General features: G+C 47.2%; 46 protein-coding genes (1 of these 46 cut by a window edge). 20 read left to right on the forward strand and 26 right to left on the reverse strand.

Annotated elements, in window-relative coordinates; all coding sequences use genetic code 11:
* Positions 1-19 precede the first annotated feature (19 nt).
* Together ACMUEV_RS12320 and ACMUEV_RS12325 are read left to right on the forward strand one after the other, a co-directional pair.
* A complete protein-coding gene (locus ACMUEV_RS12320; protein WP_190652014.1) occupies positions 20-1213 on the forward strand; it encodes a glycosyltransferase family 4 protein in 1194 nt (397 codons plus the stop codon).
* A gap of 305 nt (positions 1214-1518) precedes the next feature.
* Complete coding sequence (locus ACMUEV_RS12325) at positions 1519-3717, forward strand: GumC family protein (protein ID WP_190652013.1); 2199 nt, start codon at positions 1519-1521, stop codon at positions 3715-3717.
* Between the two features lie 238 nt (positions 3718-3955).
* Here the strand turns inward: ACMUEV_RS12325 and ACMUEV_RS12330 are convergent, their stop codons facing one another.
* The 8 genes from ACMUEV_RS12330 to ACMUEV_RS12365 form a co-directional block, all read right to left on the reverse strand.
* Positions 3956-4795, reverse strand: coding sequence for a hypothetical protein (locus ACMUEV_RS12330; protein ID WP_144056221.1), 840 nt, complete (start codon positions 4793-4795; stop codon positions 3956-3958).
* Positions 4796-4939: 144 nt separating this feature from the next.
* On the reverse strand, positions 4940-5890 hold the full coding sequence (locus ACMUEV_RS12335; protein WP_190652012.1) for a glycosyltransferase family 2 protein: 951 nt from the start codon (positions 5888-5890) through the stop codon (positions 4940-4942).
* A 67-nt stretch (positions 5891-5957) separates the two neighbouring features.
* Positions 5958-7076, reverse strand: a complete 1119-nt coding sequence (locus tag ACMUEV_RS12340) for a glycosyltransferase (RefSeq protein ID WP_017288800.1) — start codon at positions 7074-7076, stop codon at positions 5958-5960.
* Positions 7069-8361, reverse strand: coding sequence for an O-antigen ligase family protein (locus ACMUEV_RS12345; protein WP_190652011.1), 1293 nt, complete (start codon positions 8359-8361; stop codon positions 7069-7071). Before ACMUEV_RS12345 ends, ACMUEV_RS12340 begins: the two co-directional genes overlap by 8 nt.
* Positions 8358-9266 (reverse strand): glycosyltransferase family 2 protein, encoded by a 909-nt coding sequence (locus tag ACMUEV_RS12350; RefSeq protein ID WP_017288798.1) that lies wholly within the window; start codon positions 9264-9266, stop codon positions 8358-8360. The genes ACMUEV_RS12345 and ACMUEV_RS12350 overlap by 4 nt, the downstream gene beginning before the upstream one ends.
* Positions 9263-10648 (reverse strand): oligosaccharide flippase family protein, encoded by a 1386-nt coding sequence (locus tag ACMUEV_RS12355; protein WP_017288797.1) that lies wholly within the window; start codon positions 10646-10648, stop codon positions 9263-9265. Before ACMUEV_RS12355 ends, ACMUEV_RS12350 begins: the two co-directional genes overlap by 4 nt.
* Positions 10649-10669: 21 nt before the next feature.
* Positions 10670-11842, reverse strand: a complete 1173-nt coding sequence (locus ACMUEV_RS12360; protein ID WP_190652010.1) for a glycosyltransferase family 4 protein — start codon at positions 11840-11842, stop codon at positions 10670-10672.
* A 362-nt stretch (positions 11843-12204) separates the two neighbouring features.
* Entirely contained in the window at positions 12205-13293 is a 1089-nt protein-coding gene (locus ACMUEV_RS12365) for a hypothetical protein (protein ID WP_190652009.1), read from the reverse strand.
* A 438-nt stretch (positions 13294-13731) separates the two neighbouring features.
* On the opposite strand from ACMUEV_RS12365, the gene cpdA reads away from it, so the two are divergent.
* On the forward strand, positions 13732-14520 hold the full coding sequence (gene cpdA, locus ACMUEV_RS12370; RefSeq protein ID WP_190652008.1) for a 3',5'-cyclic-AMP phosphodiesterase: 789 nt from the start codon (positions 13732-13734) through the stop codon (positions 14518-14520).
* A 49-nt stretch (positions 14521-14569) separates the two neighbouring features.
* Here the strand turns inward: cpdA and dtd are convergent, their stop codons facing one another.
* The 3 genes from dtd to ACMUEV_RS12385 are packed head-to-tail and all read right to left on the reverse strand — an operon-like array spanning position 14570 to position 16511.
* Positions 14570-15010, reverse strand: coding sequence for a D-aminoacyl-tRNA deacylase (gene dtd / locus ACMUEV_RS12375; protein WP_190652007.1), 441 nt, complete (start codon positions 15008-15010; stop codon positions 14570-14572).
* A 17-nt stretch (positions 15011-15027) separates the two neighbouring features.
* Entirely contained in the window at positions 15028-15339 is a 312-nt protein-coding gene (locus tag ACMUEV_RS12380; protein ID WP_036044673.1) for a (2Fe-2S) ferredoxin domain-containing protein, read from the reverse strand.
* Positions 15340-15383: 44 nt separating this feature from the next.
* Entirely contained in the window at positions 15384-16511 is a 1128-nt protein-coding gene (locus ACMUEV_RS12385; protein WP_190652006.1) for a CobW family GTP-binding protein, read from the reverse strand.
* Between the two features lie 91 nt (positions 16512-16602).
* Between ACMUEV_RS12385 and cysS the strand changes: the two genes are divergently transcribed.
* The 6 genes from cysS (at position 16603) to ACMUEV_RS12415 (ending at position 23254) form a co-directional block, all read left to right on the forward strand.
* Positions 16603-18027, forward strand: coding sequence for a cysteine--tRNA ligase (cysS, locus tag ACMUEV_RS12390; protein WP_190652005.1), 1425 nt, complete (start codon positions 16603-16605; stop codon positions 18025-18027).
* 77 nt (positions 18028-18104) lie between these two features.
* Complete coding sequence (locus ACMUEV_RS12395) at positions 18105-19544, forward strand: TldD/PmbA family protein (protein WP_190652004.1); 1440 nt, start codon at positions 18105-18107, stop codon at positions 19542-19544.
* A gap of 3 nt (positions 19545-19547) precedes the next feature.
* Complete coding sequence (locus ACMUEV_RS12400; protein WP_190652003.1) at positions 19548-20873, forward strand: TldD/PmbA family protein; 1326 nt, start codon at positions 19548-19550, stop codon at positions 20871-20873.
* 50 nt (positions 20874-20923) lie between these two features.
* Complete coding sequence (locus ACMUEV_RS12405) at positions 20924-21526, forward strand: cysteine hydrolase family protein (RefSeq protein ID WP_190652002.1); 603 nt, start codon at positions 20924-20926, stop codon at positions 21524-21526.
* 202 nt (positions 21527-21728) lie between these two features.
* Positions 21729-22565 carry a cyanoexosortase A gene (gene crtA, locus ACMUEV_RS12410; protein WP_190652001.1) on the forward strand — a complete coding sequence of 279 codons (837 nt, stop codon included), beginning with the start codon at positions 21729-21731 and terminating at the stop codon, positions 22563-22565.
* On the forward strand, positions 22562-23254 hold the full coding sequence (locus ACMUEV_RS12415) for a cyanoexosortase A system-associated protein (protein WP_017288784.1): 693 nt from the start codon (positions 22562-22564) through the stop codon (positions 23252-23254). The genes crtA and ACMUEV_RS12415 overlap by 4 nt, the downstream gene beginning before the upstream one ends.
* Positions 23255-23292: 38 nt before the next feature.
* On the opposite strand, the gene ACMUEV_RS12420 is transcribed toward ACMUEV_RS12415, so the two are convergent.
* The 6 genes from ACMUEV_RS12420 to ACMUEV_RS12445 form a co-directional block, all read right to left on the reverse strand.
* Complete coding sequence (locus ACMUEV_RS12420) at positions 23293-24381, reverse strand: PEP-CTERM sorting domain-containing protein (RefSeq protein ID WP_199329564.1); 1089 nt, start codon at positions 24379-24381, stop codon at positions 23293-23295.
* 268 nt (positions 24382-24649) lie between these two features.
* A complete protein-coding gene (locus ACMUEV_RS12425; protein WP_017288782.1) occupies positions 24650-25351 on the reverse strand; it encodes a potassium channel family protein in 702 nt (233 codons plus the stop codon).
* A gap of 49 nt (positions 25352-25400) precedes the next feature.
* Complete coding sequence (locus ACMUEV_RS12430; RefSeq protein WP_190652000.1) at positions 25401-26741, reverse strand: TrkH family potassium uptake protein; 1341 nt, start codon at positions 26739-26741, stop codon at positions 25401-25403.
* Positions 26742-26892: 151 nt separating this feature from the next.
* Entirely contained in the window at positions 26893-27090 is a 198-nt protein-coding gene (locus tag ACMUEV_RS12435; RefSeq protein ID WP_190651999.1) for a hypothetical protein, read from the reverse strand.
* Positions 27091-27269: 179 nt separating this feature from the next.
* Positions 27270-27533, reverse strand: a complete 264-nt coding sequence (locus ACMUEV_RS12440; protein ID WP_190651998.1) for a DUF1830 domain-containing protein — start codon at positions 27531-27533, stop codon at positions 27270-27272.
* A gap of 399 nt (positions 27534-27932) precedes the next feature.
* Complete coding sequence (locus ACMUEV_RS12445) at positions 27933-28415, reverse strand: hypothetical protein (RefSeq protein WP_190651997.1); 483 nt, start codon at positions 28413-28415, stop codon at positions 27933-27935.
* 135 nt (positions 28416-28550) lie between these two features.
* On the opposite strand from ACMUEV_RS12445, the gene hetZ reads away from it, so the two are divergent.
* Both hetZ and ACMUEV_RS12455 read left to right on the forward strand, forming a co-directional pair.
* On the forward strand, positions 28551-29693 hold the full coding sequence (gene hetZ, locus ACMUEV_RS12450; protein WP_268242326.1) for a heterocyst differentiation protein HetZ: 1143 nt from the start codon (positions 28551-28553) through the stop codon (positions 29691-29693).
* Between the two features lie 207 nt (positions 29694-29900).
* On the forward strand, positions 29901-30680 hold the full coding sequence (locus ACMUEV_RS12455; RefSeq protein WP_051077802.1) for a hypothetical protein: 780 nt from the start codon (positions 29901-29903) through the stop codon (positions 30678-30680).
* 191 nt (positions 30681-30871) lie between these two features.
* Here ACMUEV_RS12455 and minC read toward each other — a convergent pair whose 3' ends face one another.
* Complete coding sequence (gene minC / locus ACMUEV_RS12460) at positions 30872-31831, reverse strand: septum site-determining protein MinC (protein WP_017288775.1); 960 nt, start codon at positions 31829-31831, stop codon at positions 30872-30874.
* Positions 31832-32061: 230 nt separating this feature from the next.
* On the opposite strand from minC, the gene ACMUEV_RS12465 reads away from it, so the two are divergent.
* Positions 32062-34467, forward strand: a complete 2406-nt coding sequence (locus ACMUEV_RS12465) for a sucrose synthase (protein ID WP_190651996.1) — start codon at positions 32062-32064, stop codon at positions 34465-34467.
* A 67-nt stretch (positions 34468-34534) separates the two neighbouring features.
* Here ACMUEV_RS12465 and ACMUEV_RS12470 read toward each other — a convergent pair whose 3' ends face one another.
* Positions 34535-35614 (reverse strand): cistern family PEP-CTERM protein, encoded by a 1080-nt coding sequence (locus ACMUEV_RS12470; RefSeq protein WP_190651995.1) that lies wholly within the window; start codon positions 35612-35614, stop codon positions 34535-34537.
* Positions 35615-36055: 441 nt separating this feature from the next.
* Between ACMUEV_RS12470 and ACMUEV_RS12475 the strand changes: the two genes are divergently transcribed.
* Positions 36056-37222: a murein hydrolase activator EnvC family protein gene (locus ACMUEV_RS12475; protein WP_190651994.1), complete on the forward strand. Its 1167-nt coding sequence runs from the start codon at positions 36056-36058 to the stop codon at positions 37220-37222.
* A gap of 73 nt (positions 37223-37295) precedes the next feature.
* Positions 37296-39434 carry a PAS domain S-box protein gene (locus tag ACMUEV_RS12480; protein WP_190651993.1) on the forward strand — a complete coding sequence of 713 codons (2139 nt, stop codon included), beginning with the start codon at positions 37296-37298 and terminating at the stop codon, positions 39432-39434.
* 17 nt (positions 39435-39451) lie between these two features.
* Here the strand turns inward: ACMUEV_RS12480 and ACMUEV_RS12485 are convergent, their stop codons facing one another.
* The 4 genes from ACMUEV_RS12485 to infC form a co-directional block, all read right to left on the reverse strand.
* The gene (locus ACMUEV_RS12485) at positions 39452-40930 is read right to left on the reverse strand and encodes a DEAD/DEAH box helicase family protein (protein ID WP_190651992.1); all 1479 of its coding nucleotides are present in this window, start codon (positions 40928-40930) and stop codon (positions 39452-39454) included.
* A gap of 202 nt (positions 40931-41132) precedes the next feature.
* Complete coding sequence (locus ACMUEV_RS12490; RefSeq protein ID WP_017288769.1) at positions 41133-41609, reverse strand: Crp/Fnr family transcriptional regulator; 477 nt, start codon at positions 41607-41609, stop codon at positions 41133-41135.
* Between the two features lie 35 nt (positions 41610-41644).
* Positions 41645-44671, reverse strand: coding sequence for an Npt1/Npt2 family nucleotide transporter (locus ACMUEV_RS12495; RefSeq protein ID WP_190651991.1), 3027 nt, complete (start codon positions 44669-44671; stop codon positions 41645-41647).
* Between the two features lie 214 nt (positions 44672-44885).
* The gene (gene infC, locus ACMUEV_RS12500; RefSeq protein ID WP_017288767.1) at positions 44886-45386 is read right to left on the reverse strand and encodes a translation initiation factor IF-3; all 501 of its coding nucleotides are present in this window, start codon (positions 45384-45386) and stop codon (positions 44886-44888) included.
* A 246-nt stretch (positions 45387-45632) separates the two neighbouring features.
* Between infC and ACMUEV_RS12505 the strand changes: the two genes are divergently transcribed.
* Genes ACMUEV_RS12505 through ACMUEV_RS12515 form a run of 3 tightly spaced genes read left to right on the forward strand, consistent with a single transcriptional unit; the run spans position 45633 to position 47823 of the window.
* Positions 45633-46547, forward strand: a complete 915-nt coding sequence (locus ACMUEV_RS12505) for an alpha/beta fold hydrolase (RefSeq protein WP_017288766.1) — start codon at positions 45633-45635, stop codon at positions 46545-46547.
* Positions 46547-47086, forward strand: coding sequence for a hypothetical protein (locus ACMUEV_RS12510; protein ID WP_190651990.1), 540 nt, complete (start codon positions 46547-46549; stop codon positions 47084-47086). Before ACMUEV_RS12505 ends, ACMUEV_RS12510 begins: the two co-directional genes overlap by 1 nt.
* A complete protein-coding gene (locus tag ACMUEV_RS12515) occupies positions 47086-47823 on the forward strand; it encodes an ATP-binding cassette domain-containing protein (protein WP_190651989.1) in 738 nt (245 codons plus the stop codon). The genes ACMUEV_RS12510 and ACMUEV_RS12515 overlap by 1 nt, the downstream gene beginning before the upstream one ends.
* Before the next feature lie 138 nt (positions 47824-47961).
* On the opposite strand, the gene psaB is transcribed toward ACMUEV_RS12515, so the two are convergent.
* The 3 genes from psaB to ACMUEV_RS12530 form a co-directional block, all read right to left on the reverse strand.
* On the reverse strand, positions 47962-50175 hold the full coding sequence (gene psaB, locus ACMUEV_RS12520) for a photosystem I core protein PsaB (RefSeq protein ID WP_017288763.1): 2214 nt from the start codon (positions 50173-50175) through the stop codon (positions 47962-47964).
* 20 nt (positions 50176-50195) lie between these two features.
* Positions 50196-52451 (reverse strand): photosystem I core protein PsaA, encoded by a 2256-nt coding sequence (gene psaA / locus ACMUEV_RS12525; RefSeq protein WP_017288762.1) that lies wholly within the window; start codon positions 52449-52451, stop codon positions 50196-50198.
* 882 nt (positions 52452-53333) lie between these two features.
* Positions 53334-54152, reverse strand: a complete 819-nt coding sequence (locus ACMUEV_RS12530; protein WP_190651988.1) for a squalene/phytoene synthase family protein — start codon at positions 54150-54152, stop codon at positions 53334-53336.
* A 170-nt stretch (positions 54153-54322) separates the two neighbouring features.
* On the opposite strand from ACMUEV_RS12530, the gene ACMUEV_RS12535 reads away from it, so the two are divergent.
* The 3 genes from ACMUEV_RS12535 to ACMUEV_RS12545 all read left to right on the forward strand — a co-directional run.
* Complete coding sequence (locus tag ACMUEV_RS12535; protein WP_144056219.1) at positions 54323-54802, forward strand: EVE domain-containing protein; 480 nt, start codon at positions 54323-54325, stop codon at positions 54800-54802.
* Positions 54803-54855: 53 nt separating this feature from the next.
* Positions 54856-56652, forward strand: coding sequence for a translational GTPase TypA (typA, locus tag ACMUEV_RS12540; RefSeq protein ID WP_026148710.1), 1797 nt, complete (start codon positions 54856-54858; stop codon positions 56650-56652).
* Between the two features lie 460 nt (positions 56653-57112).
* Positions 57113-57671: the beginning of an iron uptake porin gene (locus ACMUEV_RS12545; RefSeq protein ID WP_190651987.1), read on the forward strand. 1184 nt of this gene lie beyond the right edge of the window; 559 of the gene's 1743 nt are visible here — the first part of the coding sequence; the start codon lies at positions 57113-57115; its stop codon lies off the right edge, out of view.

Raw genomic sequence — 57671 nt, forward strand, 5'->3', positions numbered from 1 at the left:
TTCTCTGCTCACCCCTTCTATGCAAAAACCAGTTCTCACCATCTTTTATCAATTCAACCCTTGGCGAAGTAGCATCGGCGGTATCCAAACTATCATTCGATCGTTCCTCAAATATGCTCCCGATAGCTTCGAGATCCGCTTTGTCGGAACCACGGACGATCCCACCGAACCTTTATTCACTTGGCGAGAAGCGAACTATGCAGGCAGAACTCTCCAGTTCATGCCCATTCTCACCCTACAAGACAACAATCACCGCAAACGCATTCCGGTCACGGTTCGATATACCGCCGCGCTACTGCGCACCTGTTTCGAATCAGACTTCATGCACTTTCATCGTTTAGAACCGACGATCGCATCTAAACAGTGGCAAGGTGAAAAAACGCTGTTTGTCCATAATGATCTCAAGCAGCAAGCAGCAAAACAGAAAATTCCAGCCCTGAATCACGCCTTAGAACGCTATTTGATTCAGCAGTTTGACCAAGTGCTGTCTTGTCATACCGGATCGCTTGAACTGTATCAGGATCGCTATCCAAATTTGAGCGATCGCATTACCTACATTAACAACTCCTACGATGATGGAGTCTTTCAGCCTGCCCCAGATCGCAGCGCACATCGTCGAGTCCTTGCCCAAACGATGAACTTGCCTGAAGAAACGCAGTTCATTCTCTTTGCCGGGCGACTGCAACCCCAAAAAGACCCCGTTCTGCTCGTTCAAGCGATCGCCGCTTTATCCCATCCCAATGCTCATTTACTGCTCGCCGGAGATGGAGAATTAGCGCCGGAAGTTCGGGCTGAAATTGCGCGATTAGGCGTTCCAGCAACCATGCTCGGCGCACAAACTCAGACCGAAATGCTCAGACTTTATCAAGCTGCCAGCGTCTTTGTCCTGAGCAGTCGATTTGAAGGACTGCCTGTTTCAGTCCTAGAAGCGTTAGGGTGCGGAACACCGATTGTAACGACTGACTGCGGAGATACTCCCAGACTGCTCAACTCAAAGAGTGGAGTCGTTTGTCAAGATCGAGCAGCAATCACGATCGCGAAGGCTCTCGATCAAGTTTTATTCAATCCCGACGATTTTCCTGTAGAAGCCTGTGTCAGTGCGGCTCAACCTTATGCCGCACAAGCCATTGTCAGCCGAGTTTATGAAGATATGCTGTGGAGATGGAAAGCGCGATCGCGGGAGCGAGTTCCAGTTGCGCGATCGTACACGTAAATTTCAGTAGACTGGCACAGATAGAAATGCAACTCATTCCTTAAACAATCCCGATTTTGATCAAAAATCGGGTAAAAAAAGCAACACTAATATCAATTGTTGCAGGACACTTTAAGTATGTGAGTTTTTCAAATTGTGAACTGAGTTGATGTAGAGTAAAGTTGCATCAAGTATCAGAAAAAGATCAATACTGCAAAGACGATTCTAGAATCATGCAGGAAATGATCGAGCTAACAGGGTTGTAGATACCACTAGGACTATTTCTAGAATGGTTTCAAGTTGTTCAAACTAATTCGATCCAAACAATGAGAGCGAAGAACAATGCCGACTCTGGCACGGTGTCTCTAGACAACCTAGAGAAGCTTGATTTTCAGAATTATTGGTTAATTGCAAAACGACGTTGGAAGCCTACTGCTGCGATTATTACGCTGAGTTTGATCGTGGCTGGATTTGCATCCTCGTCGCAGAAGCCAACGTATGTCGCGACTGGGAAAATCGTCCTCAAACCCAACAAAATCCCTGCTTTAACTGGGCTTGGAGGCGAAGCGGCGGGACGAGTGTCAAACTTGACCATGCAAAGCAATCCCGTCAGGACAGAAGCACAGAACGTCGTTTCTCGCCCAGTGATGCAGCAAACGATCGAAGCCCTCAAATTGACGGACGCCTCCGGTAAGCCCCTGCATCCAGATGCTCTAGCAAAAGCAATTAAAGTCAAAGATGTTGCTGGTGCGGACGTTCTGCAGATTAGCTACGAGGATCAAGAAGCCGACAAAGCTGCTGCGGTTCTTAATCAAGTCATGACTCAATACCTCAATGCCAATGTTTTAGAGAATCGCTCTGAAGCTGCCGCTGCGAGAGAATTCATTGCTGAGCAACTTCCCAAAACAGAAGCAACTGTACGACAAACCGAAACTGCGCTCAGACAATTCAAAGAGCAAAGTGGAATTGCAGATGCGAAAGCTGAAGAAGCTCGGGTCAACGAGGCAATTAGCACGCTAGAAAAACAAATTGCAGATGCCAGCACTGATCTTGCTGAAACAACGACTCGGCACGACAAACTTGCAAGCACGCTCAATATGACTGCCGATCGCGCTTTAGAAGTTAGTTTCCTCAGCCAAGATGACAACATCAAACAAATTGCCGCTCAGCTTCAGCAAGTGCAAACTCAACTAGAGCTAGAGCGCACACGCTACACAGGCAAACATCCCGCGATCGTCAATCTACAAGACCGAGAAGCTGCCTTACAAAACTTGCTCGAAGAGCGAATCTCTCAAACGGTCGATGCTGCCTCCGTTACGCCACGCGATCTCGTTCCTGACGAATTGCGTCGCGACTTGATGAAGGATTTTGTCAATGCTGAAGTTCAAAAATTAGGAGCTTCGACGCGGTTAGCTTCCTTGACAGAGACTCGGGATATCTATCGCGATCGCATGATGCAAGTTCCTCGTCTAGAACAGACTCAGCGCGAACTCCAACGCCAGCTCGACGCAGCACAATCAACCTATGAAACCCTACTGAAACGACTGCAAGAGGTTCAATTAACCGAGAAGCAAAACGTCGGGACTGCGCGAATTGTTGAGCGAGCTGCGATTCCTGATAGCGCATCTGGTTCCAAGACCAGTATGTTCCTCTTGCTTGGAGCAGCAGCCGGAACCTTGCTGTCGCTAGCAGTCATTACCTTGCTTGAACTTCGAGACAAATCGATCAAGACGCTCAAAGAGGCACGCGACTTGTTCGGCTATACCTGGCTGGGAACGATTCCTTACTTTGGTAGACCACTCATGGCGCGATCGAAGAAACAGGAATGGTCAATTCCTGAACTCCCTGTACGAGATGCTCCGCGATCGGCGGTGAGCGGCTCGTATCGAATGCTGCAAGCAAATCTGAAGTTTTTGAGCCTAGATGAAAAGCTCAAAAGCGTTGTGATCACAAGTTCTGTCCCGCGTGAAGGCAAATCTACGATCGCAGCGAACTTAGCAGCAACAATGGCAACCTTAGGACGACGCACACTGTTGATCGACGCAGATTTACATCATCCGTCTCAGCACCACATTTGGAATTTGACGAATGTCGGTGGATTGAGCCATGTGATTGTAGAGCAGACGAATGCCCGAGATGCAATCATACCTGTGATGCAAAATCTTGACGTTCTAACCTGTGGTGTGATTCCACCGAATCCTCTAGCTTTGCTCGATTCTAAGCGGATGGCATCTTTGATTGAAACCTTTGAGCAGCAGTATGACTTTGTGATTGTTGATGCTCCTCCTCTGATTGTTGCAGCGGAAGCTTTGACCCTCGGCAGAATTGTCGATGGGCTGATTTTAGTCGCAAGACCAGGCGTGGTTGATCATGCGAATGCCACGACCGCGAAGGAACTCCTAAACCAATCTTCGCAAAATGTTCTGGGTATGGTGATCAATGGCGCGGTACTTGAAAATGATGCTCATGATTCTTACTACGATCATGATGATTACATTCATACACCAATGGAACAGGTCTATTAGTTCTTGCTCTCGATAGCAATGAAGTTCTGAAGCAAAACTACCGACTTCAGAACTTCATCACCAAAGTATTGTTTGAAAAAGAAAGTATTGTTTGAATCAGCAACAGATGAATGCGGTCAAGAGCTAGTACTTAACCGCATTCATTTCGCGAAATGGGAGAACCCAAGTTCAGAGTGCTCCCTATCGTCTCATCTCCCTATCGGACTGATTGTAGTGACCTACTAGAGTATTCAGATCGCTAAAAATTCAGCGGCGGCGGATTCTTCTTGATCTCCTCAGCAGGCATCGTCGTCATCGCAAACACCTTCCAGTGCCGCGCCACCCATTTAAATCGACCGCCTGCAACTTGACCATTGTTACTCCAATCTGCTGCCCACTGGACATGATGATTGCGCCAATAATCTGCGCCCGCACTCGCAATATAGCGAGCCGAATCGAGATCATCTACACCATTCGGATTAGCTTTGACCAATCGCGCTTCAAACTTCGCATACACACCAGCAATATCTGTCGGATTCATCGTGGCACGCTCTGCCCAAAAATGGAACAAATAGCCATTGTTGACTGCAACCGAAATACCGCCCCCATTCCTTGATTCGTCTCTAATATCAGCAGGCTGATTCGCATCACCCGCAAAATCAGCCACGTAGCTTGCACCAGCAACCCGATCCGTTTTCTGAACCTGTTTCCAGGTCTTCGTCGATTTGCTCAGAATCCAAGTTTCTGCCCCTTTAATTTGAATGCGCGTATTCGGAGCTTGCCACGTTTTCCAGCCTTGTGCAGGATAGACGTGTCCGAGCATCGTGATCGCGTGCCAACCAGCCGGGGGATGATTGCCAAATCCGGGCTGAGTTGCGCTCTCATACCAGGTGTAGTGCGAGGGCACGCCATCAGGCTTAGCATCGTTGGGCACACCCGGATCTGAGTCATGAAAAGCAGGATCGAGCGAAGTCTTTAAGGAAGCATAGCGACTAGACCGATTCATGGTTAAGGAAGCAGTATTCCATGGCTCGGATGGAGCCTGTAAGGGATTGCTAAGCGGTGAAGAGAGCGTATTCGTTTCTGCTATGAAAGCCATGAGGAGAATACCACGAATCCAAGTCCTCATAGGATAGAAAAACCGTTTTTGCTCCTCCTGATACACAAAGCCTTGCTGACAACTTTTGATTCTTTGAATTTTGTCCTGGCAATTCTTGCTTTTCCGTCGATTCATAGCATTTCTCTACTGTCGCGTGTCTCGAAACCACAGCACAAATCCTAAAGGAAGTAAACTTAGCCAAAGTAGCCGCGCGCTGATTGAAGTCAAAGAGTTCACCTGCTGACGCAGTGAATATCCACAATGTAAGCCAGCCCGACTGTAGTTTGCAGTCGCCTTGATGAAGGTACGCGGAGCATACCAAAAATAATCTAAGTCATAATTCAACGTAGTTTGATTGCTGAGGAAAAATCCCCTCGTGTCTTTTTCTGCCCAACGTGCGCGCGTGATCTGATCTGCTCCATTGGTGTAGTAGATCCGAAGTGCATCATTGACGTAGCGGGCTGGATATTGGCGAGTCAGCCGCGTCCACACAATACTTTCAGGCATTTCTAAGCGCCGACCTTGCACATCTGGAAAGGGAAATTCTCGCAGCACATCTGTCCGCTGCATTCCCCATTTTTCACCTGAAATTCTCAACCGATAGCGAATTTCAGCGACATGAGAATCCATCGGACTTTGAGGGAAGCGATCGCCAATAATTTTTCCTTCAGTATCCTGGCAAAGGCAATCGATTCCAGAGTACTTTGAGCGCTGAGCGGGTGGAATCTGATTCCAATAATCTTGAAATCGCTCTAATGCTTCTGGAACACAAGCATCATCTGAATCTAAGTTGACCACAAACTCGCCGAGCGCAACTTTCGCTGCATAGTTGTAAGCAATGTGTTTACCACTGTTTTCTTGTCGATGATACCGGATGGGAAAAGGCGCAGATTGTTGCCATTGCTGGACAAGCTGTTCAGTATGATCCGTCGAACCATCATTCACAATCAACCATTCAAAGCTCTGATAAGTCTGAGCACAAAGGCTCTCATACACGCGATGCAAGGTATGAGCACGATTGTAAGTGGGAGTAAAAACAGTAAAGGTATACCGGAATTGGATAACTTCATTATCAACTTGGGGCTGGGGATGCATAATGAGTTGGGAAAGTAAGATTGATTATGTTGGGCAAACCCGCTCGCTATGGATGAAAGCGGATGATTTAAGCGGAATATACAGAACAAGTGCTTTCAGCAAGATGAAGCACTTTGGTGTACTGATCCAGGGAATGTTTCAACGAATACTGTGCAGCTCTTGTTTGTAAAACCGAAGAAGGGAGTGGGTTGTCTAATGTCTGCGCGATCGCATTCGCTAATTGCTCCACATTGCCCATTTCGACCAATGCGCCATATTTGCCATCTGCTAGGATTTCAGCCGGCCCGCTCGGACAATTCGTTGCGACTGCGGGAGTTCCCACCGCTAATGCTTCAATCAAAACAGTCGGCAATCCTTCAAACCAAGACGACAAGACGAATAAATCGGCTTGTCGGAGGTAAGCATAAGGATTTGAAACAAAACCAGGCAGGGCAACATCTTCTTGAATTCCAAGCTGTTCGATCTGAGCTTCTAAAGCCGCTCGATCGTTGCCTTCTCCTAAAATCATCAGCCGCAGGGGACGAGACTTTCTAACCTGGGCAAAGGCTTCGAGCAAGAGCGGAAAATTTTTCTGGTACTCTAATCGCCCGACACTCATCAAGCAAGGAATCTCAGATTGAAACCAAGGATGCTCGATCGCGGCTTGTGCCTGTTCAAATAAATCAGGAGTCACGACTGGATTATGAATTACTTGAATCAAGTCTTCGCGCACACCAATCTGTTGCAAATCGCTGCCAACGCCTTCAGACACTGGCACCACCGCATCCGCCCAGTTGAGAAACCAGCGGCTTAAAGTGGGCATCAATCGAACTTTCAGCGACTTCGATCGCCGAGCTTCCTGAGAAATCGTATTCTGAACATTCGCCACAAGGCGCATATCCACCCCAGTCAGTCGCCGCATCCAAAGTGCAGCAATGTTGATATCATCCAACGTCGAGAGCATCACAGGCGGGCGATTTTCTCGCAAATAATTTGCTAACTCTGGCAAGCGTTGCCATAACCTCCCTCCGCCCAAATCAATCACTCTCACCTCCGGAGGCAGCAAGTCTAAGTACGCTCCTTCTCGCTTGAGTAGAACTAAATCGATCGACAATCCGCGCTGGATAAATCCGCGAATCAAATTTACCATCGCTCGTTCAGCCCCACCTCCATAAAGAGAGTGAGTAAAGATTGCTAAATCACACATAAGATGATTCCTCTAAACTCGGTTGAAGTTTTCGCGATCGCTTTGGAACAGGCATCTGTACCTGAACCATGGCAACGATCGTGACGTAAAGCAGCCAGAAAATATAGTTCGGCTCCAAAATCAACGAACTTTCCGTGATATTGGAGAGAGTTAAATAAACCATGTACAGCAATGGAAACACCGCCACCATCGGCTGAGATTGCACCCGCAACCAAACGGCACATCGAGCCACAGCAAGGACAAAACTCACAGCAAAAATCCCCAGTCCAACCAGACCTAAATCCAGGACGAGATCCAAATAGCCATTGTGACCGTTCGGAGACATGAAGAACGTGGCATACCAAACATCGGATGATTCTCCGTCCATATCGAGCCAGAAGCCTTTATAGCCGTATCCCAACCAGGGGCGGGCGGCAATCTTACTGCTCAACACTTCCCAAATGCCCGTGCGTCCGGTCAGCGTTAAATCTCGTCCTAATGCAGCCACAATCAGCTCTGCATTTGCAATTACCACCAATGAAATACAACTTGTCGTCAGCAGTGCAACCAGCACCCAAAGCAATGCTCTCGGGGCTGATCCCGTCTTCAAAGCTCGAAACAATGGAATACAAGCGACCACCGTTCCTAAAATCAGCAAGCCTGACTTTGAAGTTGAAAGCAAGATTAAGGCAAATGCGATCGCGATTCCACTCCACCACAACCAGCGCGGTCGTTGTCGATCCAACACTAAGCAGAAATAGGTCATGAATGCCAAAATCATCGCTCTCGACAACGCATTTTTCTGAGCGAACATGCCTTGCCAAGCTCCTGCATGTTCATCAATCCCCATTCCGAACGCGGGAAATGCCAATGTAAACACAACCGAGCCAACTGCTGCAAATCCAAAGCCCCATCCAATCCATCGCAGAATCGTCATCAACGGATAGCGAATCGACCAATACACCCCCACTAACGTTGCTCCGACCAGCAACAATCCCCGCCGCAAGCTCAGATCAGGTACTTCTGACCACTGAGTTGAGAGCGTGGCTAACAGAGGTAACGCCCAGCATAGAGGAACTTTCATTGCAGCTGGAATAAACTTGCGCCATCGCAATGCGCTCAGCGCGAAATACACCGCTAAAATGACAAGCTGCATCAGGAGCAACATCGGGTTACTATCGGCTCCAGAGCTACTGGATGCTCCGCTTGAATTAAGTCCATCCACAAGAATCCGATACAGTGCTGAACTGTAGTAGAGCATTGTGAAAACAGTAAATACCGCTTCAAAGCGGTTCAAAATGATCATGGTTTCAATCGTCGATAAGTAGCACGCATCCAAATCACACAGGCTTCAGTGGGGGAAAGTTCAGATCGATAGCGATCGACCCAAGGTTGAATGGCAGCATCCACTCCTCCCAACTTCCAATACAGCCCTAATCCATCGGCAAACCAACAGTTAGCAAACTGCTTCGTCGAGGGGAATCGATCGCGTAATGCCGCAGCCGTTAAAATCCGAATCGGAGCATTGATGCGCTCTGAAGCTGAATTTGCGGTATAAGCATTACTGCCATGGACGCGCTGCAGAGCAAGAGGATGATCGAGGGCAATTCCCGGAGCAATTCCTAACGCTGCAAATTGCAGAAAGCTATCATTGAGCAGAATGGACTCGGCTTCGGGCATCGGTAAAATTTTTGAGAGCAGCGATCGCGTAAAGCACAGCCCTGAGGTCGCAGGAATCGCAAAAGGCAACTTGCCTTTCAATTTCCCTTTTGTAACATCTTGTCGAACGTCAACTGGATAAGTTTCACCCAGTTGCAGAATTGGCTCCATCGGCTGCATTTGGGCATTGGCAAGTTGTAAGGGATGAAAGCACCATTGCATCACAGTGGGATCAGAAATCGCATCTACGATCGCGGCTGCTTTCTCAGGCAAAAACATATCATCCGCATCTAAAAAGCAAACAATCTCTCCAGTGCTTGCAGCAAATCCAGCATTGAATGCAGAAGCTTGACCCCCATTGGCTTTATAGACGGGAATGATGCGATCGCGATAGCATTCAATCACCTGTCTTGAGCGATCCGTTGAACCGTCATCGACGACAATCACTTCGACATTGGCATAGGTCTGATCTAAGGCACTTTCGATGGCTTGAGCTAAATAGCGATCGTAGTTGTAATTGTTAATCGCAATGCTGACCTTGGGTCGAATCATTTCGCATTTGCCTCCCGAACCTGGCGAATATATTGCCCGACTGTCTGCCGTGTCTCAGACCACACTCCGACAAACAGCAATGGGATAATCGCCCACCAGCCAATCTGATAGCAAAACAGCGACAAGCCAAATGCGCTTGCCCAGAGAAACGCCATACGGTAATCAGGCTCCCCGATCGCTTGCGTGACATAGAGATGAATCAAGCCATATCCCAAGAGCGTTGCTACCTCAGCCCAACCATACCCCATCAATCCCAACCGAGGCACCAACAGCCAAGCTCCACCTATAAACAAGACAATATGCAGAATGTGAAATAATGCCACTTGCCAATTGCGATGCAGGACATACAGGACGGAAGAATGGAGATTGAATAATGCACTCCATAGGGCACTAAACGCAATCAACGGAAATACCGACATCACAGGCACCCATTTTGCACCAAAAATATGCGGGATTAAAATCGGACCAAACCAACTTGCCAATGCAAGTAAGGGACCGAGAGCAAGAACCTGTAAATTCATCCCATCCGACAGTGCTCTCTGTAATCGTCCTAGCTGACCCTGCATCTGAGCCAGTGCCGAAATCGAAATCCGATAGGTCGAAGTTCTCACAAAGCTCAATACATCCACCATGCGAACTGCCAGCGCCACATAAGCAACTGCCTCCGCTCCTGCAAATCGCGCAATCAGCAGAGGATTCACCAAGGCACGTAACTGAAACGCCCAGTTCGCAGCCGAAAACCCTAAGCTAAAATGCACAATTTCTTTCACGACCTTCGGCTGCCAAGTCAAGTGGGGTCGATACCGAGACCGACTAAACAACAGAATCGAATCCTGAATCTGCTGTCCTAACCATCCAAGCACCATTGCCCAAACCCCAAATCCCGAAAACGCAAGCGGTAAGGCGATCAGATTATAAGTAAACTGATTTGCCAGCTCGATCATCGCGATCGTACGGTAATCTAATTGTCGCTCTAACCTTGCCAGAGGAACTTGATTGATCAAGGTGAGCGGCAGCGCAGACAGCATCACTTTCGCCACCGCTTCAAATCCAGGCAAATTTACCCAGCGATCGAGCCAGAAAAAGCCACCGAGCCACAGTCCTCCAGTTAGAACCACCCCGATCAAGAGCAGCAGCATAAACGCTTGATGATAAGCTTGTCGCTGGTCTTCTTCCATGCGGACGAGATAAACTAGCACCCCAAACTGACCCAAGCTAAACAGATAAGTAAAGATGCCAAATACAGCCGCATAAAGCCCGTATTGTTGCGGCCCGATCATCCGCGTTAAGAGCACAATGCTACCCAGACTGAGAATGATGCCGAACCCTTCACGCAGTGCTAGAAAAATTCCGCCCTGTAGTACTTTCTGCCGTAAACTCATACCTTGCACTCAATAAAGGGTCTAAACTTGACTCATTTGGCGTTCTTGCTCCCCCTGCGACGAACTCAGCATCAAAGCGCGATCGTACACCGCTAGAGTCTGCTGCACAATCTCATCCCAGTTGTAAACCGTCTGGACATGCTGCCGAGCCGCCTCTGCCATCAGAGCAAGCGCTTTTGAATGCTCGATCGCCCATTGCAATCGTTGCTGACAGGCTGCAACCTCACCTGCCTCAAATAACAATCCTCGCCCATTGGCTAAAAGCTTCTGATGCACCTCAATATTGCTCGCGAGCACAGGCACATTCTCATTCATCGCTTCTAGTAAAACTAACGGCATACCTTCGACATCCGATGGCAGCACGAGCAATCCTGCCCCTCGGACGACTTCAGCCAGTTTGGCTCCGACGAGTTCTCCGGTAAAGACAATCTCATTTGAGGCATACTGCTGTTTCAGCATTTCAGCATAGCCTTGGCTATCACTGTCTCCGCCGACGATCGCCAACTTCCAATCAGTCTGCTTCAAGGTAGCAAAAGCTTCGAGCAATAAATCAGGACGCTTTTCAGGAACTAATCGACCCAAGAACACAAAGTACTTTTGTGGCTGTAATCCCAACGACTGAACAAATTGAAAGGCGGGATCAGAAGCTGCATAACTGGCAGGCGCATTGGGAATATAGTGTGTGTCTCTGCCGTAAGTCGTCTGAAAGTAGTCTTGTAGATCTTCCGATACCGCAATCATGTCATCTGCAAATTTCAAGGCATTCCGCTCGCCTTGGCGCAAAATCCAACGCGAGGTTCTGCCCCACTTTGCTCGTGCCCAATCGAGTCCATGACAGGTCACAATCACACGCGATTTTGTATTCAACCGAGGTAATCCACTAAATAAAGAAGGACCCAATGCATGAAAATGAATGATGTCGTAAGGCTGTTCTTGAAAGCCTGCGATCGTCGAAAGTGTGCCGAGAAATGAGCAACTCAGGGCATCCAATCCGCGTAAATTAAGACTGGGGATCGAAATCACCCGGACTCCATTCACCGTGTCGCGAAACAGCGATCCGGTATAAGACGATCGCGCATACAAATCCACCTGATGCCCTTGCTTAACAATGCGAGGGTATAGCTCTTGGCAATGGTGTTCGATACCGCCCTGCTGGGCAGGAAGCCCTTTCGCTCCAATGACTGCAATTCTCATAAATTTTGTAGGTAAATGAACGACAGTGAGTAAAACCGCACCGCCCTACAAAGGCGATTCAGCAGAATTGGCGATTTGACAAACCGCTTACCAATTAAAGAAGCGTGATAATTTGAGCGCAAATTCGTGCTCGAATTTGGTCACAGATTTGATCGCAAATTGAAATCTGATTGACAATGCCAAGATAATACAGTGGCAGTTTTTTGAAACACGAGCTGAAATGCTAAATCCAGCAGAAACAGAATGCTCTAACGACTCAGAAGAAACTACCGAAACCGCAATATTGCCATAATATCGCTACTTTAATCACGAGCATATCATACAATGCTAAATGGCAAATCAATATGTCTCATCTTATAGTGCTATCCTGATTGCTGCCAGAACCGCATCCAGCCGCGTCTCGTCGAGGGTTCAATCCAGCTTACCTGCTCGATTTCATCTTTATTCAAGAAGCGAAAAGCACGAGCATTTTTTTGGCGATCGCGCTGTTGAGAATACCTCAAAGACTGCAAGGCAGTATAAGCCCACGCATTGGCATAATCTGGATCTCGGTCTGCATAAAATAATGCAGTGCGATACGCCAATTGGGCGCGACGATAATGATGATTTCGGTGCTGCAAAAATCCCCAAGTTGTAACAATGCGATCGCGGAACCGAATTCGCGGATAAATAGATGGAAAAACAGGTCTTCTCTCTAGGATCCGATTGACGTTTGCTATCGTGTTTTCTTTCAATGCTTTCAGCAGTTGAACTCGAATAAAATCTTTCTGAGTTCCCCAGTAATGCTCAATTAAATCATCACTGAACGATAGCTGTGTTGTTTGCTCTAAAACAGCGCCAATCGAGAATTGCTCAACAGTAGTGAGCGGAGCGAACTGGTAGAGGTGATCCAATACTTTCACCGCAGATTCGATCAGCAATTGATCCTGCGGATCAATCCCAATCACACCAGAATTAATCATCGACGATCGCGCAGAAATTTGGATCCCCCCGATATTTATTCCTGAGCCTATCTGGTTGACAATCGGCTGCCACAGTTCGCTTTCTCCAATCGCTGCTTCACGAACATGCATCACAGAACATCCTGGAGCAATTCGCTCGAAGAGTTTCCGGGGATGATCAATAAAGTAAGTATCAGTATCAATCAAAGCAGCAGGAGCTTGATAGTGCTCTAGCACCTTTTTCAAGGCGAAAGGCTTAGCCCGATAGAGGTACATTCCATTGTTGGTCCATGCTGCTAATTCTTGCGATGAGAACGTTAAGCGCTCAATGGGAAGGTCAATTCCAATGTCGCCATGCTGGAGCAAGCTTTCCGCAGAGTCAGAAACAATACAGAACTTGATTTCTTCCGGTTGATCTTTGAGAAATCGGAGAGCAGATAAAACGCTAAAGGCAAGCTCGACCTCGTACAGGCGATCGTCTCCGAACAAAAAGTATGCAATAACTTTCATAGTGCTAGGAGAAAAAATATGCGATCGTGCCTTGCGCCCTCAAACAATCTCGTTTGCATAGGGAACACATCATAAAACAGGACGGGTTACCGATCCGGAGTAAAAAATACGAGCGAAAAAGCCGCTTAGTGCCTCTTGACTATGATTGAGGCAATGCCGAGAACGAACCGAGAAACCAAACCCTACTCACTCTATTGAATGCCGAACTCGTCGATTCGACATTCCTCCTTCTATCCTTACTAGCAGGTTGAACAAAGTCCGCAAGATTTGATTAAATTTATATTTTTTTAATGCGGCGATGCGGCAAAGCTTCAATAGTACTGTGATCAAGATCACAGCATAAGTGCGGATAAGATCGCAAGGCGTTGAAGAGACACCCGGTAAGCTAGAGAGGATAGTTTCTGCGCTATCGCCTTTTGCTTTCTATTTTCTGTGCATATGATCTCGCCTCCTCTCAGAATTGTTCAGGTGACCGATCTGCATTTATTTGCCGAATCAGATCGGTGTCTTCTAGGAATGCCAACGTTGCGATCGCTGAACGCCCTGATCACTCAACTGCATCAATTGCGCCCGCGACCTGATCTGTTACTGCTGACGGGCGATTTATCTCAAGATGGCTCGGCAGATTCATATGCACATGTGCAGCACTTATTTGCTCCCCTTGAGATTCCCACCTATTGGCTGCCTGGCAATCATGACGACATTGAGGTGATGCAGCGATCTCTGACTCAGTTCCATGCAGAGAAATCGTTTCGCTGTAGCAATTGGCAATTCATTCTTCTCAATTCTCAAGATCCAGGTTGTGTTCACGGTCGGCTCTCGAAGGAAAGTTTGCAATGGCTTGATCACCAACTCGCCGAAAATCTCGATGCTCCGACGCTAGTCTCGCTCCATCACCCGCCCTTTACAGTGAATTCGACTTGGTTAGATACGAGTACGTTGCAGAACTCAGCAGAGTTATTGAAAGTGCTCGATCGGTATCCCCAAGTCAAACTTGTCGTATTCGGACATATTCACCAAGAATTTCAGCATCAACGCAAAGCCGTGACTTATCTAGGGACACCTTCAACTTGTATTCAGTTTGCGCGCGAAAGTGACGAGTTTGCTTTGGGAAAAGAAGATCCAGGGTTTCGGCTCATTGAACTTCACTCAGATGGAACCTGGCAATCGCAAGTTAAGCGAGTGGAGTTCAGCTATCAACGTGATTTAGCCGCAACGGGCTACTGAGATGATCTGATTTGAGTGCGCGTCGTGAAAGAGCAATCAAACTGCCGCTTCATTTCTCTAGAATTAATGTGACAGGTCCATCATTCTCGATCGAAACTTGCATCATCGCTCCAAATTTCCCAGTTTCGACCTTCAATCCGCTTTCACGCAACTTCCCAACGAATCTCTCATACATCTGCTCGGCTCGATTGGGAGCAGCGGCTTGATCAAACGATGGTCGTCGTCCTTTTCGGCAATCTCCATACAGTGTGAATTGACTCACGACCAAAATTTCGCCGTTAATTTCCTGAATTGAACGATCGAATCGTCCCTGCTCTCCATCAGGAAAGACTCTGAGATCCAAACATTTACGCGCCATCCAATCAAGCTCTGCTTCTGTATCGGTTTCAGCGATTCCGACGAGAAGATTGAAACCTCGATCGATTTTTCCGATCACTTCTCCAGCGACTAATACTTGGGAGGAAGTAACTCGTTGGAGAATGACGCGCATAGGGTGGGGAGATAGAACTACGGAGTGGAATAAGACGGGTGAAACCGGGGATGCAGTAAGCGATCGACAGGATGATCCTCCTGTAAATGAGAGTGAACGATCGTCTCCACATCTTGCGGCTTCACTCGACAATACCAAATTTCATCAGGCAGGATTCGCACTGTTGGACCTAGATTACATTGTCCTTGGCAACCTGATGCAACGATCGATACTTCAGCATCAGAACTTTCTAAGAAAGCTGCCAGTACCTCGGCTGACCCTTGAGCAAGACAGCTTTGATACTGGCAGACGAATACCTGTTTGGAAGACATGGGCAATTTCAGGAACAAAGGAGCGACAATTTTTACTTTGTTCGTTATGCCCTAGATTGCCCTTAACGACCGAAACCTTTGCCGCGATTTTCTGAAGATACGCCTAGACAAGCTTCGACTTGCGATCGCAACGCTTCGTGATCCAGGTTTTGACCAATCAGCACTAACTGATTTTTCGGCTTGCCTTTCCACTCATCATCATCGAGTGAAAACCGCTTGCCGCTTAGGTGAAAGATGTGCCGTTTCGGACTTTCATCAAACCAGAGAATGCCTTTCGCCCGGAAGACATTGGTCGGCAGTTGGTTATCTAAGAAATGCTGGAATTTCTTGATACTAAACGGCTTATCGCTCTCAAATGAAACTGAGGTAAACCCATCATTCTCTAAGTGATGAGAGTGGTGGTGATGGTCATAATCGTGGTCATGGTTGCAATGTCCATGATCGTGATCGCAGTTGGAATGATCATGCGCATGATCATCATGATCGTGATGGTCGTGCCCTCCATGCTGATGTTCTGCATGAGGATCAAAATATTGATCGGATTCAAACAAGCCGACGCTGAGCAAAGCACCCAACGGAATCTCTCCCTTCACCGTTCGGAGAATCCGTGCGCCTTCTTTGATATCTCGAATCCGAACTTCTAGCGCATCGACGGTCGCTTCATCGACGAGATCCGTTTTGTTCAACAAAATAATATCGCCGTAAGCAATCTGGCTATACGCCGCTTCGCTATTGAACAGATCTAAGCTGAAGTTTTCAGAATCGACAACGGTAATGATCGAATCTAATCGAGTCAGATCCCGCAGTTCTGTGCCAAGAAATGTTAATGCGACAGGCAACGGATCAGCGAGTCCTGTTGTTTCGACTACTAAATAATCAATTTGATCCTGACGTTCTAGAACTTTGTAGACAGCATCCACCAGATCATTATTGATGGTGCAGCAAATACATCCATTGCTGAGTTCCACCATATTCTTGTCTTCGTCAGTCTGGATGATGAGTTCGTTATCAATCCCAATTTCACCGAATTCATTCACCAAGACTGCTGTTTTCAGACCTTGTTGATTGGTCAGAATATGATTCAGCAGAGTGGTTTTACCACTTCCCAAGAAGCCTGTGATAATCGTAACCGGAAGCCCAGTTTTGGGCGCGTCCATTTTAGGTTCGGACTGAGTGCTGACTGATTGCATAGCACGATCGCATCAAATATCTTTTCCCTCATTATTGCTGATAAGAATCGATTAGGATGGGATATCGTTCGTTATTCACTTGAAAAATTTCATGGCTTTAGTCGTTTACAACACTCTAACCCGCCGCAAGGAACCGTTTGAGCCAATCGAATCGGGTCACGTGAAGATGTATTGCTGCGGAGTGACAGTGTACGATTTTTGCCATTTAGGACATGCTCGATCGTATATCGCGTGGGACACGGTTCGGCGATATTTGACCTGGCGCGGCTACAAGGTGCGCTATGTGCAAAATTTTACCGATATTGATGACAAAATCCTCAATCGCGCCCGCGAAGAAGGCTCCACGATGGAAGCGGTTGCAGAACGCAATATCCAACTTTATTTCGAGGATATGCGGCGGTTGAATATTCTCGATGCTGATGCTTATCCGCGCGCAACGAATACGATCGATGGCATCAAACGCTTAATTTACGAATTAGAGCAAAAAGAATTTGCTTACGCTGCCGGGGGCGATGTCTATTACGCGGTTCAGCACGATCGAGAGTATGGCAAACTCTCAGGACGTAAATTAGAAGACATGCAAGCAGGTGCAAGCGGGCGGGTCGATGATGAGGAACCGAAAAAGCGCTATCCGTTTGATTTCGCTTTATGGAAAGGCGCGAAGCCTGGTGAACCTGCATGGGATTCGCCTTGGGGGAAAGGTCGCCCTGGGTGGCACATTGAATGCTCGGCAATGGTTCGGGAGTTTTTAGGGGAAACGATCGATATTCACGTCGGGGGTGCGGATCTGGTATTCCCGCATCATGAGAATGAGATTGCACAATCGGAAGCCGCAACAGGCAAATCGCTCGCGAACTATTGGTTACACAATGGCATGGTGAATGTTGATGGCGAGAAAATGTCCAAGTCGCTTGGCAACTTCACAACCGTTCGTGATTTACTCGATAAGAAAGGCATCGATCCGATGGTGATCCGGTTCTTTGTGCTACAAGCGAGCTACCGAAAACCGATCGATTTCACAAACGAAGCTTTGTCAGCCGCTCAGAATGGTTGGGAGACATTAAAAGATGGCTTGCTGTTTGGGTTTAAGCTGAATTCGGCTTTGGAGGGGGAAATCGATCGCACTTCTCAAACCGTGCAAGAATTCCAAGCCGCGATGGATGACGATTTCAACACATCCGGGGCGTTAGCGGCGCTATTCCCAGTTGCAAAAGAACTCCAGCGGCAAGGCAATATTCTAGTGCATGAAGGCAAAACTGACACTGCGCCCGATATTTTGCAAGTTCAATGGAAAACCTTGGTCGAACTGGCGAAAGTTTTAGGTTTAGAGGCAGAGCCAGAAGCAGAAAGTTCGGGCGGGTTATCAGACAGTGAGATTGAAACCCTGATCCAGCAACGGAAAGATGCGAAAAAAGCAAAAGATTTTGCCCAAGCCGATCGCATTCGCAACGATCTGCAAGTTCAAGGCATTACTTTGATCGATAAACCAGGGGGCGAAGTAATTTGGCATCGCTAGACTAGAAATCGTGTCTATAATGAGTGACTAATCTTCGTCCCGCGAAAATCCTTCAATCCTGAATTCATCCACGTTCCATGATTTCTCAACTCACACAATTCCTGAATGCGCTGGAGATTCCTGCCGATTGGATAGGACTCCGAGCCACCAAGGAATCATCTACCACTCGTTCGGTGCGCGATCGCGTTCCTGAAACCAATGGCTCGTCTCTCACGCAAGGCGTGATGGTCGAAGTCCTAGTCAAAGGGCAGATCGGCTACGCTGCTACAAATTTACTAACAGTCGAGGGAATTCAAGCCGCAGCAGCACAGGCATATCGTCAAGCGCTTGCAGCTTCAGCATGGAATATTTATTCAACGTCGATCGAAGCGCGCCCCAAAGTTGTCGGTCAATATGTTTCGCCCTTACTAAAGCCCTTCGATGCATTGAGTCCCGGCGAAATTAACCAAATCCTGACCAAAATTACTGAAGAACTCAAGATTTCCGATCAGATTGTTCAAACTAGCGCCACGGCGTTAACGACTGAAACAGAAACCTGGTTTGTCAGCACGAATGGCTCAGAAGTCTATCAACATTTCTTCCGCATCGGCACAGACTACGCAGCAACCGCACAAGAAGGCTCTGTGGTACAACGTCGCACCAATAACGGTTGGCTCGCAGCTTGCTATCAAGGCGGATTAGAATACTTCATCACACCAGAACTTTGGCAGCGCGTACAGCAAGTGGGAGAGCAAGCGATCGAACTGCTCAACGCTGAAGACTGTCCCAGTGAGACAACCACTTTAGTGCTTGCACCCGATCAAATGCTGCTGCAAATTCATGAAAGTGTGGGGCATCCGTTAGAACTCGATCGCATTTTGGGCGATGAGCGTAACTATGCAGGCGGTAGCTTTGTCAAACTGCAAGATTTTGGCAATCTCGTCTACGGTTCACCGTTGATGAATATCACCTTTGATCCAACGGTTTCGGGTGAATTTGCCAGTTACAGCTTTGACGACACTGGCGCACCCGCCACGCGCGAATATTTGATCAAAGATGGCATTTTACAGCGCGGAGTCGGCAGCCTCGAAAGTCAAGCGAGAACAGGTGTCAAAGGAGTTGCGTGTGCCCGTGCTTCTTCTTGGAATCGTCCCCCAATCGATCGTATGGCAAACCTCAATCTCGAACCCGGAACTAAGAGTTTCGAGGAAATCATTGCAGGCATCGATCGCGGAATTTACATGGAATCCAATCGCTCTTGGTCGATCGACGATCAGCGCCACAAATTTCAATTTAGTTGTGAATATGCCAAACGCATTGAGCAAGGCAAACTCACAACCACGTTGCGGAATCCGAACTATCGAAGTATTACACCTCAATTTTGGGGAGGCTTGATCGAAGTCGGCGATCGCTCAACCTGGCAAATGTACGGCACACCGATGTGCGGAAAAGGCGAGCCGAATCAAGCCATCACGGTCGGGCATGGCTCTCCTGTGGCGGTCTTTGCCAATATCGAAGTCTTTGGAGGGGGCGCATAGCCGATGTTAGAAGCTAGCTTTAATCAACTGGTTGACGAAATTCGTAGTCAACTCCAACCCGATGAGCAATTTACCCTCACTCTGAACTGTGAGCAAAGCCAGTTCATTCGATTCAATCACGCTAAGGTTCGGCAAACGGGAACTGTCAATGATGGCAGTCTTCAGCTGGTCTTGATGCACAACCATCGGAGTAGCTACCGGGAATTTCCGTTTACTGGCAATCTTGAGTGCGATCGTCGAACGGCTGAAGCTGCGATCGCACTCCTGCGCGAAGAAGTCCCCCAACTGCCTGAAAATCCTTATCTCGTCCTGCCTTCAGGCAATCACATCAGCCGAGAATCTCATGCTGGCAAGCTCATTGCTGCTGATCAAGTTGTTTCAACCCTGCTTCCAATGGTGTCGGATCTCGATTTCACGGGAATCTATGCCGCAGGTTCTGTGATTCGAGCGTATGCGGATTCAGTCGGTCAACAACACTGGTTTGACACCGATTCTTATTCGCTAGATTACTCACTGTTTACCGCTGATGGACAAGCCGTAAAAGGCACATTAGCCGGATCGACTTGGGATGAGGCAGCCTATCAATCTCGGATTGAAGAATCGCGCGCGCAATTATCGTTAATGGCCAACGCGCCAAAGCCGATTCAGCGTGGACAGTATCGCACTTATCTTGCACCGGCTGCGATCGCGGAATTGATGACAATGCTTTCTTGGGGAGGAATTAGTGAATCGTCTCACCAACAAGGCGGCAGTTGCTTTAGTGCGATGCGTCGAGGTGAGAAGAAACTTTCGCCTAAGTTCACACTGAAAGAGAATTTCACATCCGGCTTAGTTCCCAGATTTAACGAACTCGGCGAGATCGCACCCTTAGAACTTGCTTTGATCGAATCAGGCGAACTAGTCAACATGCTAACCTCGTCTGCAACCGCAAAAGAATATGGGCTGGAAGCAAATGGCGCAACCCAAGGAGAAGAACTGCGATCGCCCGAAATTCTCCCAGGTGACCTAGACCACGATGCGATTCTCAAAACCCTCGATACTGGACTATATCTATCGAATTTGCATTACCTAAATTGGAGCGATCGCCCCACAGGTCGCATCACTGGAATGACGCGCTATGCGTGTTTCTGGGTTGAGAAGGGCGAGATTATTGCGCCGATCGAAAATCTCAGATTCGATGATAGTCTCTATCAATTTTGGGGAGATAATTTGGTCGCTCTGACGAATTTTCAAGAATTTATTCCCGACATTGGAACGTATGAGCATCGCAATTTAGGCGGCGTTCTTGCTCCTGGAATGATTGTGGAAGATTTTACGTACACGCTTTAATTTCAATCTGTAGAATCGAACATACTGGAGTGAGTCAGGAGAACAGCCGGATGCTGCCCATGTTTGATCTCAAATCGACTGCTCTGTTAATTATTGACTTTCAAGCAGATTACTTTCACGGTGGCGCAATCCACGTCACTGGCGCTGCGGAAGTCCAACCCAAAGCTCAGCAAGTTTTAGCCACCGCTAGAACAGCAGGATTGCCCATTATCCATACCAAAGAAGTGCATCGTAAAGAAATGGTGGATTTTGGGCGAGAGCTAGATGGTGCTGAACCTGTTCACTGTCTCGAAACTTGGGCAGGAACCGATTTTCATCCTGATTTCTCTCCTCGGGATGGAGAGTTTACGATCGCCAAACGACGCTACAGTGCTTTCTTTGCCACTGATTTAGATCTACTGCTGCGGGGTCTCGGCATCAAAACATTAGTCATCATGGGCACATTGACCAACGTGTGTGTACACTACACGGCTGTTGACGCTCACCAGCACGATTATCACTTTTATGTCATCGAAGATTGCTGCATGGGTTCAGATTGGGATGCCCATTGGGCTGCTCTCAAATCAATGGCATACTTACAGCAAAAATCCCGCTTGACTCATCACGAATTTATTGAAGCAATGTCTCGCTTAACTCAAGGTGTTGCAAATTAAGTAGTTAAATCGAGTTCAACTGCTAATTGAATTGTCTGTGCCACATTGCATCAATCAGCTATCCTTCAGATGTAAAGGCAGCCTTTAGATATCGAGAAATTGTGAATAGACATGAAAATCTATCCTGAAAGACTCGAAATTACCTGCAAAATCTAGTAGGCTAGCTTCCAATTTGTAAAATATTTTGCCAAACTTACAGTTCATGACTGTGTTTTTCAACACCCCCTATCTCCTGCTGGCACTTAGTACAGCACTCACTGCGATTCATCTGAAACTTATTTGGAGAAGTGGACATCATGGACAATTTCTAGAAGCTGCCCTGATCTGTTGGGCTGCCACTTGGTTTCTCGTCTGGCGCAACCATCAAAACTTGAAATTTGAGAGCAATCCTGTACCGAGCGCGATCGGATCATGCTGTATTGCTTGGGTCTTGCTCAGAAGTCTAGGCATTTCAGAATATGACTCTTTCTTGAGATTTGCACCGATCGTATCTGGAATTGGAGTCGCTTTACTCGCATCAGGCTTTGCCCTGAAACAGTACTGGCGCGCACTTCTCGTATTGGCATGGATGGCGATCCCGACGACGACTCTCTTAACCCAATTCGACATTTCGCCCCTTACTGCAGATGTCAGCGGTAGCCTACTCTGGTACTCCGGATTTCGGGTGATTCAAGACGGGGTTTTACTTCATATGCCGACTGGAAGTGTCGAAGTCTATCCAGGATGTTCAGGGATTCAGCTGATTTGGCAGCATTTGTTACTGGGTTGCTTGTTTGTGATTCTCTTCCCGATCGGACTTATACGATCGCTGATCGTACCCCTCGCTGGAATGCTCATCGCCTTCCTCACAAACGCGATTCGGGTGGCACTGATGGCAATTCTGGTCGCTCAAAATCAGCGAGAAGCCTTTGATTATTGGCATTTAGGTACAGGTTCGCTAATTTTCTCGATGATCTCCGTCGCGTTGTTCGGTTTCCTGTGTTACTTCTTGCTCGAACAAGCCGATCGGGCTGCTGAAAACGATGAGGTGCAAGCATGAAAACCTGGGAGACCATTCGCAATTATTGGTTAGCTGCTGCGCTTGCAAGTAGTAGTTTAGTGCTGCTCAAACTCACAGTTACACCCCCTCAGAAGCTACCCCAACTTAGCTATTCTTTTCCAGCAGCCATTCCCCTGTCCCGCTGGGAATTTGTCAAAGCCACCTCAATTGGCACTCAAAAACGCTATACCCCTTCGCTTGCGACAAGCGTCGATGATTTAACGATCGCTGGACAGCAGTATCGCTATCTTCGCCAGGGTCGCTCTCTGGACATTGAGATGCGCTACTTTAATGACACCTACACCAAAGTCTCGGACATTCTTGAAGAATCTACGATTAACAACACCAAAATTGATTTCGAAACCAAGCGCTCAACGACCGGCAGCTATGCGGTCTATCAGCGATCAAATCGACTTTACTTTTCCGCCTGCATTCCAGTCACTCGGGATACGACCGTGACCGATGGCGAACTCAGAGGCGCGCAGACTCGACCCGATATTCTGATGCAGCGTGTCTTCCCCTGGTTCATCGGGAGAAGTCAACTGCGCGATTTACGCTGTCTCTGGACTAACGCCTCACTCCCAATCGATCCAAAGGCTCCAACGACAACTCGGCAAGACTTAGAGCAAGCTTGGACAGAATGGATAGAGTGGTGGCAGCAGAATTATCCGTCGATCAAAAACGAGTAGAGACGCTCCAGTAGGAACGCCTTTACAGCGTTAAGGGATTATGGCTTCCGTCTTCTGCGACGCTGAATCAAAGCTCCAAATGCGATCGCAGTCCCAGACCCCAGAATTGTCATTGGTTCTGGGACAGGAGTATTCGGGCAGTTTGGTTTATTGGGACAGATAGGATTACCTGGATTACCTGGATTGCCTGGATTGCCTGGATTGCCTGGATTGCCTGGATTACCTGGATTACTCGAACTAACCAGTCCTCCTGGACCACCTGGAGGATTTGAACTGCTATCCTTCCCTCCACCCAAAAACGGAAGTGCACCGAGCAGCAGCAATGGTTCCCAGGGAAATCTTCTCCCACCGACCGTCGTAGGTAAGACTCCTACCGGAGGCGGGGAGGGAAGTTGCGAAACGGCTTCAGGAGGTTCACCCCCGCCCATCGCACAAGTGGTTCCTTTCAACTGCACGATAAAGTCATCAAAATCACGATCTTGTTGTCCTCGGTTCCGCACAAGTTTAGAACCTGTATCGTCCCAATTCACCATCACCCCACTCGAGCACAGATCGCTCGCACCGCCTGTGAATTTAACTTGTTGCTCTTGATTGGGATTCAGAACGTTCTCTGAGTAAAGAATTCCAGTCGGGCGACCATTAAAGCTAGATTCTAAATACAAAACGTATCGCTTGTTTCCTTTAAACGTAAATCGTGCAGTTGGATTTGCAACTGCATTGCTTGGGGTTCCTCGAAAGTCAGTATTGGTTCCAGTATGATTCCGAAACGAGGAAGGCTTAAAAATAGATTCTGCATCATCCGCAGCTTTCGTTTCTACAATCAACGGAGTTTTCTTTTTCGTATCGACTTCCATGACTCCGAAAGTCGATTGATACGCACCATGAGATTCTATGAAGTTAGAATCAAGCGTTGTATCTTGCTCAAATTGTAGACCCGAGTTATTGATCATCGTAGCAGCACGGACTGGAACCCAGAAATTACTGAGAAGCCATCCCCCTGTAATACTGAGGGTTAGCAGTGTCCACGATCGACGAGAGCCACGATTTGAACAACCCGCCAGTTTAAAAGTACTGACTGGATAAAAGTTTGACTTAGGGCATGTCAAACCGAAGAAACTTTTTGCCATACATTACAGACCTTACAGGAAGACGGAGAGTGTTTTGGTTGATGCCCCTGTAATCTGCACTTGGACTAAGAACGTAATTAGACGTTCTGAGGAAAAATTGCCAAAATATCAGCTATGAGACTAGGTATTTTTAGCAGGATTTTCAAATTATTGCCATAGAGTCCTGAGTTATTTTACACAAGCTTAAATAATCATCCTGAATAATTACGCAGAACCCTCTTCTTCTTTTAATGTACAAGATAAACCTCGGAAATCGTATTCCTACGGATCAAATTGGCAGGCGATCGATATCTCGATTTGCGCCGATGACAACAATCGCAATCCCTTTAGAGAGCCGTGTATTCGGATCAGGATTGATGATAAATTTTCCCTGATGACTAAAGGCAAGCAAGTTTAAGCCGTAGTGCGATCGCAGTCTCAGTTCCGCGATTGTCTTGCCATGGAAGTTTTCGGGTGCGATGAGTTCAACAATACTATTTTCAGGATCAAGCTCAAATCGTTCTAAAATTCCAGGTTTGGTCAGCGATCGCGCTAAGTCGCAACCCATTTCATGTTCTGGAAAGACAACGTGATCGGCTCCAACTTTTTTCAGCAATTTCTCGTGGATTTCTGAGGAAGCTTTGGCAACCACATGACGCACCCCGCCTTCTTTGACGTTCATCGTCGTAATGATGCTTTCCTGAACGTAATTCCCGATCGCAATAATCACAGTATCTTGCTCAAAAATTCCGGCTTCTCGGAGTGCCACTGGTTGAGTCGAGTCGATTTGGCGAGCATGGGTGACAATCCGATCGTTTAACGCTTGATCAACTCTACCCTTATCGAAGTCAGCCGCTAGAACTTCATAGCCAGAGTTATGCATCGTGGCACAAACTGCACGACCAAAGCGCCCCAATCCAATGACAGCGAACTGTCGATTTCGGTTATCCGATTTCAAACTATGGAAGAACCCTAACGACGATAAGTTCACGTCCCTGTCCTCAATATGACTCTTGATTGTTCATGATAATTTGAAAATGTTACCCAACTAGTAAATTTTCTTCAGGATAGTTAACAAAACTCGGCTTGGGATCACCCAGAATCGCACTCATTAAGAGCAAGACTCCGACCCGCCCGACGTACATGACAGCAATGATCACCAGTTGTCCAGGAATCGATAGATTTGCCGTTCCAAAGGCGGTTAAGCCAACCGTGGCAAAGGCTGAGACAACTTCAAACAGAATGTGAATGAAATCAAGTTTGGCATCGGTCAGAGCAATTAGGATGGTTGCCCCAATAACAGTGCCGATCGAGCCAACAAGCACAGCGACCGCTTTCAGAATCAGAGCGGAAGGAATCTGCCGCTGTGAGCCTAAAACAACTTCTTTGCCCTGTAGAACAGCCTTGGTGCAGTCTAATAAAACTCTGACCGTTGTAGTTTTGATGCCGCCGCCCGTTCCGCCTGGACTTGCACCCATAAACATGAGCGCGATCGTGATGAACAAGCCCGCAGTCGTCATTTTGGTAATGTCGATCGTATTAAATCCGGCAGTGCGGGGTGTGACAGATTGGAACCAAGCTGCCATCAGTTGATGCGGCAGACTTAAAGCTCCAAGCGTATTGGGATTACGGAATTCGGTCGCGTAGAATGCGACCGTACCGAGAATTAGAAGCGAGATCGTGGTGCTAGTTGCAACTCTAAAATTGAGAGAAAAATTTGAGCGGCAAGGATTGCGCATGATGCGATTGCGAATCCATTGATATAGCTCCATAATGACTCCGTAGCCGATCCCGCCAAAAATAATTAATCCAGTGATCGTAAAGTTCATGACTGGATTGGTTACGTATTGCACCAAGCTATCTGAGAACAAGCCGAATCCCGCGTTATTAAAGGCATTGACGCTGTGAAAGATCGATTGCCACAGTGCCCACAAAGGTTGATCCTTAAATTGTGGGACAAAAACGGTCATCAACAGAATCACACCCGTCAGTTCAAACACTAGGGTCGTTGCAATAATCGATTGCAGGAGTCCCGAAAGTCCTGAAAGCCCTTGGACATCCAGGGATTGTTGAACTGCGATTTTATCTCTTAGTCCTAACCGTTTCCCAAGCAGGAGGAGTAAGACTGTAGTGGCAGTCATGTAGCCAAGTCCTCCGACTTGGACTAAGAGCACCAGAAAAAACTGCCCCCAGAATGAATAAAACTTGCCGACATCGACAACTGATAGCCCTGTTACACAGACGGCTGAAGTTGCGGTGAAAAGGGCTGCCACAGGGCTGTTCCATTCTCCGGAAGCGGTTGAGAAGGGAAGCATTAAGAGCAGAGCGCCGACTAGAATTACTGCGAGAAAGCCTAGACAAATAGTACGTGCGACAGTCATGAATACGTTGCGGGAGTACGACCAAGCAGAAAGATTGTAGGCTAAATATGCAGAAGAGATTTAGCTTAGCCTGCTGATGGATCAGATTAGATTTCAGTTTCTCACGGTTCGATCGTGCTGAATCAAAATCTCGATCGTTAGCTTCATAATCCTAGCTAAACGCTCTCGATTCTGCTGGATATTCAAACGATTGAGGAATTTGATGGTCGAGGAATTTGAAGTCAGTCACTTGAAATTCGCGCAGCAGGAGTTTGGACAATTGTCCAAAGTAGAGAAATTGCTCAGGCCTGAATAGGGTTAGCTGCTCATTACAAGAATGATATTCCTGGTCTTTATTGCTACTTTTCATCACTCAACGGTTTTTTTATGCTGAAGCGTAAAACCCATGAGATTAAACTGTATGCAAGATTCAAATAGCTTGCTGTTTATTTAGCCAAAAAGATGCCTAAGGTGATCAAGGCAATCATTCAGCCCGAAACTGGGTTAGATTCAGAGATAAGTGATTTAGCCTGCTGACATCTCGAACAGCTAACCCTCTGAACTTTTAACCTTCAGCGATGAACAGGCGATCGTATCCGTCAAAACCGCACTCGCTATTGCACCTGTATGAATTTCAAGATGGGCGTTGCCGGGCGCTTCAAACAGTAGGCGTTGCCCCGGAAACACTACCCGTTCAAAATACCAATTCTCAATATTCGCAATTCGGGCAATTTGAACTTGGGGCGTTGAATTGACGTAGCAGCATAAACCAAACGTCAGCGCTGATCTCACGCTCGTTGAAAGAGAATTCATTTTTTCTAATCAAAAATATTTTCCCGTCGATCGTACTCGGACTTCTTCGATTTGACGATCCATCTTTCTGTAGAAATTCCGCCAAATCGACTCGATTTCTCTAAACAGCTGCTGAAATCCTTGTAGATATACACATTGGTCTCTTCTTAACCGGATTCTTCATATAAAGCTTTGATGAAACGACCCATTCAAACTTTAAGGATTGTGTTTGAATCTTTCCCTCAAACTTGTCTATCTGTGCAAGCAAGGGCAATCTGGAATGAGTTCAGAAAAATAGCGTATTCAAACGGTTGACTTTTCAAAGTTTTTTCTCTATGGAAAAATGGAAAAGTCAGAACTGCAAATCCAAATACTTCTACCAAGATTTTGATTTACAGTTCTAACATGCATCTCACACAATCAGGCGATATCACTGGGAATATTGGCATCAGACACCGCATCTGCCTGGGATTGCCAATATTCATGAATCAAACTTTCTAGCTCCGATCGCTGAACCTCAGTTCCGATCGTCGCATTTCCAGGAGTTTCAAAAAAAATAGTGCTGTAATCCTTATCCATTGCCAGCATTTGAAACAGGATATGCGTCACGGGGATAGGCAACGCGATTAAATTCGGATCACTGAGATCATAAGGACTAGAAGCTACGTCTTTGAGACTGGGGAACGCATAAACGACGTTTTTCTCCGTCTCGCCTTGGGTACGATGATTCAGGGTTAACATCACCCAATCTTGATTGAGCGTCTGCACCACATAGTATTGAAGATGTCGTAATCGTTGAGCGATCGCGCTTAAAACCGGAGCGATAGACTCAATAAGCTGAGGAGTAGAGCCGTCTTTGGGTGCGTCATTAATCAGCGCTTGAAGTTGTTGATCTAGAGTCATACGTACCGTCCGCAAATAATCAGGGATTTCTACCACTATTGTGATCTAGGCATCACAAAAAAGTTCCATCAAACCAATGAGAGAAAGCCATTGATTTGCACGACACTAGAAACCGTGGGGGAAATCTGCCAGAGCGTGGATGCGATTCTTCAGCTATTACTAGGCGAACTGAAACAAGCAACCCATGCCTCTGAGCGCAATTGTCAAGAAGTCGCCGATCGACTCACCCAAGAAGTCGTCCGAATTTGCTCCGAGAGCAAACGGATTCAAGCTTCCGGCGAAATTCAAACCTGGGCAACGACTCTTGCCAAGCATCGCCTTCAACAATGTCTGTCCTATTACAAATTAGGGTCGCGTCGTGGTCGCGCTGAGCTTCACAGCAATTTGAGTGCTGTGATTTACCGCTACATCACGCCGCCCCAAACTCAATCGAGCTACCAAGCCCGACTCGTTTTGATCGAAGACTTCTTACAAGGCTTTTACATGGAAGCGCTGAACGCCTTCCGGAGAGAGTCGCAGTTGGGAGCCGAATACACGCCCAAAACCACGCTAGAGCTTGCGGAATACATGGCGTTCACCGAGCGTTATGGCAAGCGTCGTATTCCCCTACCCGGACACCGGAACCAACAGCTGATCATTTTGCGCGCACAGACCTTTTCTCAGCAGCAGCCCATCGAAACTCTCGTAGATTTGGAGCAAGCCGCAGAAGGGTCGATGTCAGAATCTGAGAATCCTTGGAATATGGCCTCAATTCAGCAAGTCCGCGAACAAATGGTCGCGCAAGAACCTGAATTAGCTGAAGATACGTTGCGGCAATCAGTGGTCAAAGAATTGATTGCTTATCTCGAAGAACGGAAGCAGCATGACTGTATCGACTACTTTACGTTAAGACTTCAAGATTTACCGGCCAATGAAATTGAAGCAATTTTGGGCTTAACCCCGCGTCAACGGGATTACTTACAGCAGCGATTCAAATATCATTTGATTCGATTTTCGTTCTCTCACCATTGGGAGCTGGTGCATCAATGGCTAGAAGCCGATTTAGAGCGTAATCTGGGACTCTCCAATCGACAGTGGAAACTGTTACATCAACGGGCAACGAAGTCTCAAGCTGAACTGCTTCATCTCAAGCAACAAAAATTACCCGAGAGCACGATCGCTCAACGGTTAGGTTGCACGGTGAATCAAGTTCAGAAACAATGGTTTAAACTCCTTGAGCAAGCTTGGGAAATTCGTAATGACCAAGATTCCGGAGGAACGCTCTCGGCTGATGAATAGGGTGTTATCACAATGGATCACGACTTAGAAAGCAGAACTAGAGTTCTATTAAAACTGTTACAAAACCTAGGATTGGTCAATCCATCCGATCCGAGGGTCACTTTTGAACAGTTCGATCAACATCGTGATGCTATCCGTGAGGATCGTTCCACCTCACACTCGTCCTCGTCTGAGGACTTATCACACCAACCGGGAGAGATACCTGCTGTGCAAGATCGTTTTCATGCGCTGCTAAAACGTCGTCTTCTGATGGAGGCTGAGCAAAAGCCGCCCGTTTTTCCTTGGGAAAAAGAAGCGGTTCATTATGATGCTGAGTCAACGATCGAAGCGCAACCTGTTTTAGCCGCAGCATCTGTTTGGTTAAGTCAAATTCGTCATATGAATTTGCCGATCCCTTTGCCTGAAGCGGTGATGACCGAACTTCTGGCACGGTGTCAATCGGCGTTATTTTCTTCGCTGCGAGAAGGAGCAAAACTGGTTCAGGCAGTGGACACCCTGTTTCCGGGGCAGTCTCAACTGCTCAACAATGTTGCAGGGTATGTGATGGTTTCTCCAGCTCGGTCTTCTGTTGCCAAGCTGCAAGACCTCGCGACTGAGCTTGGAGAGGAGTTGCCGAAGTCTTTTGAGGGTGCGATCGACACGCAGCAAATGGCGTTATCGCTACTAGCAGCCCGCGAGATTCTGAGTACATTGACGTTGAAGATTTCGACCCAGCAACCTCGGATTGAGCGGGAATGGCTGACTGAGCTTGGAGCATTTACCCTACGGATGGAATATAAGACAGATTGCTTACGAATTGAGGCAGAGCTTCCTTGTGGCGGCAGTCTTCAGTTCCAAGGCGAGGAGTCTCGGTCTTTAGTCGATCGCGACGGAGCGGGTCGGCTGAATCTGGAGATTCGGGAGTTCGCTGTCGATCGCGTCTATCCGTTAGAAGTTCGTTTAGGCGAACAAGATGTGTTGACGTTTGCTGTGAACGTTCAACGTTAAAGCCAATTGGAATTTGAGTAAAAGTGAAGGGTGGGATAGAAGATGCTATCTGCCCTTCGTTTTTTTGTTGGGAGATAGGGAGTGGGGATAGGAAGATAGGGAGCAATCTAAGTTTGGGTTCTCCCCATCTCCCAACTTCCGAAAAATAACTGCGGTTCACACCGACCTGCACACTTTCCCTCTCCCAAGACCTACGAAAAATTAGGCTCTTCCTTCCGTGCTGCAAAATCTGCTGCGCGTGCAATCCGAATACTTCCTTGAGGCGAAACATAGGCGACTTCAGGGAAATATTGTGCAAGGGGCGTTTCTGGGGCGCGAGCAACATAATCCGCGATCCGAATCTGAGTTGGCTCCATTTGCAGCGCCATGATGAGACATTTTGCATTGCCTTTACATCCTGCGTGCGCTACGCCTCGCAAGCGACCCCACACTAAAATATCGCCTTCTGCAATGATCGAACTTCCAGGATTGAGATCTCCAACAACTACGACTGTTCCATTATGACGAATTTCTGCACCCGATCGTAATGTCATTTGGATATAGAGCGGATCCTCCATCGCTGTTGCAGGCTCAGAATTCGGAAGTAATGGGGAAGCAGCCGTAATTTGTTCAACCGAGTAGCCTGCAGTTGCAGCAACAACAGCCGTTTGACGACGACGGGTATGCACCCATTTCAATTGCAATTGCACTTCAGCCAAAGCTTCTGCGATCGCGCTAATTTGCCGTGTATCGAGCAAGCGATCGTCACTGACCAAATGCACAGGGGTATTCGGCTGCCAAAATCGTTCCTGACCCATTAAAAGCTGTTTGAATTGCTGCCACAGTTCTACCCAAGCCAGGGCAATCTTTGAATTCTCGGATTCGGGCGGCAAAATCAGATGCAGTTCCCCCTCTTTTGTTTTGAGGCGGACTTGGAGATCTGCGATCGCGACTGTCTGAGGAGATAGCTCGCTCGATGTAGAAAGACTGCTATCCGTGATCTCGCTGGATGCATGAGCGTCACTAGATGCAGTGACATCAGTTTTAGGGTTCTCAGCGGTTGGAGTGTCTGAGGAAGGTGTAGGGGCTTCTAGAGGCTTCTCCAGAGTTGAATCTGAAGTCACTGAGAGCGGGTCAATGGGAGTGGGCGAAACAGAAGTGTCAGGAGTCATGCCTTAGTGGTTGGGCTGCAACGGATAGATCATATTGAGTCATTGAGCGGATTGCAAGTTGTTTCGATTGACAGACGAAAAAGATCGGAATTTGAGTTAGCGTTTTGTCGTGAATTTAAAAAATGGATCGAGATGTAGGTTTATTTCAAATTATGTAAAGTATCTTCCCCAAATGAGAATTATTTTGGGAAAACCGGAGATGGAAGTACTGAAATCGAGAGTGAGGAAAGATGTCAGAGTTAATTCAAGCTGTTCTCAAGAGTGAGGAACGATCGAATTTTCGTCAATTTGCGAGCTTATTAAGATCGGCTGATAAAAAGTATTTACTTAGAAATGAAATTCTTCAACTCTTTAATGAAAAGTCAGAGCAATTTTCCGATTCACCAAATCTACAAAAATTAATCCGATATGTTCAAGAAATCATTTTAGAAAACGACTTTTTTTGTCTAATCATCCGTCCGAGAATTGCAAAGCAGGAGGCGTACCGAATCCTTGAAGATTTGACAGTAGAACCGATGAGTGTTCAAGAATTGCTCGATTTACGCGATCGCTTTGTCAACCACTATCATCCCCAAGAAGGGGATGTATACGAAATTGATTTTGCGCCCTTCTATGACTATTCGCCTGTATTGCGTGATCCAAAAAACATTGGAAAAGGTGTTGAATATCTCAACCGTTTTCTATCTAGCCAATTATTTCAAGATGAGAAAAAGGGGCAAGTTTCGTTATATCAATTTCTACAGTTACATCGATATAACGGGCTTCAATTGTTGATTAATGAGCGGATTCGCTCCACCGAAGAATTAAGCGATCGCGTGAAGCAAGCCTTAGGAATTGTTAGCGATCGTGATCCAAATGATCCTTATCAAACCTTTCGATTTGAATTACAAGATTTAGGATTTGAACCAGGTTGGGGTAACACAGCGGCAAGGGTTCGAGAAACGTTAGAAATTTTAGATCAATTAATTGATTCACCTGATCACCAAACTTTAGATGCTTTTATCTCGCGAATTCCAATGATCTTTAGAGTGGCATTAATTTCGCCGCATGGATGGTTTGGACAAGAAGGAGTTTTAGGCAGACCTGATACGGGCGGGCAAGTCGTCTACATTCTAGATCAGGTTAAAAGCTTGGAAAAACAGTTGCAAGAGGATCTTGCACTTGCAGGTTTAGCTATCTTGGGTGTGCAGCCGAAAGTCATCGTTTTAACGCGATTGATTCCAAATAGTGATGGAACACTTTGTAATCAGAGACTTGAAAAGATTTATGGCACAACAGATGCTTGGATTTTAAGAGTTCCATTTCGAGAATTTAATCCACATTTGACACAAAATTGGATTTCTCGATTCGAGATTTGGCCGTATTTGGAGACCTTTGCAATCGATGCAGAACGTGAGCTTCGAGCGGAGTTTCAAGGCAGACCGGATTTAATTATCGGTAACTATTCTGACGGAAACCTCGTTGCTTTTTTACTAGCAAGACGACTCAAAGTAACACATTGTATTATTGCTCATGCGCTTGAGAAATCGAAATATCTTTTTAGCAATCTTTACTGGCAAGATCTAGAAGATAAATATCATTTCTCGCTGCAATTTACGGCAGATTTGATTGCAATGAATGCAGCAAACTTTATCATTAGCAGCACCTATCAAGAGATCGTTGGCACACCTGAAAGCGTTGGTCAGTACGAATCTTACAAATCTTTTACTATGCCAGATTTGTACCATGTTGTTGATGGGATTGAGTTATTTAGTCCTAAATTCAACGTTGTTCCTCCAGGTGTGAATGAAGCCGTATTCTTTCCCTTTACTCGCACAGAAGATCGACTATTAAACGATCGAGAACGGCTAGAGAATCTTCTGTTTTACGATGACGATCCTGAACAAATCTACGGCAAATTGGATAATCCAGATAAACGTCCGTTATTCTCGATGGCGAGACTTGATCGCATTAAAAATCTCACAGGACTGGCTGAGACTTATGGACAAAGTGAATCTCTGCAAGAGCGATGTAATTTGATCCTAATTGCGGGGAAACTTCGCACCGATGATTCAACCGATCACGAAGAAATTAGCGAAATCGAAAAGCTGTATGAAATTATCGATCGCTATCAGCTCAAGGGCAAAATTCGCTGGCTTGGTGTGCGTCTGCCCAAAATTGACACGGGAGAGGTGTATCGAGTCATTGCTGATCGAGAAGGAATTTTTGTGCAGCCTGCTTTATTTGAGGCATTTGGCTTGACGATTCTTGAAGCGATGGTGACTGGACTGCCAATGTTTGCAACTCGATTTGGAGGTCCACTTGAAATTATTCAGAACAAAGTGAATGGATTTTATATCAATCCAACCAATTACGAAGAAACAGCAGAAGTAATCTTAGAGTTTCTAGACCAGTGCGATCGCGATCCGCACTATTGGAGCCAGATTTCGCAGCGGGGAATCGAGCGAGTCTACAGTACTTACACTTGGAAAATTCATACAACGCGGCTGCTCTCACTTGCCAAAATTTATGGCTTCTGGAATTACACTTCACAAGATCATCGCGAAGATATGATGCGATACATTGAATCGCTGTTCTATCTGCTCTATCGCCCTAGAGCGCAAGGATTGTTAGCTGAACAACTCCAGAGATCGTAAAGATAAGAAAAAAGAGAGTGAAGTTTTGCACTCTCTTTTTTGATGATTGTCGTGTTTTCTAACGGATTTAGATTTCCGCTTCGGTATCGCGTTGTTTGCGGTAACGCACTGCGATCGCGCTCACTAACGCTAATGCTGCGATCGTGCCAGGTTCAGGTACTTTCGTAGGTTTAGGTGTGGGCGGTTTCGGAGGAGTTGGAGGTGCCGGAGGAGTAACCGGTGGGGTCGGATCGTTGGGTTTTGTTCCATCGATCGGCGTGTCGAATATTGGAGGGGTAACTGGAGGAGTCACCGGAGGAGTAACTGGTGGAGTGGTTGGTGGAGTGGTTGGTGGAGTGGTTGGTGGAGTGGTTGGTGGAGTGGTTGGTGGGGTAGTCGGAGGAGTGGTTGGTGGAGTGGTTGGTGGGGTAGTCGGAGGAGTGGTTGGTGGGGTAGTCGGAGGAGTAGTTGGTGGATTAGGCACAGTGACGGAGGTCGCACGACCCGTACCGCTTGTGCCTAATGATGTACCCGCAATACTTTGGTAACGAACTCCAAGATTGCTGAGTGTGAGGCTATTTACTGCACCTGCCAGTGTGAGTGAGAAGTCAAACGTTCCAGTACCGCCAGACGTGCTGATACCGCCATTTCCGCCCCCTTGGCAAGTGTTTCCAGCGTTGAAACAAACATCAACATTGCCGAACTGATTTGGAAATGCACCATCCAAATGCGCACTAGTAAACAACCCACTCGCGCTTGAACGCACTAGATTCGAGCTTGTGTCGAAGCCTAATCCTGTCACACGAGAGGTAATGCCACCGCTAGAGGTGTCGTCCAACACCGCTTTAAATTTCGCGATCGTATTTCCTGCAACAGTCTCAAATCCATTGAATGTGAAGTCAACAAATGAAGACAACCCGGCAACAGATTGAGTTCCAACGTTCCCATCAAAATTGACGCGGAAGATTTTTCCTAAATCTGCTAGTCCAACTGTGAAAGAACTGGTTGCTGGTGTTGCTGGTTGGGTGGGAGCCACAACGGGAGTGGTATTAGATTTTGAGTTATTTTTGCCATTATTCGCAAATGCTGGATTTGCAATAGAGAGCAAGCTTAAACTCAGAATTCCTGCACAGATTAGCAGTTTGGTGGGTGACAAGAATATTGACATCTGAGTAATATTTGAGAGTCCATGTATACCCTATTACATCAATTGACTGGTCGTTCCTGATAATTTTGCTGACTTTAGAATCACTTCACAAAAGTTACATTATTCCGTGGTCATACGGTCACATTCATCTTGTAGCGTTGAACGTTTCCTATCAAAATTCCAATCAATTCAGTCGGAACCGTCTGTGTATCATATTTAGAAATTGATTAATTTATACAACTTATATCAGTGTTATGACGGATTCAAAGAGTTTCTAGCAGATAGAGAAAGAGCTTGATGTGAAATTTGAAATTCTGAGTTTTTACCGAGGTGGTTTTCATGGCATCCATACGTCAGACCTTGTTTGAGTCATTCGTGGCGCTTTCCCGTGATTTCAGCAGTGCCGAAATTTTAGATTCCGACATAATGGTTCCTGTTTTGACAGTGCACTGAGTCGATAACATGCTGGCGATCGCACAATTTTTCGCGTTGATGAAACGAGTTTGGCTAATTTGGTTCTGCGCGAGTTTGCTTTATCTGAGTTTGACGTTGCCTGCCTTTGCTCAAGAAGTCGATCAACTCAAACAGAAGCAGCAGCAAGTTGATCAACAGCGAGAACTCGTACAGAAAGAGCGAGAAAAAGTGCAACGCCAAGAACGATTAGCACAAAAAGATCTCACCGGAATTCGACGTAATATCCAGGTGACGACTAGCCAGATCAAGACAACTGAAGCAAACTTGATGAATGCTAATCAAGTCTTGAAGAATTTGGAGAAAGATTTAGCCGCAACCGAGAGAACTTATCAGCAACGGCAATCTTCCACCGTTTCTCGTCTGAGATTTTTGCAACGTCAGCAGGGCAGTAATGGCTGGGCAGTTTTATTACAAAGTCAAGACTTGAATGATTTTCTCGATCGACGGTTCCGGCTCAAACAGATCTATAAAAACGATCGCAAAACGCTGACAGACCTAAAAATAGAAGCGGCGAAAGTCGATCGCCAACGGCAGCAAGTTGAACAGCAAAAGAATAATATTGCCCTGATTGCTCAACAGTTAATGGCACAGAAGGCGCAATTTGAGCAGCAGGCAGAGTATCAGAAAGAAATTGTCGAGCGTCTCAGAACCAATCGTCGGGCATTAGAAGCCGCAGAAGCACAATTAGAGAAAGATTCCAAAAGCATTGGCGAATTGATTCAAAAGCGGATTGCGGAAGAACGTGCTCGCAACGGAATTGTGATTTTGGGAACGGGTCAATTCAACTTACCGAGTGCAGGCCCGATCACCAGTGGATTTGGATATCGAATGCACCCAATTTTGGGATATCAGCGATTCCATGCTGGAATCGATTTTGGGGCAGATTACGGTAGCCCGATTATGGCAGCCGATCGAGGCGTTGTCATTTTTGCCGGATGGTATGGCGGATATGGAAATTCGGTCATTCTGGATCATGGGAATGGAATCACAACGATGTATGCTCACGCGCAGGAATTGTATGTGAGTGAAGGGCAAACGGTGGAGCGAGGAAAAGCGATCGCGGCGACAGGTTCGACCGGATTATCTACAGGGCCACATTTACACTTTGAAGTCAGGAAAGACGGTGAACCTGTTGATCCTGCTGGATATTTGTAGGGTCTCATGCTCAAGCGACCGATTCCTTTTTGGGAACGCTAACAAGAACGTATTTCAGGTTAGGAAGCGGGTAATGATCGGGGAAGATCAGTTTGAAGCAACATCAGATGCGACAGGATATCTTTGGCGAGTTCTCGATCAAGTTGCAACGCCAATTTTTGTTCAGAATCATCATCAGCAAATCGTTTTTGCCAATCAAGCTTTATGCACGCTCGCACACTATAGCGCGGCTGAATTTCTTCGCAATGTCGATCGTATTCTCTCACCTGACCTCACAACAGGACTGACAGCCGGAACTCAAACGGGATATCTGTATGATGTCAATGGCGGGACTCAAGAGATTTCGGTTGTAAAATCCACTGTTCAAGGAATGCCCCTGATCGTTGCAACGATCAAAGAGACAGAATCCGCAAATTCAGATCAACTGGATCAAGCGATTCAAGAACGGAAAGCCGCAGAAGTTGCATTAATGCGATCGCAGCAGCGGCTGACCTTACTCATTCAACAATCCCCATTTGTTTTTGTCGAATGGGGAGCAGACTATAAAATCCAAACCTGGAACTTTGCTGCACAACGAACATTTGGCTACTCCCGAAAAGAAGCTGTCGGGCAGTCGCTTGAGAAAATTTTGCCAGAGTTTCTCAAAGCAGACTTTTTAACCGTCATTGCCCCATTACTGACCCAATCAGGAACAACACAACAGATCCAGAAACATTTGACTTTGAGCGGTGAAACGATTATTTGTGAATGGTTTCACTATCCGTTACTCGCTCCGAATGGTAGTGTGATGAGCATTGTTTCAATGGGAATTAACATTACCGATCGTGTGAATAGCGAAGCAGAACGTAGACAAGCAGAACTTGCGCGATCTCAGTCTGAGCAGCGATTAGCGCTTTTAGTTCAACATGCGCCCCTCGCGATTATTGAATGGACACCCCAACTCACGGTCAAAGAGTGGAATCCAGCCGCAGAGTTTATGTTTGGCACATCGAGAGATGAAGCGCTTGGGAAACCTTGCGATTACTGGATTCCCAGTAACGTGCAGCCTGAGGTCAGCAAAGTAATCACGCGATTGATAGAACAGACAGGAGGAAAGCGCAACATTAATGAGAACATCCGCGACAATGGAGAAATTATTACTTGCGAATGGCATAACAATACTGTCTTAGACGCAGATGGAAATATTGTAAGTATTGTTTCGACAGTACTTGATATTACAGAGCGTATCCGATTAGAAACAGAGCGCGAACAAACTGCGATCGCGTTGCAAAATTCAGAACAGCAGCTTCGTCAAAAAGCACAGGAACTTGAACAAGCATTTCGGCAATTGCAAAAAACACAAACGCAATTGATTCAGACTGAGAAAATGTCGAGTTTAGGGCAATTAGTGGCAGGAATTGCTCATGAAATCAATAATCCTGTGAGCTTTATCTATGGCAATTTAGAACCCGCAAAGCAGTATGTTGAAGATTTGCTGAGCGTAATCTGGCTTTATCATGAGGCGTATCCCGTTCCGCCTCAGAAGATTGCCGAAGAACTAGAAGCCCTCGATCTAGAGTTTATGCAGCATGATGTATTCAAACTTCTAGATTCAATGGGAACCGGAGCCGAACGCATTCGGGATATTGTGAGATCGCTGCGAAATTTCTCACGCCATGATGAAGCTGAACTGAAGGCAGTGGATTTACGTGAAGGACTCGAAAGTACTTTAATGCTGTTGCAGCATTTGTTGAAAGCCAACCGAGCTTCGGGAACTTCAATGATGCGCCCTGCCATTCAGGTCACACAGAACTCTGATCGTTTGCCGAAAGTTCAATGCTTTGCAGGACTGCTCAATCAGGTATTTATGAATTTGATCTCGAATGCGATCGAGGCAATTGATGAGCGGTGGCTGCTAGAAGAAATTGATTTTATCCCGGAGATCACGATTGAAGCGGTGCTCTTTACTGAAGAGGTAGACGGACAACCGACGCAATGGGTACGAATTCAGATCACAGATAACGGAATTGGCATGTCAGTTGCGACGCAGCAGCGGTTGTTTGACCCATTTTTTACGACTAAACCGATTGGTCACGGTTCAGGATTAGGATTGTCGATTAGTTATCAGATTGTCACCGAGCAACATGGGGGACGGTTGTGGTGTGACCATCAGGCAGAGCGGGGAGCCACGTTTGTGATTGAGATTCCAGTGCGGCAGTTGCAGTGGAGTTAGGGAATTTTGGCGATGACTTACCAATCGTCATAGCTGGACTCACCTTCTGCAGCACGTGGCACGACATTTGGAGGAGTTGTATAAGAGACCAGTTCTAACTGGCGTGAAGCCGATCGCGGTTTTTTCTTCTGATTCGGATTCCGTCGTCGAGAAACACCTTCTTCGTTAGTATCTTCTGCCACGACTTCATACAGAATGGCTAATTTTCCTGGATCTTTGCTTTTGCGCAGAATGCGTCCCATCCGTTGAATGTACTCGCGTGCAGAACCCGTGCCCGAAAGCACGATCGCAATACTTGCATCGGGAACATCTACCCCTTCATTTAACACACGAGAAGCAACGAGCGATCGATACTCTCCTTGCTTAAATTTGGTCAGAATCTCATGCCGTTCTTTGACAGGCGTTTGATGGGTAATGGCGGGGATCAACAGATCCTGAGAAATTCGATAAACCGTAGCGTTATCATCTGTGAAAATGAGCGTGCGTTCAGGATAATGACGCGCGAGTAAATCGGCAAGAACTCTCAGTTTTCCCTCGGTTCCAAATGCGATCGCTTTTGCTTCTCGATGCGCTAACATCGCTCGGCGTCCGGCTTTAGATCTCGCGCTTGCTTGCACAAATCGCTGCCAACCCTGAGCGCTACTCAGATAGAGATTCGATTGTTTGAGAAAAGCATTGCGAATTTGAATCAGTTGATCGTAGCGTTCTCGCTCCTGTTGAGAAAGTGCAACACGAATCTGAATTGCTTCGTGTTTCGCAAGGGCTGAACCGGATAATTCTTCTGGCGTTCTCCGATAAACTTCTTGTCCGATTAACGTCTTGAGATCTTCATGTTTGCCATCGGTGCGCTCTGGCGTTGCCGTCAACCCTAAGCGATAAGGCGCGATCGCATATTCTGCAATCACTCGATTAAAGTCGCTGGGCAAATGATGACATTCATCAAAGACCAGCAATGCATATTGATTGCCTAATGTTTCTGCATGAATCGCGGCACTGTCATACGTTGCAACCAGAATCGGAGTGCGATCGCGCGATCCTCCGCCCAACAATCCAATCTCTGTATCAGGAAATGCAGCACATAAGTTCGCATACCATTGATGCATCAGATCCAAGGTTGGAACCATGATCAACGTACTGCGCTGGGTCGCTTGCATTGCCAACTGTGCCAGATAGGTTTTCCCGGCTGCGGTCGGTAAGACCACGACACCTAATCGTCCTGAAGTTTGCCAAGCGTCTAAAGCTTCTTGCTGATGAGGATAAGGCTCCATTTCCACAGCAGGAACGAGATCGATCTGATTAAATCCTTTTGCGCGATCGTCGATTTCAATGCCTTCTGATCGCAGTGCTAACATCAATTCTCGATATTGATTTGCAGGCACCCGAAACTTCTCAATGCGATCGTCCCACACGGCAAATTCGATCCACGCTTTGCCCTTAGGCGGTGGATGAAGAATCAGCGTTCCACGATCGTAAGATAGAGCAGGCTTGCGTGGCATTTTAGTACATTTGTCACTTAATCCTTCTGCTGATCGTACCGGATTTTCGTGAGAAATGTTTTATAGTTCGCTCCAGTCAGTTCGGATGATCCTTAGAGCACTTGATGCATCAAATTCGTTCGGACTGAATCTAATCTCGCACAGAGCTAGAATTGCTGATTCCGAATTCACGAATTGCTCAAGTTAAATGACTCAATTCCAATTACTGAATCTGTGTAATCGGCTCACCTTTGAGCAACCGAATTTCCTGTTCCTGCACCTTAATCTTCTTATTCATCTCTCGCACCCGACCTGTGAGAATCTTGACCAAATTTAAGGCAATCCCAGGCGTTTCATCGACTGCTTCATATAGCTGCTGCTGCGTCAAGACCAAACACTCACAAGGCTCGATCGCCGTCACGGATGCCGATCGCGGTTCCGAATCGAACAGCGACATCTCTCCAAAAAAATCTCCACGTTTATAGAACGTCAGATCTCGGCTGCCACTATGCACCCGAACGACCCCTTTAGAAATGACATACATGGAGCGTCCTTCTTGACCCTCAATCAAAATCGTATCGCGCACCCCATACGATCGCTCTTCCATAATCGATGCCAGCCGCACCAGGAAATCGTCCCGCAATTCCTTAAAAATAGGGACTCCTCGAACAAGCAATAAGCGTTCAAAACTGTTCAACATGGCTGGCTTTTTTCAACTTACAAACTAGACTCACCCTAAGATTCGGTTTTCAGGCGCGGTAGCGCTTCAGGATGTTGTGCTGGCAGACGCATCCCCAACTTTTTCATCATCTCTTGAACTTGCGCTGCCACAATGGGGTTGCGCTCGTTCTGAAATCCTTGCAGCACCAGTCCTAATTTCTGAGGAAACTGGGCTGCGATATAGCTCAGTGCGGCTTCTCGAACATAGCCTCTCGGATGTCGCAAGCCTGATCGAATCGCATCTGGGCTGATATTCCAATGTGCCCGTTTTGCGAGATGGAAACAGCAAGCTAATGCCCAATCTGAAATAAAATGCCGCAGTTCGAGTAGATGGTTCAGTCGCTCGCTCGGTTGCATCGGCGTATACGGCACAAGACTCGATAAACTCTGCAGCTTATCGATCGGCAACTCTCGATCCAAAACTCCCAGTAGTGCCCGTTTACTATTAATATCCAAGGTACTATCGAGAATTTCTAACCCTTGCGCGATCGCGGATTTCGATTCTGACTGTAAGTTATACTCTGCAACTCGAATCGAACCAATCGGATAGAGAAACTTCATCAGCAAGAAGATCCGCTCCAAACTATCGGCAGGCAACGTTTCTAATGCCGATCGCAAGAGCATCGTCTCATCACAGCGAATCCGCTCCAAAATCAAATCCATCGAAGCCGCATACACTTGCCCGATAAACATCAATTCTTGTTCGATTAGTTGTTCAATGCCTACACGTCCTAACTGCTCTGCGACTGCATCAATTCCTTTCTCGTTGGGCACTTTCAGCAGGATGCGTAATAGGGCACGTCGCGGAACTCCCCAAGAAGTTGTCAATCGAGAAATCAGCAGATCTAAAGCTTCTGGAGTGCCAATTTGTCCGATCGCACTCATCGCTTCAGTCCGAACTAACAGCGGTCGCTCCACATCATCCACAAGCCGAATCAGATTGTTGAGTGCGGTATCTTCTAAGCTCACGAGAGCTGACTTGGCGGCTTCGCGAGTGGGGCGATGATATAAACCCACCATCAGGTAACGGTAGAATTCTTCGGATCGAGTTGCCGCGATCGCTTCTAACGTTGCGGCTCTCACCTCAAACGATGGATCTTTGACCAACTTAGAGACATAAGGTTTGAGCCACAATCGTAAGCCTTGTAGATGTACGGCTCCTCCCAATGCCCGACAGCCAATCACGCGATCTTGAACTTGCTTGCTCGTCAACATCGAATGCAAGACATAGGTTGCTTCTGCCTTTTCGCTCATAGTCCCTTGGCGCAAAATCAGCGATGCTGCGGTCGCTCGCACAATAGAAGGATGATTTGGCTTGAGGTAATGCCGCAATTCACTGAATGAAGCAGATTCTTCGGTCAACCAGATATAGCGCAAAGCAACTGCCATTACTTCCGGAGCAGGACGCTGAGCGCAGAGTGATTTGACTGGATTTAAATATGCCGGATTCGGATGCTTGAGCATCACTTCGATGCTTTTGTACTGCAATTCTGGCGAAAGTCTAGAAAGCAGTGGAGCCAGAACTTCTCCTGAATTTCTGCCATCAATTTCACTTAAGAATTCGATACAGGCACGTTTATCTTCTTCGGTTCCGGGTTTTTCTAAAGTATCGATCGTCTTCTGTCGCAGCGCTTTCAAATCGACCTCTGAGGTGCTCAACTGTCCACGCCCCGCATTCAGAACGAGCAGATTGAGATACTCTTTTTTTAATGCACCAATCGTCCAGAGCCACACAATCGCGGCTGCAATCATCAGACTGAAACTGAGCGTCTGTTCTGCAACGCCAATGCCATTCATACTGAGCTTGACTAATCCCATGAGAATTAATCCAGTCACAGCAGTAGAAATAGGCTCTGCAATACTCCGAACTTTTGCTTGTTCTTGGTTACGAATATGGTCAGGAACAGAATAAAAGAGAAATGGCACACTTCCACTTAGCAACGTGTAATGCAGTAATTCATAGAGAAACCGCAGTGCTAAAACTCCATAAAACACAGGAATCATCCCGGTCATGGAAATGCCTGTGAGACTCATGACGACGATCGGCAGCAGCATAATCGAGGTGAAAACCCCCATGCGATCGAGAACACGGCTCGAAAACATCCACTGCATCGCCAATTCGCAAATCCCCAATGCCCCGTTAAACAGTCCGAGAAAGCCAGCAACTTCGCCACCTACAATCTGAGAAGCCAGCCCCGAATCTTTGCCTAATTGCGTCAGAAATTGAAACTCAACCAGCAAGAGAAAAACCTGTGCCAGCGAAAAGAAGATCTGCAACAACTGCATATAACTTTTCATCTGTCCCTGAAGTCGGGGCGGAGAATGTTCGGCATTGTTGTCTTCTCGACGACGAGGAGCCGTAGGAAAAGCTTGCCGATTGGCAAGACTCAAGCCAAACAGGACGATCGCGCCGAAGACCATCAGCCCAAATGCCAGAAGCAGTACGCTTGGAACCGCTTGATCCCGTGGAAATTGCCGCAGGACCCAAGGTAACGAAAACCCACCAAACACATCTGCAACCAGAATGCCGCTACTGATTAACGGATAGGTACGCTTAATTTCTCGGATATTAAACAACTGATTAGCGGTAATCGAAGCGTTCAAATCATTGAGAACATGGCTTGCCTCTAGCCAAAGCTGCATGGCAAAGATCGTAATCTGCACAATATAAAAGCTGCCAATCTGTGCTTCCGCAGATTCGCTAAGACCCAATGAAAAGAAGGGAAGGGGTGCAGCGAGTAAGAGCGCAATCCAAATAATCACCGATCGCAGCGGCAAAAATGTTTGCAGCCACGAGTACAACATTCCTAAGAGAATCTTCAGACCAGCACTTGTGATGTAGATGACGGGAAGATTCGCTGCGCCAAATTCTGAGAGAAAGCGATCGACCGAACAGGCTTCAAGCCACATCAGACCGGATGAAGTTGCGCTATAAGCCGTAAACATCCAAAACGTGCGCTGTCCTTCGCCTTTTCGGAGATTAATCCAGCGCAGGAACCGATTTTCGCCTGATTTTTGGGGAGCCGAATTTGACGCAACCATGTGGGGGTGTTCTCGTTAAATCGATGCACATGATTCCTTGATGTATGTGAGGAATCCTCCCTAAGATGCCCAAGTTTCTACCGAAGCAAAAGGGACAGCAAGAATTGATCTCACTGTCCCTTAATTGGGTTGGGGGAATGGAGGAATAGGGGAATGGCGATATTACGCTTCACAAGGGAGTATATCGTCTGAATCTCCCCATTCCCCTAATTCCCTACTTCTTCGGTGCGAGCAGCATCATCATATTGCGCCCTTCTTTCTTCGGTGCTTGTTGCACTTCCGCAATTTCTTGGAGGTCAGTCGCCATCCGCTTCAGCAGAGTTTCTGCAAGATCACTGTGCTGAATTTCTCGTCCACGGAACATGATCGTGGCTTTGACTTTATCCCCTGCCTTCAGGAAGCGTTCAGCTTGATTGATTCGCACGTTATAGTCGTGCTCCTCAATTTTGTAGCGCATTTTTACTTCCTTGACATCTACGGTATGCTGTTTCTTCTTAGCTTCTTTCGCCTTCTTTTCTTGCTCGAACTTATGCTTACCGTAGTCGATGATCTTGACGACAGGGGGATCAGCTTTATCGCTCACGAGAACGAGATCGAGTTCTTTCTCGTCTGCCATTGTTTGAGCTTCACGTGAGGTCATAATGCCAAGCTGAGAACCATCTGCATCAATGACACGAACTTTCGGAAACCGAATCCGTTCGTTGATTACGGGCATGTCTCGATTGGGTCTTTTTTCTATCACAGGCACCTGTTGAATTAAGTGGATAAGGGAGACAATGTGCGATCGATTTGTCTGTCGATCAGTAAACAATTGTCAATTCGCTGAGAAATCGTACTCGTCATTCTACTCAGTCTGACGAGTTTTCGGGGAATTTCTTAACTTTAATTCTAAAGGAGGGATCAAGAATTGGATATCGAACCTGATGATTAGAATAGATAAATGTTTACATGAGTCGAGTGCATGGTGGTAGACGCATTACCTTGGCGACAACGAATTGGCAGTCAACGCGATTGGATGTGGCGCGGTTGGCAAACTCGGTATACTTATTTGCGATCGCAAAAATCAGAAATTGCGCCGCCGCTGCTGTTCATTCATGGGTTCGGCGCTTCGATCGGGCATTGGCGACATAATCTGTCGGTGCTGAGCCAGCATCATACGGTGTATGCACTGGATTTGTTAGGGTTTGGAGCTTCAGAAAAAGCGATCGCGCCTTATAACTTAAGACTCTGGCTCGAACAGGTGCATGATTTTTGGCTGACGTTTGTGCGTGAACCTGTCGTGCTGATTGGAAATTCGATTGGCTCTTCGGTCTGCCTGGCAGTGGCGAAGGCTTACCCAGACATGGTCAAAGGTGTCGTGATGCTGAATTTACCCGATTCTTCGGTGCTGGAGCAGCCAGAATGGTTCGACTCGGCAGTGAAGGTCGTTCGTCCAATTATGGTGGTAGGGAAAAGTATTTTTACGTTTCCATTGATTTTTAATCCGTTCTTTCGAGTGTTGAGAAGTTCGCGCTTGATTCGGCTCTGGGCAAAACAGGCTTATGCAAGTTCGGACGGGATTACAGACGAACTGATTGAAATTTTAGCGACTCCAGCGCGAGATACAGGTGCAGTCAAGGCGTTGCGATCGATGGTTAATACTCCAAAAGTAACGGAATACCGAGCGCGATCGATTTTGCCGACAGTGCGGGTTCCGATGTTGCTGTTTTGGGGGAAGCAAGATAAATTCGTGCCGCCGAGTTTGGCTGAGTATTGTGTCAAACTCAATCCAAAACTGGAATTAGTTGAGATTGAGAATGCAGGGCATTGTCCCCACGACGAACGCCCGGAGGAAGTGAATCGCAAGATTCTCGGTTGGATTAAGGAGTGTGTGTGATGACAGATGTTTTTCGGATCTCGCCTTTAATTCGACTTACGTTGCTCAGTTTGTACATCGCGTTAACGACTCCGCTGCCTTTTCTCGCGGAGGCGACAGATGCGCCTGTTCCGAGTCGTTGGCTTTGGGTAGGAATTGCGATCGGATTTCTTATCGTCTTCGCTGCATTAAGTGAACGAGTGATTGTCGATTCAGAAGGAATTCAAGTTGCTTATCCAGGGTGGGTTCCAAAGTTTTTCCGCCGGGGTTGGCAGCTTGCCTGGGCAGATGTGAAGGCATTGAAACCGCGATCGACCGGTCAGGGCGGATTAGTCTACTATTTTCTCAGCCAATCGGGTGAAGGCTATCTTTTGCCAATGCGTATCGTTGGATTTGCGCGATTCGTCGATCGCGTTCAGGCAGAGACCGGAATCGATACGACTGATGTCAAACCCTTGTCACAACCGTGGATGTATTTGATCTTGTTAGGCTTCACCTTCTTCCTGTTGCTGATTGATGCTTGGACAATTTCGACCGCTTTCACGTTAGGCAAGATTTGATGCAATTACAAGTAGAGAACGTGAGTTTTTCTCATTTCAGGCTGAGCAAAAGAGGCAATACTCTGGAAGATCATGCCCTGCTGCGCAATATCTCGTTTGGCGTGAACCAGGGAGAACGAATTGCGATCGTCGGTGCGTCCGGCTCAGGTAAAACGACGTTGCTCAGACTGCTCAACCGATTAGCTGAACCAACTCAGGGGTCAATCCAGTTTGAAGGCAAAAGCTTTCAAGAAATCTCAGTCACAAAATTGCGCCAGCAAATTCTGTTTGTTGCACAAGAACCCAAATTGTTTGGCATGACGGTTCGAGAAGCATTGAGCTATCCATTAAGTTTGCGAAATCTCAAAGATGTTGACCGATGCGTGGATGAATGTTTTGAGCGCATGAAGATTGCTCGGGATTGGTACGATCGCACAGAGCAAGAGCTTTCAACAGGAGAAAGACAGTGGATTGCGATCGCGAGAGGATTAATCTGTCAGCCTGCGATATTGTTACTCGATGAACCGACTGCAAATTTAGATGCAAATCGGAGTGAGTTATTGCTGCGGATTTTAGCGCAGGTGGATTGTACAGTTTTAGCCGTAACGCATCAGTTTGATTGGGCAGAGCAGTTTAGCCAACGGGTTTTGCAGTTAGAGCGGGGGCAATTAGTCGCTGATACCAATCGAGCGGATTGGCAAGCCATCAGAACAGCGATCGCGCAAATTGAAATCGAAGAAGCTGAAGAATGGGATTAAGCGTTTAACGTCTTGGATGCAAGATTCTTCCTCAAGACGTGCCATACGTATAACCCGACTGAACCTGAGGCTCCATACCAAAAATCCCCCACCCAAAGGTGAGGGATTTCTTTCATTTACCTACTGCATTCAGTTCGATTAGCCGAACTTACCTGCTGTAGAAGCAATCACGAAGGCTGCATACGTCAGCACATAACCTGCCGTGAAGTGAACCAGACCGACCAACCGAGCTTGAACGATCGAGAGAGCAACCGGCTTGTCCTTCCAGCGAATCAAGTTCGCGAGCGGAGTGCGCTCATGCGCCCAAACCAGAGTTTCGATCAATTCTTGCCAGTAGCCTCTCCAGGAGATCAAGAACATGAAGCCGGTTGCCCAGACCAAGTGTCCCAAGAGGAACATCCAAGCCCAAACCGCCAAGTTATTCATGCCATACGGGTTGTAACCGTTGATCAATGGAGCAGAATATTGCCACAGGTAGTCACGCAGCCAACCCATCAAGTAGGTCGAACTTTCGTTGAACTGAGCCACGTTACCCGACCAGATCGCCAAATGCTTCCAGTGCCAGTAGAACGTTACCCAACCGATGGTATTCAACATCCAGAACATTGCCAGATAGAAGGAGTCCCATGCAGAGATATCGCAGGTACCGCCACGACCCGGACCATCGCAAGGGAATGCGTAGCCAAAGTCTTTCTTATCCGGCATCAGCTTCGATCCACGAGCATCCAACGCACCTTTGACCAAGATCAAAGTGGTGGTGTGCAGACCGAGCGCGATCGCGTGGTGAACCAAGAAGTCACCAGGGCCAATCGTCAAGAACAGTGAGTTAACACCACTGTTAATCGCATCTAACCAACCCGGCAACCAAACGTTACCGTGGTTCGGCCAAGCCGTTGTTGCGATGCTGTCAGGGTTCGACAGTAGAGCATTGAAGCCATACAGTGCCTTACCGTGAGTCGACTGAATCCATTGAGCAAACACAGGCTCAATCAAGATTTGCTTTTCAGGAGTACCAAACGCAACGACAACATCGTTGTGAACGTACAGCCCGAGAGTATGGAAGCCCAAGAACAGCGACACCCAGCTCAGGTGAGAGATAATCGCTTCCTTGTGACCCAAGATACGTGCAAGCACGTTGTTCTTGTTTTGGTCTGGATCGTAATCACGAACCCAGAAGATTGCGCCGTGTGCAAATGCGCCCACCATCAAGAAGCCAGCAATGTATTGGTGATGAGTATACAGAGCAGCTTGAGTCGTGAAGTCCTTCGCAATGAAGGCATAGGGCGGCATCGAGTACATGTGCTGCGCAACCAAGGACGTCACCGTTCCCAACGCAGCCAAAGCAAGACCAAGTTGGAAGTGCAAGGAGTTGTTGACAGTGTCATACAGTCCAGTGTGACCGTCACCCAAACCGCCAGCGGGTGGTTTGTGAGCATTCAAGATGTCCTTGATGCTGTGACCAATCCCGAAGTTGGTGCGGTACATGTGACCTGCCACGATGAAGATCACCGCGATCGCTAAGTGGTGGTGAGCCATATCGGTCAGCCACAGCGATTCTGTTTGCGGGTGGAATCCACCGAGGAACGTCAAGATCGCAGAGCCAGAACCTTGAGCTGTACCAAAGATATGTTCAGCAGTATCTGGATTTTCTGCATACACACCCCAATTTCCAGTAAAGAAAGGTGCAAGACCTGCAGGGTGCGGCATGGTGGACAAGAAGTTGTCCCAACCCACATGCTGTCCGCGAGATTCAGGGATAGCAACGTGGATCAAGTGACCTGCCCAAGCCAAAGAGCTAACACCGAACAAACCAGACAAGTGGTGATTCAAACGCGATTCAGCGTTCTTAAACCAAGCCAAGCTCGGACGGAATTTAGGCTGAAGGTGTAACCAACCTGCGAACAGGAGGACAGCAGACAAGATCAACAAGAAGATCGAACCTTGGTACAGATCACCATTGGTTCTCATGCCGATCGTGTACCACCAGTGGTAAACACCTGAGTAGGAAATATCGACAGGATAGTTCGCACCACCTTGGGTAAACGCATCTACCGCAGGCTTACCGAACTGAGGATCCCAAATCGCATGAGCGATCGGGCGAATGTTGAGCGGATCTTTGATCCATTGCTCAAAGTTGCCTTGCCAAGCAACGTGGAATAGGCTACCAGATGCCCACAAGAAGATGATTGCCAAGTGACCGAAGTGAGTCGCGAAAAGCTTTTGATAGAGCTTCTCTTCCGTCATTCCGTCGTGGCTTTCAAAGTCGTGAGCGGTGGCAATCCCATACCAAATCCGACGAGTAGTAGGATCTTGGGCAAGGTCTTGACTAAATTTGGGGAACTTAGTTGCCATAGCTGTTTGTTAATCCTCGCTCATCCGATTGACAATGATCGAGCTAGGAAGAATGCCCACGTTGTGGCAATCCCGCCTAATAGGTAGTGAGCAACGCCCACAGCCCGTCCTTGAATAATGCTCAACGCACGAGGCTGAATTGCAGGTGCAACTTTGAGCTTGTTGTGTGCCCAAACGATCGATTCGATCAGCTCTTGCCAGTAACCGCGTCCGCTAAACAGGAACATCAAGCTGAATGCCCAAACAAAGTGAGCGCCCAAGAACATGAGTCCATAAGCTGACAACGCAGATCCGTAAGATCCAATCACCTGAGCCGCTTGTGCCCACAGGAAGTCGCGCAACCAACCATTGATTGTGATCGCACTTTGAGCGAAGTTACCGCCCGTAATATGGTCTACCGTTCCATCTGCTCCAACCGTGCCCCAAACATCAGACTGCATTTTCCAGCTGAAGTGGAAGATAACGATCGACAAGGAGTTGTACATCCAGAACAGACCGAGGAACACGTGATCCCATCCAGACACTTGGCAAGTACCGCCACGACCCGGACCATCGCACGGGAAGCGGAAACCAAGATTCGCTTTATCAGGAATCAAGCGTGAGCTACGCGCAAACAGCACACCCTTCAAGAGGATAAGAACTGTTACGTGAATCGTGAAAGCATGAATATGGTGAACCATGAAGTCCGCCGTACCCAACGCGATCGGCATCATGGCAACTTTGCCAGCGACAGCGACCGTTCCACCGCCAAATGCAAAGCTCGCAGGAGCCAGCGCATTCGGAGCAGTTGTGCCCGGTGCAAGCGTATGCAGGTTTTGTACCCACTGCGCAAACACAGGCTGCAATTGAATTGCGGTATCCGAGAACATATCTTGCGGACGACCCAAAGCACGCATCGTGTCGTTGTGCACGTACAGACCGAAGCTGTGGAAGCCCAAGAAGATACAAACCCAGTTCAAGTGAGAAATGATGGCATCGCGATGGCGCAATACGCGATCAAGCAAGTTGTTTTGGTTCACAACTGGATCGTAGTCACGCACCATGAAGATCGCTCCGTGAGCGGCTCCACCGACGATAAAGAATCCACCCAACCACATGTGGTGAGTAAATAGCGACAACTGCGTTGCATAGTCAGTTGCCAAATACGGGTAAGGCGGCATTGCATACATGTGCTGAGCCACGATGATGCTCAAAGAACCAACCATTGCTAAGTTGATTGCCAGTTGAGCGTGCCAAGAAGTGGTCAGAACTTCGTATAAGCCTTTGTGACCTTCCCCAGTGAAAGGACCTTTATGTGCTTCCAGGATTTCCTTCATGCTGTGACCGATACCCCAGTTGGTGCGGTACATGTGTCCAGCGATGATGAACAACACAGCGATCGCCAAATGGTGATGTGCCGTGTCAGTCAGCCAGAGACCGCCCGTGACCGGGTTCAAGCCACCTTTGAAGGTGAGGAAGTCAGAATATTCACCCCAGTTGAGGGTAAAGAAAGGAATAAGACCTTTTGCGAAGCTGGGATAGATATCCGCCATCAATTGGGTGTTCAAGATGAACTCATGAGGCAGAGGAATCTTATCCGCAGGTACGCCCCGATCGAGCAACTCGTTCACAGGTAGGGAGACGTGGATCTGGTGTCCCGCCCAACCCAACGAACCGAGTCCGAACAGACCGGCCAGGTGGTGATTCATCATGGACTCCGCATTCTGGAACCATTCCAGTTTGGGAGCGCGTTTGTGATAGTGGAACCAGCCTGCAAACAGCATCAAACCAGCCATGACGAGACCGCCGATTGCGGTGCAGTAAAGCTGAAATGTGTTCGTGAAGCCAGCACCCCGCCACATTTGGAATAAACCAGAGGTGATCTGAATTCCGTGGAAGCCGCCGCCGACATCCGCGTTAAGAATTTCTTGACCGAAGATGTCCCAAACCACTTGCGCGCTGGGTTTTACACCAGTCGGGTTTGCAAGCCATGCTTCATAATTTGAAAACTTAGCGCCGTGGAAGTACATTCCACTCAACCAAATGAACACAACGGCTAAATGACCGAAGTGCGCGCTAAAAATTTTACGAGAAACGTCTTCTAAGTCGCTTGTATGGCTATCGAAATCGTGAGCGTTAGCGTGAAGGTTCCAAATCCAAGTGGTGGTTTTGGGTCCCTTAGATAGGGTTCGATCGAAGTGTCCCGGCTGTCCCCATTTCTCGAAAGAAGTCGGGGTGGGATCTTTATCAACGACGACCCGCACCTTTGCCTCGCGCTCCGGTGGGCTAATTGTCATTGAGACTCTCCTCTCTCTAGACAAGGAACGAGGAATCCCGATCCGGCACTGGTTCTCAAACCCTTCTGTTAAGCAAACTCGCGACGGGATGACAAGGCATAAGACCTAGTTGCGGATTCCGCAGATGTCGCTGAGTAGCTTGGTCTGAGATTCCAGTTGGCTCCCAGGTATTGGGATCGCGCCTTCGTGGGTTCTCAATGGGTCATTATAGGGCTTTGATGAAAACGTTTCAGAAGCTTATTAACAATAATTCAAAGTTCGGATTTTCTTGACTCTGCTTGGATCTGAGGCATTAGGTGAAATCGAAAAGTCAAGAGGTTTGTGATTAACTTTACATTACTCAAGGATTGAGATTTTTGATTCATTCGCTTAATCATAAGTGATAGTCTCTGAATCTTGTTGTTCATAAAAATTGTTGTACGTCCTGAGCTAGACGCAGGATTGAGTCCGTGATCTCGACGTTTTCCGGCCGGAAGCGATGGTACAGCCTGGTTCAAGCTATGACAATCCTGCTAGGTTTCATAACCCAAGATTTTTCAACATGGAAGCTCAGGGAGATTTAGATAGCACAATGAGCGTGCGATCGCGTTCTTTAATCTTTCTTAACAGAGCAAATTAGTATCGCTCTGTAACAGCAAATTTCTCATTCTGTGAAAGATTGAAGCCGTATTGTGGGAAGTTCCTGTGGGATCTCACGAGCTGACTGAGATGGCTTGCGCGAGAGCTTTTGGGGAAGATGAAGATTGTTGGAGAGTTCATGTGCAAATCACAATGAAGCGCTATCGATTTGCATCATGCAGAGAGACTAAAGCGATTCGCTGCAATCGCGTTTCCAATCCACCACGGACTGGAAACGCAAGGGTTGATCTCATTCAAACGGTTCTAACTCGCTGTCACTTGCTGAACCAGTTCCATGACTTCCGATCGACTGAGTTTTTCTGCCCCGTGCTGTATCGCTTCTAAAGTTGCATAAGCCAACGTTAGAATGACGCGGCAGAAATCCCGTGCCGGGCTGATTTCAGGCAGCGACTCGACATAAGCACTCGCAAGTTCAAGCTGGCGGCGGGAATAAGCTTGCATCTCATCATCTGTCCACCCCTTCGGGTAGAACGCTACACCACGAGTAAAATCCTCGCCGTGATTTCGCAAAATATTCACCGACTGTAACCCCCGACCGAACCCCACTGCTTGAATACGATCGGTCTTCGTTCCGTCATACCAAGCCCAAAGATCCGATAGCAACAATCCAACCGAAGCTGCCACGCTAAACGTATATTGATCAAGTTCCGTTTCAGTATGAATTGCCCAATTACAGTCTGCCCAATGCGCCATGCGGTCAGACATGGTAGAAATCGCTTCCCAAATTCGAGGAGCAATTTCCGCAGGCGCATAAGAGAGCCATTCATCCAGTCGCAGTGTGACTTCTTCAAGATGCTCAAGTTCTGAGGCAAAAATTGGACGGAAATCTTCAGACGTAAAACCGCGATCGCCCGCTTGCAACACCAAACTGATTTGCCGAAGCATTCGAGACTTGGCTGCATTCTCTAAATCGGGATGGTCTTCGATTTGGTCGATCGCTCTCATGCACAAATATGCCGACGCTACCGCTTCTTTGAGTCCGGTCGGCAGGCGACTAATGGGAATGAAAAATGTCCGACTCGTCTCCTTCAAAACATCCAAGGCGGTTTTTTGTAAGTTCATATGATTTCACTCCTCTCTCGAAACTTTTATAACAGGTTGCGTTCTCGAAAAACTGTTTATTCACATGTCACTCAATAATTTCTGCTTATTCGCAACCTTACAAGATGTTGGAACTCAGTGCGGTAGACTGCTGGGGAATTTTGGGAATCAGCATGAAATTGGAATTGAACATGAAATATTGGTTGATGAAATCAGAACCTGATGTCTATGGGATTACGGATCTCGAACGCGATCGCATCACTCTCTGGGACGGTGTTCGCAATTACCAAGCGCGGAATTATTTAAAGTCAATGGAGGTCGGAGACCTTGCGTTCTTCTACCATTCCAATGCCAAGCCACCTGGCATCGTCGGCTTGATGCACATTGTGGAAGCTCGTGTCGTCGATCCCACTCAATTTGATCCAGACAGTGATTATTACGACGCAAAATCTTCACCAGATGCTCCCCGATGGCATACCGTTCGAGCAGAGTTTGTTAAGAAATTCCCAATGATTTCGTTGGAGATTTTACGACAAACATTTACACCCGAAGAATTAGCAGTCGTCCGGCAAGGCAATCGCCTCTCTGTATTGCCTGTAGAAAAAGAAATCAGCGATCGAATTTTCAACTTAATTTCAGAACAAATTTCCAACCGAACCAGAAGCCGTTAGGATAGAATTGTTAAGCTCTTATTACGATTCTTTTCAACCCTTACGGTCTATCTATGACTCTTCCCATTCGCAACGTTGCTATCATCGCTCACGTTGACCACGGTAAAACTACACTGGTCGATGCTCTTCTTAAGCAGGCGGGAACGTTCCGCGAGGGAGAAGAGATCCCGGACTGCGTAATGGACTCGAACGATCTAGAGCGCGAACGCGGCATCACGATTTTGTCTAAAAATACCGCTGTTCGATACAAAGATACTCTAATTAATATTGTCGATACACCTGGACACGCCGACTTCGGTGGTGAAGTTGAGCGAGTTTTAGGCATGGTAGATGGCTGTCTACTCATTGTGGACGCAAACGAAGGTCCAATGCCTCAGACTCGCTTTGTGTTGAAGAAGGCATTAGAGAAAGGACTGCGCCCGATCGTATTTGTGAATAAAATCGATCGTCCTCGTGCCAATCCAATGATTGCGGTTGATAAAGTTCTGGATCTGTTCATTGAACTGGGTGCAGACGATGACCAGTGCGAATTCCCTTATCTCTTTGGTTCTGGTCTTTCCGCGTTTGCGAAGAACACGCTGGAAGAAGAATCAGATGATATGCAGCCGCTCTTTGATGCAATTTTACGTCACGTTCCGCCGCCAGTTGGCGATGCGTCGAAACCCCTTCAATTGCAAGTGACAACACTAGATTATTCAGATTATCTCGGTCGGATTGTGATCGGGAAAATTCACAACGGCACGATTAGGGTTGGGCAGCAAGCTGCGATCGTTACCGAAACTGGAGAAGTCGTCAAATCTAAAATCTCGAAGCTAATGGGCTTTGAAGGTCTAAAGCGGATTGAAATTAGTGAAGCAACGGCTGGAAACTTAGTTGCAGTGGCAGGGTTTGCCGGTGCAAACATCGGTGAAACAATTACTGATCCGAATGATCCTCAAGCATTGCCTCTGATTAAAGTCGATGAGCCGACATTGCAAATGACATTCTCTGTGAACGATTCGCCGTTTGCTGGGCAAGAAGGGACGTTTGTAACCTCACGGCAACTCCGCGATCGACTGTTCCGCGAACTCGAAACAAATGTGGCGTTGCGAATTGAAGAAACCGATTCACCAGACAAATTAGCCGTATCTGGACGGGGTGAACTGCACCTTGGGATCTTAATCGAAACAATGCGTCGGGAAGGTTACGAGTTCCAAGTCTCTCAGCCACAAGTGATTTTCCGTGAAGTAAACGGGCAACCTTGCGAACCCTTTGAAACTCTAGTCTTAGATGTTCCCGAAGAAGCAGTCGGAGGCTGTATCGAACGTCTCGGACAGCGCAAAGGCGAAATGCAAGATATGCAGGTTGGAACCAATGGACGCACGAATTTGGAATTTGTGATTCCAGCTCGCGGTTTGATTGGATTCCGGGGTGAATTCATGCGTCTGACTCGTGGGGAAGGCATCATGAACCACAGCTTCTTGGAATATCGCAAGATGAGTGGGGACATTGAAGCCCGTCGGAATGGGGTGCTGATCTCATTTGAAGAAGGAACCGCGACATTCTATGCCATGCAGAACGCTGAAGATCGTGGAGTCTTCTTTATCAAGCCTGGAACGAAAGTCTACAAAGGCATGATTCTGGGTGAGCACAATCGCCCACAAGATCTCGAACTCAACGTCTGCAAAGCGAAGCAGCTAACAAACCACCGTGCATCAGGTGGTGAAGAACTGGTTCAATTGAAAGAGCCAGTTGATATGAGTTTGGAACGGGCACTTGAGTATATCGGCCCTGACGAACTGCTAGAAGTCACCCCCGAATCGATTCGATTACGGAAAGTGGCAAAAGCGAAGAGATTAGCGAAGAAATAGGTTGAGCAGCGGGAGGTTAATCACTTCCCGCTTTTTATTTGGAGAGCGATCGCACTCTTCTCAGTCGATTCGTTAGAATCAACCCTCCCATGCGTATCAGATTCCCTACGACAGTATTCAAGCCCAGCATTCGACCCGCAAATTCAGACTTCGACGGATTGAGCGCCGTTGAGCCTGAACTTTTGGTGCGAATTTCATGAACTTCTTCTTAACTTGGAGTGAATCCAGTTAAGAACTGAATAGACTTTTCTTTATAAAGATTTAGTAAAGAACTGATGGTGTTCCTGATCACAACTCTCTTGATAAGCAGCCTGAAACGTTGATTTCGCTGATAATTTGAAATTTCAACCAGTTTGGAATCTGAATTGTACTAGGCTATACTGTTACGGAATGTTGTAATTTTGCCATCAAGGCGAAGTTGCAATGTTTTCAATCTGATGGTGTGAATACGGAAGTGACCATGTCTAATAATTTGTGGAAATCGCTGCTGGTTAATCCAGTGCTTTTGAGTGCGACCCTGACTGTCTCCGCGACGATCGGCATTGCGACCGCCGCTAATGCATCTGAAATTAAAGTTGATACGACCGCTCCGAGTACTTCGCTTGACCAATTGAATGCATATAGCAACGAAGGAGTTGTATCGGCGAATGACGCTGGTCAAGTCACTTCAGTCTCACAATTGTCGGATGTCAGACCCACCGACTGGGCATTCCAAGCGCTGCAATCCTTGGTTGAGCGCTATGGTTGTATCGCAGGTTATCCCGATCGTACCTACCGTGGGAACCGAGCGCTGACTCGTTACGAATTCGCCGCTGGTTTGAATGCTTGTCTCGATCGCGTCAACGAATTGATCGCAGCATCCACGGCTGACCTCGTTAAGAAAGAAGATTTGGCAACCCTGCAAACACTGCAAGAACAATTTGCAGCAGAACTCGCAACTTTACGCGGTCGTGTGGATTCACTGGAAGCTCGCACCACCACTTTAGAGAAGCAGCAATTCTCCACCACTACCAAACTGC

This window comes from Leptolyngbya sp. FACHB-1624 (genome assembly GCF_047649235.1).
Lineage (GTDB): Bacteria > Cyanobacteriota > Cyanobacteriia > Leptolyngbyales > Leptolyngbyaceae > Leptolyngbya > Leptolyngbya boryana.

Excerpts from the sequence above, each read along its gene's own strand:
- ACMUEV_RS12355 (WP_017288797.1), bottom strand. The coding sequence starts at position 10,648 with ATGAGTTTACGGCAGAAAGTACTACAGGGCGGAATTTTTCTAGCACTG.
- ACMUEV_RS12320 (WP_190652014.1), top strand. The coding sequence starts at position 20 with ATGCAAAAACCAGTTCTCACCATCTTTTATCAATTCAACCCTTGGCGA.
- ACMUEV_RS12350 (WP_017288798.1), bottom strand. The coding sequence starts at position 9,266 with ATGATTCGACCCAAGGTCAGCATTGCGATTAACAATTACAACTACGAT.
- ACMUEV_RS12325 (WP_190652013.1), top strand. The coding sequence starts at position 1,519 with ATGAGAGCGAAGAACAATGCCGACTCTGGCACGGTGTCTCTAGACAAC.
- dtd (WP_190652007.1), bottom strand. The coding sequence starts at position 15,010 with ATGCGCGTCATTCTCCAACGAGTTACTTCCTCCCAAGTATTAGTCGCT.
- ACMUEV_RS12360 (WP_190652010.1), bottom strand. The coding sequence starts at position 11,842 with ATGAGAATTGCAGTCATTGGAGCGAAAGGGCTTCCTGCCCAGCAGGGC.
- ACMUEV_RS12505 (WP_017288766.1), top strand. The coding sequence starts at position 45,633 with ATGGTGGTAGACGCATTACCTTGGCGACAACGAATTGGCAGTCAACGC.
- ACMUEV_RS12480 (WP_190651993.1), top strand. The coding sequence starts at position 37,296 with ATGATCGGGGAAGATCAGTTTGAAGCAACATCAGATGCGACAGGATAT.
- cysS (WP_190652005.1), top strand. The coding sequence starts at position 16,603 with ATGGCTTTAGTCGTTTACAACACTCTAACCCGCCGCAAGGAACCGTTT.
- ACMUEV_RS12485 (WP_190651992.1), bottom strand. The coding sequence starts at position 40,930 with ATGCCACGCAAGCCTGCTCTATCTTACGATCGTGGAACGCTGATTCTT.
- ACMUEV_RS12415 (WP_017288784.1), top strand. The coding sequence starts at position 22,562 with ATGAAAACCTGGGAGACCATTCGCAATTATTGGTTAGCTGCTGCGCTT.
- ACMUEV_RS12385 (WP_190652006.1), bottom strand. The coding sequence starts at position 16,511 with ATGCAATCAGTCAGCACTCAGTCCGAACCTAAAATGGACGCGCCCAAA.
- ACMUEV_RS12430 (WP_190652000.1), bottom strand. The coding sequence starts at position 26,741 with ATGACTGTCGCACGTACTATTTGTCTAGGCTTTCTCGCAGTAATTCTA.
- ACMUEV_RS12535 (WP_144056219.1), top strand. The coding sequence starts at position 54,323 with ATGAAATATTGGTTGATGAAATCAGAACCTGATGTCTATGGGATTACG.
- ACMUEV_RS12420 (WP_199329564.1), bottom strand. The coding sequence starts at position 24,381 with ATGGCAAAAAGTTTCTTCGGTTTGACATGCCCTAAGTCAAACTTTTAT.
- minC (WP_017288775.1), bottom strand. The coding sequence starts at position 31,831 with ATGACTCCTGACACTTCTGTTTCGCCCACTCCCATTGACCCGCTCTCA.
- ACMUEV_RS12445 (WP_190651997.1), bottom strand. The coding sequence starts at position 28,415 with ATGACTCTAGATCAACAACTTCAAGCGCTGATTAATGACGCACCCAAA.
- ACMUEV_RS12335 (WP_190652012.1), bottom strand. The coding sequence starts at position 5,890 with ATGCATCCCCAGCCCCAAGTTGATAATGAAGTTATCCAATTCCGGTAT.
- ACMUEV_RS12405 (WP_190652002.1), top strand. The coding sequence starts at position 20,924 with ATGCTGCCCATGTTTGATCTCAAATCGACTGCTCTGTTAATTATTGAC.
- ACMUEV_RS12515 (WP_190651989.1), top strand. The coding sequence starts at position 47,086 with ATGCAATTACAAGTAGAGAACGTGAGTTTTTCTCATTTCAGGCTGAGC.
- ACMUEV_RS12465 (WP_190651996.1), top strand. The coding sequence starts at position 32,062 with ATGTCAGAGTTAATTCAAGCTGTTCTCAAGAGTGAGGAACGATCGAAT.
- ACMUEV_RS12495 (WP_190651991.1), bottom strand. The coding sequence starts at position 44,671 with ATGGTTGCGTCAAATTCGGCTCCCCAAAAATCAGGCGAAAATCGGTTC.
- ACMUEV_RS12330 (WP_144056221.1), bottom strand. The coding sequence starts at position 4,795 with ATGGCTTTCATAGCAGAAACGAATACGCTCTCTTCACCGCTTAGCAAT.
- ACMUEV_RS12435 (WP_190651999.1), bottom strand. The coding sequence starts at position 27,090 with ATGAAAAGTAGCAATAAAGACCAGGAATATCATTCTTGTAATGAGCAG.
- ACMUEV_RS12395 (WP_190652004.1), top strand. The coding sequence starts at position 18,105 with ATGATTTCTCAACTCACACAATTCCTGAATGCGCTGGAGATTCCTGCC.
- crtA (WP_190652001.1), top strand. The coding sequence starts at position 21,729 with ATGACTGTGTTTTTCAACACCCCCTATCTCCTGCTGGCACTTAGTACA.
- ACMUEV_RS12470 (WP_190651995.1), bottom strand. The coding sequence starts at position 35,614 with ATGTCAATATTCTTGTCACCCACCAAACTGCTAATCTGTGCAGGAATT.
- ACMUEV_RS12510 (WP_190651990.1), top strand. The coding sequence starts at position 46,547 with ATGACAGATGTTTTTCGGATCTCGCCTTTAATTCGACTTACGTTGCTC.
- ACMUEV_RS12400 (WP_190652003.1), top strand. The coding sequence starts at position 19,548 with ATGTTAGAAGCTAGCTTTAATCAACTGGTTGACGAAATTCGTAGTCAA.
- ACMUEV_RS12365 (WP_190652009.1), bottom strand. The coding sequence starts at position 13,293 with ATGAAAGTTATTGCATACTTTTTGTTCGGAGACGATCGCCTGTACGAG.
- ACMUEV_RS12530 (WP_190651988.1), bottom strand. The coding sequence starts at position 54,152 with ATGAACTTACAAAAAACCGCCTTGGATGTTTTGAAGGAGACGAGTCGG.
- typA (WP_026148710.1), top strand. The coding sequence starts at position 54,856 with ATGACTCTTCCCATTCGCAACGTTGCTATCATCGCTCACGTTGACCAC.
- ACMUEV_RS12345 (WP_190652011.1), bottom strand. The coding sequence starts at position 8,361 with ATGATCATTTTGAACCGCTTTGAAGCGGTATTTACTGTTTTCACAATG.
- cpdA (WP_190652008.1), top strand. The coding sequence starts at position 13,732 with ATGATCTCGCCTCCTCTCAGAATTGTTCAGGTGACCGATCTGCATTTA.
- psaB (WP_017288763.1), bottom strand. The coding sequence starts at position 50,175 with ATGGCAACTAAGTTCCCCAAATTTAGTCAAGACCTTGCCCAAGATCCT.
- ACMUEV_RS12440 (WP_190651998.1), bottom strand. The coding sequence starts at position 27,533 with ATGAATTCTCTTTCAACGAGCGTGAGATCAGCGCTGACGTTTGGTTTA.
- ACMUEV_RS12475 (WP_190651994.1), top strand. The coding sequence starts at position 36,056 with ATGCTGGCGATCGCACAATTTTTCGCGTTGATGAAACGAGTTTGGCTA.
- infC (WP_017288767.1), bottom strand. The coding sequence starts at position 45,386 with ATGCCCGTAATCAACGAACGGATTCGGTTTCCGAAAGTTCGTGTCATT.
- ACMUEV_RS12490 (WP_017288769.1), bottom strand. The coding sequence starts at position 41,609 with ATGTTGAACAGTTTTGAACGCTTATTGCTTGTTCGAGGAGTCCCTATT.
- psaA (WP_017288762.1), bottom strand. The coding sequence starts at position 52,451 with ATGACAATTAGCCCACCGGAGCGCGAGGCAAAGGTGCGGGTCGTCGTT.
- ACMUEV_RS12340 (WP_017288800.1), bottom strand. The coding sequence starts at position 7,076 with ATGTGTGATTTAGCAATCTTTACTCACTCTCTTTATGGAGGTGGGGCT.